The sequence below is a fragment of the Rhodobacteraceae bacterium IMCC1335 genome, from assembly GCA_039640495.1.
GTDB lineage: Bacteria > Pseudomonadota > Alphaproteobacteria > Rhodobacterales > Rhodobacteraceae > Thalassovivens.
The window spans coordinates 2,922,297-2,979,967 of the sequence record CP046864.1 but is presented as its reverse complement, the minus strand read 5'-3'; the positions used below and the strand labels follow the sequence as shown (position 1 = coordinate 2,979,967).

The following is a 57,671-nucleotide window of genomic DNA, read 5'->3' as shown; positions in this document are numbered from 1 at the left end:
GCGTCATCATAAGTGCTATGAGTAGGGTGCGCATGGGGTTAACCGCTTATCACACAGCTAGTTCTTTTCACCACCTTGGTTTCATCATCACCCAACTCTTTTAGAGCATCCACGTAGTCAGGGTGGCCTTTGAAAGCCGAAGAACTAGAGAAATGTGAGCACATTATTTCTTTTAATTACTTGGTTTGAAGAAATAGGTAACTTGAATTTGAGCCCTTCTCACTCCAAGATTGCCAGATGGAGCTACTCAAACCAATTACATCCGAGATAGTGACGCAGCCGTTTGTTGAGCATTGCTGTCGAGCCTATAAAATGGATCACGATGGGTTGCATGGGTATGCCCATTGGATGCGGGTGCTTCATAATGGGAGGCTTTTGGCTGAAACGGAAAATGCCAATCTTAAGGTCGTAGAACTATTCTGTCTTCTCCATGACACCCAGCGCCGAAACGAGGACAGAGACCCTGAACATGGTTCTAGAGCTGCCGATTACGCGCAGGCCATTCGTGGGACGCTATTTGAATTAAACGAAGAAGAAATGGAGCTTCTTGATGAAGCTTTGCGTTATCATTCCGATGGGTATGTTGATGCTGATATTACTGTACAAGTGTGCTGGGATGCAGACCGATTAGATTTGGGACGAGTTGGAATAAGGCCATCTTATCATAAACTCTGCACTGCTTCTGCAAAATCAGAGCGTTTTATCGAGGCAGCTTATAGAAGATCTCGATCATTCATCTAAAGTACTTATTAAACCAAAGAGACTAATAACTTTTTTGTAAAAAAGGCGGTTCACTATGAATGAAATTAAATGCCCACACTGTAGCAAAGCATTCAAAGTTGATGAAAGCGGTTATGCAAATATCCTTAAGCAGGTTCATGATCATGAGTTCGAAAATCACCTACAAGAAAGAATAGCTCAGAAAGAGAAGGAAAATGCCGCGGCGCTTGAAATTGCTAAGAGTTCATCCGACAGCGCTATTCAAACTTTGAAGGCAGAAAAAGAGGTGGAAATTGAACGCCTAAGATCAACGATACGAGAAAAGGATAGTTCAGTCCAAGCAACGGTTGATAAGGCTGTTCGCGAAATGGAAAAAGAGAGAGACAATTTAAAAAACGATCTTAAAAATTCAAAATTAGAGAAAGAGAATTCAGAAAACCTGCTCAAAGACAAATATAAAACTCAAATACGCGATCGTGATGAAGCGATTGAACGCCTGAAAGACATGAAGGCTAAACTTTCAACAAAGATGGTTGGAGAAACTTTGGAGCAGCATTGTGAGACCGAATTTAACAAATTACGGTCTACAGCTTTTCAATCTGCTTTTTTTGAGAAAGATAATGATGCCAGATCGGGAAGCAAAGGTGACTATATCTTTAAAGATCATGATGAAAATGGAACTGAAATCATTTCAATTATGTTTGAAATGAAAAACGAGGTGGATACGACCGCAACTAAAAGAAAGAACGAAGATTTTCTACAAGAGTTAGATAAAGATCGAAACGAAAAGGGATGCGAATATGCAGTGTTAGTTTCCTTACTGGAGCCGGAAAGTGAGCTCTATAACACTGGGATAGTGGATGTGTTTTACCGATATCCAAAAATGTATGTCATCAGGCCGCAATTTTTCATTCCGATGATTACTTTGCTAAGAAACGCGGCTTTGAATTCATTAAAATACAAAACAGAGTTGGCTCTTGTAAGAGAGCAAAACATAGATATCACGAATTTTGAAACAGAATTAGACGCATTCAAAACAGCTTTCGGACGTAATTATGAACTAGCTTCGAAGAAATTTACCACGGCAATAGCTGAAATAGATAAATCAATTTCTCATCTGCAAAAGACTAAAGAAGCATTGTTAAGCACTGATAGAAATCTTCGGCTTGCCAACGACAAAGCGCAAGATGTCTCTGTTAAAAGGTTGACCCGAAAAAATCCAACTATGGCTGCAAAGTTTGACGAGGTGAGACGAGAGGAGTGAAGCAGTCTTATCGCTTGGTATGGTAAATTGAATGGAGATAGTCCACATTCATTTTATAGCCTTCTAAAGCGTCTATCATTAAATAATTGAGTGAGATTCCATTTTGAAACATGTCCCAAAAGAAACAACTGATGAATCTCTTATTCAGGAGTTTCTGAATAATGGCGGTAAGATTAGCCATGGTAAAACCAAGCCGCCGGCGGCAGAGCTTGGCCTTAGTAATAATCAGTGGAACAATAAACTCACAAAAGAAGAAAAAGCTGCACGCGATAAAAAAGCATGATTGCTTCAATAATTTTATTTTGAATGCTTATTTCAGGAAGTTGTCATGTTAATCATTTGTAAGAAAAGCTCCATTATACTAATTTAGTAAACAAAGAAATTAGCTCGTCAATTACTCTGATTTTGGAATAAAAATCCTCTTTGAGGTTATTTTAAATATGAGTGATTAGTAGTTAAACTCTCGGTGCGATGATGATTTATGCAAGGGCTTTCAGCCCTACATGAGCCTAATAAAGTGACCTGACTTAGGAGACGCCGAAATGTCTATGGAGCAACGTAAACTTCCAACAGTTTTAGATCTACGAGCCTTAAAAGGACAAAAGCAGCTTACAATGTTGAGGTACTTTTCTCTTGATGAGGCAGCAGCAGCAGAGGCGGCGGGCATTGATATCGCTTCAGTTCCAGCAGATATTTTGTTTCATCCACGATACCGTGAAGTTGCGCCAAGTATTTTTTCTATGGCGGGGCAAACGCATACTGAATGTGGAACACCTCACGAATACTTTAAATGGTGTAACTCTGCTATAGAGCGCGGCGCTGATGCAGTTTATTGTTCTGGTTCTTTTTCTACAGTGGAAATGCTAGCGAAAGAATTCATACCTGTCGTTGGGCATGTTGGTCTTGTACCTTCAAGAGCGACTTGGACAGGTGGTTTTAAGGCAGTAGGGAAAACAGCGGAAGAAGCGCTTCAGCTTTTCAAGCAGATAAAATCCTATGAAGATGCTGGCGCAATTGCGGTTGAATTAGAAGTTGTACCAGTTGAGGTAGCAACAGAACTTTCGAAACGCACAAGTTTGCTTGTATGGTCGATGGGTGCGGGCGCCGGCTGCGACGCGCAATATCTCTTTTCGAATGATATTCTTGGATACACAGAAGGTCATATCCCTCGCCATTCAAAAGTCTATCGTAATTTCAAGGCAGAGTATGATCGACTTCAGCTAGAACGCATTTCTGCATTTAAAGAATTTGTAAACGACGTCGATACCGGGGTTTTTCCTGAAACATCACATTTGGTGCATATGGATGATAATGAGTTAGATCGTTTTTTTGAGGGTTTGGATAAAGTTTGAATGAAATACTTCTTAGCTTCAATCTTTATTCTCCTTGCAAACTTCGCCTTCGCTCATAGCGGCGGACTTGATAAGAATGGTTGTCATTCAGGTTCGCAAAAGTACCACTGCCACAAAAAGATTAATAAGTCAGAGCTACCAAAACCTGGAACGCTACTTGAAGGGCAGGTAACGCACGTCAGGGACGGTGATACAATCGAAGTAAATGGAATAGCTATTAGGCTTTCAGCGTTGGATTGCCCCTAGCGCGTTACGCGAGATAGTGAGCATGCAAATCGGTTAGCTCAACAGTTTTTAAATACAAAGGCTGTATATGAGTTAACTGGTGCAAAAACTTATGACAGGTTAGTCGGATATTGCAGTATTGAAAATCAAGACTTCGGTCTGTTCATGATGCGAAATTCCGCCTGCAAGCTTTGGAAAAAATATGATGTTTGGGGCCGTTATTAAAAAATGAACTACTGCAGCATCTTTTGACGGGCGATTAAGATTTCATCTATATCTGCTAGTGTCAGGCTGTAAGGTTTTAAATCCCATGTTTCTGATGCAATGATAAAGCGTTTAGTTTCATCACAAAACTCATGCAGAGAGTAACCTTTAGAGTCGCCCAAAATTTTCATATTTAATTGGAGCGCGTCATAGTTAACAAGAAACTCGGATCTTTCGGTCAAGTAAACTCCTAACTAGGCATCAAAATCCAAAAACAAAATGACCGCCCAACATGGAGAAGCTCCTTGTTGAACGGCCACTTGTTCTAATCCATCTGTCAGTCACCTTCAGCATGGGCAAACCATTGCGTCCTGCGTCTAGGTTTACGGGCACATTATCCGAAGATAACACTTCCGCCACCTAATCGCCGATGTCTTCGATGATAATGATCCGAAGATCAAAACCTTTCCAACATCTGTAGTCTAACTTGCCGATTACCTTCAGCATTAGCGAGCCAATGCTTCCCGCGTTTTAGTCAAAGAGTGTAAAATCCGAAAACATTACTCACTAATTCTATCACGCCGATGCCTTTCCGTTTTCTTATCCGAAGATGAGAACCTTCCCAGCATCTGTAATCTAACTCACCAGTTACCTTCGGCGTTAGCGAACTACCGCCTCCTGCGTTTAATTTGTTTCCGCAATCTCCGAAGAGTTTGTTTTCACAATTTAACCGCCGATGCTTTTGCGGATAATGATCCGAAGATCATCGTCCTCTCCAACATCTGTAATCCGACAGTGGTAAACTCGTTTTAGCCTTAAATCTGTTGCCAGTTTTAAGCCTGAAATTTCGTTACCCCCCAGACTAGATTATCTATGAGAGTACACAGGAATCTGAATGTACAAAGCATAAATTTAGAGGAAAACGCTTACCCACAGGCTTATCCCCATCTTTGTGAAACTTATCCACAAAATCTGTGGATCGACCTTAAGACTTCTCAATAAAAAGGGGCAAATGGCGATTCGGTTCAGAAAATTATTAGGTGATAGATCGTACTTTGGTGGATCTCTTCTCCTAAAGTTTGTTTGTGTTTTAGTGTTATTTTATAAATTATTGCAGGCTCATCGGTTTTTTAGAAGAGCTGTTAATAATAGCACTGTGCCAAGGCCCCCGGCGAAACAGAACGCTGTTGGAATTCCAATATAATCGGACAGTCCCCCCAATATCATCGCTCCTGTCGCAGTAGCGCCTACATTGACCACCGTCCAAAGGCTCATAACGCGTCCTCGAAAGTGATCAGGCAAATCCATTTGAAGCGCTGTTTGGATTGAAATGCCGGATAGAGTTCCAGCAAACCCTAAGTAGCAGATATATCCAACTGTTAACTCCCATGTGTTTGAAAGTCCGACTAACGGAATAAGCGCTACCCCAAGCAATGCACTAGCGATCACAAATTTTGGTATTTCTCCTGCTTTTTGGCTTTGAGTGAATACTTTTGTTATCCCGGCAACGACTGCACCAAATCCAGCAATTGATGTCACTATTCCCAGGCCAGCAGCGCCTTTTGCGAAAATACCATCAGCAATTACTGGAAGGATTTCTAAAGTTCCTCGAATTAGAAAAGCATAGATGCTCGTTATTAAAAGGGCTTGTCGCATTAAAGAATTAGAGAGTGTGTGCTTCACGCCTGAACGTAGGGCAGCCAAAAAAGGCTCTTTGCTTGCCTTAAGGGGCACCTGATCTCGAGGACGTAAAAGGTTTAACATCAGTATAAAGGGTAAATATAACAAGCTTTGGGCGAGGAGAGTAATTTGCAAACCCCAAACCGCAATTAGCCACCCGGCAATTGCGGGGCCCGTTAACCTTGCTAAATTGAAATTGATAGCAACAATTGAGACAACTGAGGAAACCGATCCGTGATTAACGAGCCTTGGTGCTAACGATAATCTTACTGGATTATGCGCAGAAGTGGCTATGCCCGATAATAGCGAGAGCACAGAAAGAAATAACTCATTGAGCCCCCCGAAAATGAAAAAAAGATAAAAGCCAACAGAAATTGTGAACAAACTAAACTGTGTCACTTGAGCGGCTTTTTTTACATTCACCCTGTCAATGAGAACCCCAAATAAAGGCCCTGTGATAATCGCTGGAGCAAAATTTATGAATGCTATAAACCCTACAAAAGTAGCTGATTTTGTAAGATCCCAAGCGATCCAGCCAATTGTAACTCGTTGCATCCAAAGTGCGTTGATCGCAAATAGGTTTCCCAGCAAGTAGAGGCGAAAGTCTCTAAAGTTAAATGCAGATAAATTCATTTTAATGAGCGACTGCATTCATTATTTAGATACCGTGCTTTGAGTGTTTGTTAGTCAAGTTCGCGCGTAGAGATTAAAAGTGTCTATGACAGGCGCTATCCATTTGGCCTCTTTGTTTGTTATTGCATCGTTTGTGTTTGGTCCATCGGAATGATGCAAAATTATGTTTGCAAAGTTCTAAACAAGTACGATGTGGGAAATAGGTGCAGAAGTTAAATGAAGTTTTATCCTAAAATATATGCTGTACTAATCTCGTCATTGCCGCTGTTAATTTAGTGTCAGTTGGTTTTTCACATGCTGAGAAATACCCGTCATCAAGGTGGAAGTGATCTTTATGCGCCTGATTGTAATCCGGCGTAAGGACATTTGAAAAATGGTTGCAGGCTGTTTTTCCGGCATGTTTTAGAAACTCCGACTTTTCAGCTGAATTCGCCCAATCAAATAAAACAGAGGCCCCGTTAATGCTGGCGATATCAATTGCCGACCCATAGCTATGCTGACTCATGATCGAGCTGCCTCGGATGGTGCGACAATTATAAGATCCAAAATGTTCAACTTCATTAGCGCCGATTTCCTCTAGCCAATTTGCAAGGTTGAGTGCTGTTGAACAATTTAATGTAACCGGACCAGAAAGTTTGGTTGTGGGATAATTTTCAATTCGAACCGGTTCTTTGACTATGCATTTAGGCTTTCCAAATTTCTGTAACTCAACAAACTCCACGCCTTTCTTTTCGAGTTTTTGTACGCAAGTCAGCCCTGCATTTTCAGCGTCTCTTTGAGTTTCGAGTTGCTGCTCAATGATAAAGTCTTGAACTTCATCACGAACGAAGAAGAATATTATGGCGCAAAAGGTAAAAATGCTCGCAAAAAGCAGTATGAGCTTTCGTTTCAAGAAAACCTCCAGAGTAGTTTGATTTGGATAATGGATGATTTACGCTTGGTTGCTTTTGCACCAAGTCAGCAATTCCTGCACGGCCGGCCTAAAGCCTGAAAAGTCCCAACTTTCTACAGGTACGTCGAATACTTCGTCAGAAGGGGCTGTCATCTGCAAACCAGTTGCGCCCAAATCTTCCCAATTAAGCAAAGTCTCGGCGCTGTTAAGGTTTCCTAATCGAAAAGAAGCAATTGAGAACAGAAGATCTAAGTCGCCAAAGCTGGGATCAAGAACATACTCAAGATAGGCTTCATTCATCAGTGGATAGTTATTTTCACCTTCAAGGATAACCACATCCATTTCTATATCTTGGCCCTCAAGGTTTTTGAGAGCCTCTTTGTTGTAAGATGTGAACCAGGCATGTATTTGCACGCCGCAATCATCAGTCGGCAGCATGAACAATCGGTTCCCATAGGTCACATTGCCAGATTTATAAATCATTGGCTTAGGCTCTATTGTAAATTCCCATATGCTTGGGGAAACTGAGCCTTCATCAGCTGCAACCGGCGAAAAGCATAAAAGCGCGCAACTAACCGCCAAAGAGTAATGAAAAGTACCATGAGAAAGTTTCATAGGTTTGATCCTGTTAAGAAATTTGATGTTCAATCATTCGGTTTGTTCGAGTTGACTGATCTGCACTTCTTGAAAAGCGTCTTCGATTTTTTTAACATTTGTTGGACGGGTAGGGGGCCTCATGGCGGCTAGTTCAACCAGATTTACCACACCAAAATTCACAAGCTCGGTGCGCGAAGGATACCACATTTGCTCAATGTCATATTTGAGGGCTTGAGAGATGAATTCGGGTGCAACTCCAGCTTTAGAAAATCTATCATAGAGCTGCATTGCAACTTCGAACGTGTCCTTTTGAACCCAGTTTGAAAATTCAAATGGCGTATTCCAGCCGAAGTCTTCTTTCTTTGCATCATAGTAACGCTCCATCGAATCCTGCTGCCAGTTTGGACGGTGAAACCCGATCAATGCTCCCTTTTTAAGCACGCGGTTCTGTCCTGCTAAAAATATAGGAACACAGGCGCTAGAGCATTCTTTTGAAATCTCAGTGTCTATTTCAAAGTCACTGACGATACGCGCTATTTCCAAGCCGGCCTCTACATGCCCGCCATATGAATAAAGATTAATACGAAGAATTTCAGGATTATCACGTAATATGGTGCGAAAATGTAAAGCGTCTGAAATACTCACAAAATCCTTTGTAATTCCTTCGTCTTCAGTGCTGTAAAATAGGGTGTCCCCCTGAATTTTGAATTTGGCTTCTTCGGATTGAGCTGCGCTCGCAAGAAACAAGAAGGCCGCTGAAATAGTTTTGAAAATAGGTCTCATTTTTGATTTCCTTTATGTGAAGTTGTTAAGGTTGATGGTTAGGTTTTGCCCGATTGGGGCGTCAGAAAACTGGGTATTGCAAAGGAGGCGAAAGTGATCAGCTGATCTGGACGGACAGCTCTTTAATCCGTTCAAAACTGCATACGAAATTTTGAGGATTTTCCTCGGTAGATGCCAATTTTGAATATCTGACAGCTTCCTCAGCATCAGCTTCCACTGCTAAACCGAATGCATAAAATAGTGACAAACATCTGTTTGCTTGTGAGCTTTGTTCGCGTGCAGCCAACCAAAAGGCCTCAAACGCGCGGTCTAGATCTGCTATATTTTTAGCTTCGTCTAAAATTAGATTACCTAATTTCAAATTAGCTTTTGGGTCTGATAATCTGGCCGCACGCTCGTAAAGAGAAATTGCTCTTTTTGCACTTTTGGGAACAATTTTGCCAGTTTCGTAGAGTTCGGCAATTTTGATGAGCAAATCAGTGTTAAGTTGTTTCCATGCAATGTTCTGCGCGCGTTGAATAGAACGCCGCGCTTTTTGGTTGCTTCCAAGTATCCAATCACGCTCGTTATATTGATGGGCCAATAAAAAATAACCCGACCCATCTCCTTTAAATGCCCAATTTTCTAAATTTGTTAGAGCAGTCTTTTGGCTTCTTTTATTTCCAGAGACTAGGTTGATCAGGGTCCGTTGATAAGCTGCCATGCCAGCTATTTTTCTAAATTCGCTATCGAGATATGGTTCGATCTTTTTGAGCTCTTTAAGGTCCGAAAGCTCAACCGCAGCGTGCTCGACGCCGTTTACTAAAGACGCTTGCAAAAGCCGCTCCGCTTTATCCAAATCTCTTTCTAGCGCTAAACCGTCCTTGTAAAACTTTCCAAGTTTGAATTGTGCCGTGGGAACCTGATTTTTGGCAGCCAGCTCAAGCCAAATAATTGCAATCTCCAAATTTTGGTCAACGCCTGCACCTTTTTGATAAAGTTCTGATAAGCCCACCATAGCTGGCGCGTAGCCTGACTGCGCTGCTTCATTGATGAGATTGAAGGCTATTATGTTGCTTTTATGGTTTTTTTCTTCTGATAAAAATCGCTGCCCTTCATCATACAACTTGGCAGGCTCATATTGTTTGCAGCTTGCTGCTAGTTTTGAAATAGGATCTTCAAAGCTCGTAAAGTCCCAAACGCTGTTTTCTAAGTTAAGAATTTCATTATTTATCGAAAATGACACATGAACTTTTGCAGGATCGAACGCTCTAAGAACATGTTTGACATGTTTAAATGTTCCAAAATTTAAAATTACTAGATTTTGATTTTTATCTTCATCAACGATCAGTTCTTCTATTGTCGCTTCGTTATCGAACTCATGTTTTCTATCTTGTGATACTAATTTGATAGAGGCCTCGATTTTCTGATTTTCTTGGTAATGATTGCTAAATGTGACAGGCGCTCTCAGGTGAACGTCCAAGTCCACTGAGCAGTCATCAAACATGAAAAAAGCAAGCAAGGCATTCCCTTGATGGCTCAACGCACCCACCCAGGGATCATCACCTTCTTTTTTCCATTCTGTGCTTGGTGAAGCGAAGGCTGAAAGACCAAACAGTGAGAAGATCACGACCAAAAAAATCATTAGATAAAGTTGATGCTGTTTTATCGAATATTTTTTTGACTTTATTGCTACCTTGGTTTCGGTTTCAGGTTTCTTGGGCAGATTATTCATTTGGACCCCCAAATGTACAAACCTGCGGCTGCAATGAAGAACAAGATTTCTCCAGCTGTGAATATTTGAAGTGTCTCCATTTTCATTCCTTTCTTGGTTAACCAGCCCCGGTGGTTGGGAGGGGAGACCACCAGGGCTAGGAGCGAAGCCGTAAAGGGAGAGGAACCTACAACTCGCTCTGCTCGACAGATCGATGCCTCGACCTGTTGTGAAATGTTTGGCAGAGACATGTGCAGCCAGTTTGAGAGATATTTGCAGTTAGTGTGATTGATTATTCAGAATATGTGCAGAAGCGTTATTTCACTTTGAGATACTCATGAGTCTGTGCCAGTTTTGCACAAAGTGATGGAGCTAATTTGATGCAAAGACTGATGATTGTTGATGACGAACCGGAAATTTTAAACCCGTTGCAATCTATGCTTGAGGCAGAGGGTTATCGCATTGATGCTTTTGGTTCCCCTCTTAAAGCAATAAGCCATTTGAGAAGAAACGAAATCGCATTGGCAATTTGCGATATTAAAATGCCGGAAATGAGTGGTTATGATCTCTTAAAAGAACTCAGAGTGATTAAGTCCAATCTACCTGTAATTTTTCTATCTTCAAAGGATGAAGAGCAAGATCAAATCATAGGTTTTACGCTTGGTGCCGATGATTATGTAACCAAACCTTTTAGCAAACACCTTTTACTGGCGCGCGTGGCTGCGGTTTTGCGCCGCCATGTTGATGGCTCGGTTAAGGACAAATCTTCTCAGATTATCGCGGGCGATTTGGTTATAGACCAAAGTCGCCATTTGGTATCTTGGAAAGAGGTGCCGATAGACCTTACAGTTACAGAATGTCTTTTACTTGCAGCTTTGGCAGAACGGCCCGGTTTGGTGAAAAGCCGTAGTCAGCTGATGGATGCAGCTTATGCAGGCGCCATTCATGTGACAGATCGAACAATCGACAGCCATGTCCGCAATATTCGACAAAAGCTAAAGTCGAGCGATGAAGACTGCTCCATAATCGCGACGGTGCATGGGCTGGGCTATAAGTTGAAAGCCGACTGATGGTTTTTCGTAGTATCTTCGTAAAGATATTTGTTCTCCTGATCGTTATAAATGCGGCGCTTTGGGCATTTATCTTTTTAACTGAGGATACGGCTTACTCTGAAATTAATAACAAACGCAGCGCGCTATATTCTCAAGGCGTACTGGTTTCCGAAATCGTGAAGCCAACATTGCTTAGAACAGATTTGAGCCGTTTTGATAAAATGATTGAGATTACCAATACGCTTAATCAACTTGATACGGTTTTGTCGGATGCTTTAGAAATCCGTCCCTTCTTTATAGATGAGGTCAACGATGATGGATTTGCATTTTTTCAAACTAATAATCCCTATCGGGAAAGCAAAATTATTGTTTCTGAAATTACATCAGAGGGGCCAAAACTGGCAGAGCAACCTAAGCTGCCGAAAATCGCGGAGCTTTTGTTTTATTCATATAAGAGATTAGTGGATTTTAATCTGCTTACTGATCCTATCGTGTATCGTCGAGCAAGATTTTCTGCGCAGTACCACCTGATTGAAGCAAATGCGGATGGGTATGAATTACGATATGCCATGCCGGTCAAGTTTGACAAAAAAACAATCGCTATTGTGGACCTGAAAGATGCATACCATCTGCGTGAGATATATTTAAAAGATAATAATGCGCGTCTGTGGGTTTTGATCGGATTATCGGGCATAACTTTATTAATTGGTTCTGTCTTTGCCTTCTCATTGGCGTTTCCATTGCGACGACTTTCAAGACGATTAAACAAAAAACTGACATCTGATGATGTCGCGCAGCACCTTACGGATTTTCGAATCCAAAGCCTTGAGAAGCGCAAAGATGAAATTGGTTTGGTCTACAAAAACCTCATAAAGTTGAATGACAACTTAGCGCGCATCTTTGCAGACAAAGAGCGGTTCGCTGCAGATATTTCACATGAGATTAAAAATCCGGTTTCCTCGATTATTGCGCATACCGAAGTAATAAGAGGCAATTTGAATGATCAGGAAAAGGTTCAGGGCACTATTACAACCATTCAGAAACAAGCAATTCGGATCAATAAGCTTGTTAGTGAAATATCAGAGGCTGCAACTGTTGATCATGAGCTCGTGGCAGCCAAGAGGGAACAATTCAACCTTTCGGTTCTACTCAATGATCTTGTTGATCATTTCCGCGATGCCAAAGCAACGCCGGGCGTGAAAATAATGTCTGATATTGCACCAAATATACAATTTGTAGGTTTGCCTGATCGGTTTGCACAAGTGGTCATCAATTTAATCGAGAATGCGATTAGCTTTGCCAGGCCAAGAGGAACGGTTACTATTTCTCTAAAGAGACGCTGGATGAAAGATCTTACTCTGTCTGTGGAGGACACAGGTCCGGGAATTCCAGAAGAGCAGCTAGATAAAATTTTTGAAAGATTTTTCACCCATCGTGAAGGCACCGCAGAAGAGGATGCGAGTTCAGGATTGGGTTTGTTTATTGTGAAGCAGGTCGTTGAGGCCCATGGCGGCAAAGTGTCTGTCAGTAATCTACGCCAAGGGGGAGCGAAGTTTACAATATCGCTAAAAGCTTAACACTGTCTGGAGCTTTCCAAAGAGTTTCTTGCGCTTAACAGCCAGTTTTTTAACGCTTCATCTGCTCCCAGACCAATGCCTCTGACGCCATAGAGATGAATTTCAAAAATGGTGGATTTATTTACTACATCGGTGTCATTCCAAAATCCGCCATTCTTAAGCACGTGCTGCCGAACCACACTTATGGGGTCTTTGGAATTCATGATTTCTTTTATTAGGCCATCGCCTTAGTCGAAGTTTAACATGTAAAACTCCAAATCTGTGCTTTCTCTTTACGCACCCGTATTTGGTAACGCTGTTAAATATTTCAAGGGTATGAAAAGGGGGTCCAAATGAAACAAATTTTATTTCATTAGGCCCCCTCATTTATCGTTAAATTAATAGTACCAAAACATATGTTAAGAATTGAATAAAAGGATGCGGTTCATCGGCTATCTCTGGCGTAGGTTCAATCGGTATCGACTTAGTGGACATATCGGTCACTTCAGGCATGATGTCTTCTGGCATCACGCCTGCAACGACTGCTGAACCCAGCAAAATCAATACTAAGGTTGGAATTATAGTCCTCATAATAGGTCTCCAATCATTAGGTCTGGGTGAAAAAGCCCCTGACTGCGTGCGACCTAAAACAACGCCGCCAGGGGAAGTTATGAGGCCAGTAGGAAGGGCCCAACTTGTGTCAGATTTTTTCTGACGCTCATGTTATGATTGGATGTTGTGCAGCCAGAATGATGCTTTTGTGCAAATTGTGAGAATAGATTTGCAGGTTTTGTGCACCTGTAAAACAATCTGTTTTACAAGAATTTTTCCCTGTTCTTGCAAAAATAATTCCCTGTTAATTTTGCTAGAGTGATCATCTTTGCCCAATAAAAATTGGGGTTTGAAGGTTAAATGGAAGCTATTTTTGTTCATTTTCCCTGTTATTTTCCCTGTTAACAGGGAAAATTGCGAGAGCAGGGAGCTTTCAACACTCAGCACAGCGCCATTTTCACCCAGTTTTCTGAATAAATTCAATGATACCAGTGGTTTGGACCATTTATCGGGACCGCTTTTGGGACCACTTGGTCAGTATTTGCCGTAAAGTGTCACGATTAGACTGCCAGGCGACTTGAAACTCGCCAGACTAGGAGTGACAATCACAGCATGGACCCCAAGATGCCAAAACTCCCCGCCTATGTCTTTAGACGCCAGAACGGCTCGTATCGCTATAAAAGAAACGTTCCTAAAAAGCTCAGACCCCTGATTGGAAAGGATACGCTCTACAGGCAGCTGGGGGAGAGCTACTCAGAGGCGATGACCGCCCTTCCCAAAGTGCACTTGGAAATAGAGCAGCTGTTTGCAGCAGAAGAGACGATGCCTACCAATGAACGAGCCCTGGCGTTTATCAGAGCAGCGCTGGGCGAGGAAGTTGCGGATATGGTCGTGGCTGGTCAAATCGTTGAATACAGCCAAGAGGACTATGCCCTGAATGAACTTGCAAAGACCATCAAGGGGAAACTGCCACAGGAGGTGGTGAGGCAAGTCTACAACGGCAAGCTACAGTCGCCCCCCATGACACTGGATACAGCCTTAAGTGACTATGCAGCCTATAAAGCCGGGGAAGGTGTGAGAGATAAAGATGCTGCCCTGCGTATCAAGAAGCTGCGCAAAGACCTTAAAAGCAGCCTGGGAGAGCATAAGCTGGAAAAGGGTAGCCTGGCAGAGATTACCAGAGCAGATGCCAATGCCTTTCGGGACCACTTACTGGAGCGGATGAAGCCCAACTCGGTGCTGAGGAATGTGGCCGTTGTAAAGGCAGCCGTGAACTACGTGATAACAGAGCATAGCCTTACCATCCCAAACGTGTTTAACGGGCTTAAGATAAAAGGGGCAGGGGCCAGCGTCGAGGACAGGCATCCGCTGACGGACGAGCATATCGCCATAGCAACTCCCTGCTACCAGGACGACCCGCTTGCCTGGGCACTCTTCATCACCTTGATAGATACAGGTGCAAGGCTGTCGGAGATTGTGGGGCTAGAAGTCCAAGACGTGGACCTGCAGGAGCGCGCAGTAACCATAAAGCCAAACAACATTAGAGGTCTCAAGACGAAGGGGTCACATAGAACACTCCCACTGAGCCACAGAGCAGCAGAGACACTGCAGGAGCACAGGAAAGGCAAAGAGGATGGGGAGCTATTTTCCCCAAGTACGCTCGCCCTCGTGGCAATGATGCTGCCTCTGCTATGCTCATGAAGCGCTTACGCAGGGCCATTACGGACAAGAAACTGACGATGCACTCCCTAAGACATCGCATGAAGGACAAGCTGAGGAACACAGGCTGCCCTGAGGCGGTATCGATGGCCATCCTGGGGCATGGGGCCAACACGGTGGCAGCCAACTACGGCTCGGGCTATGCCCTGGGGGTCATGCGGGAGCACATGGAAAAGGTGTGGGCATCTTAATATTTACAGGATATTTAAACAATGGAAACGGCCCGAGCGTTTAACCCCTTCCTGGTGGCAAAGAGCACTAAGCTGAAGAAACTTATCGAAGAAGTGCAAACACAAATCGATGGGTATGAGCACTATTATAAGACCCGTAAGCGAGCACGAAGGGCAGTGGACCAGCTTAGCTTCGAGCGTATGATTGAGGCAATCTTATGTGACCTGTGCCTGGTGTTCCTGGACCCTCGGTACAAGGCTGTGCACCTATCACTGAGCAACAAGGTCCTTAGAAAAGCTAGTCGATGCAAAAGCCCTGTCTTAGGAAAGACTCTGCCAGACCTGCTGCGCATCATGGAGTCCCCCGAGATGGACTTTGTGAGGCTCACAAAAGGGCGCACAACATTCAAAGTGATTGACCAGGGCCTGAACATGGCACCTGCAGGCGGTATCCAGTCCACGCTGACAGCGGGCCCGAAGCTAACCGCCCGCATTCACTCTTTTGCAATATCGCAAGACGACATTGCTTGGTCAGATGAGCGAGAAACAATTGAGCTACGCGCACCGAAGACACCTAGAACTGAAATCGCTGAGACGCTTGAGTATGAAGATAATGATAATAGCGTTCACTTGCGCCAGCAGATGCGGGCTATCAATCAATGGGTGGCAGCTGCAGACATCGATTACGCGCTCGTTGAGGTCAATTCCAATGACCGCTACCTTAGGCGTATCTTTAATAATGCTTCCTTTGAACAGGGCGGCAGGCTTTATGGCGGCTTTTGGCAATTCCTTAAAGCTGAGGAGCGTGCCGAGTCTCTGCGTATTAACAGGGATGCTGTTGTTGAATGTGACTATGGTCAGATGAGTATTTTACTGCTCTATGCAGAAGCAGGAGCACAAGACCAACTTCCAGAGGGGGACCTGTACGACCTGAGTGATTATGGAATCCCTGAAGACTGCCGTGCTGGGATTAAGAAAGTCATGCAGGCTATCATTAACAGTCCTAACGTCCCTAAGAGGATGCCTAAGGGGGCACGTCAGCACTTTCCCTCAAAAATTTCCCTCAAGAATGTCGTGAGAGCCATCCAGAAGAGGCACTTTAGGATATTCCCACTGATGACATGCAATATGGGAATGCAGCTCTTTCGCAAAGAGTCAGATATTCTGGTAGACGTTCTACTGAAGTTAAAGGCACAGAGTGTTGTTGCTCTGCCAATCCATGATGCTGTTCTAGTTGCTGATGAGGATAAAGACACAGCAGTCAGGGTAATGAAAGAGGTCTTCAAGAAGCATACTGGGATAACCCCTGAGGTAACCAACTAGGGATACCTAAAGGGAAGGGTATGTATGTTGTAGTAATAATAATAACAACTAGAACAAAGCCCCCCTAAGGGGACCCCTCTTTCCTCTTCATATAGGGGACCCGTAAGAGAACCTTAGGGGAGGTGGCAACATGGAATGTCACCACTCCCAGAAGAGTATTAGATTAAAGAGTGCTGCAGCATGCACTCCCCCCAATGGGGCTCCCCACTAGCTGTCCATATAGGGGGCCCGTAAGGGACACTGTCTGTAGAAATTATCGCCTGACTACTTGTCTACTTGGCCAGTTCTAATCCCCCGGAAAACCGAGAAACCTCGGGCATCTATAATGGTAACAACCTCATCAAGGAGACCATTATGATGACTACTTTTATGCTGCTCGCACTCGTGGGCGGTGCGCTTCGTGTTGCCCTGAACTGGGTGCTGAGGCGCTACTTTGGGCTGAGCTTGAGCTTTCCGCAAGGCCTGGCGGGAGTGCTCCTGCTGCTTGCGGTGCTGCCAGAGTTTATCAGCCCCTTTAGCTTGCAACTGCCCTTTGGGCTAATGCTGGGCCTGTTCCTGCCGGACCTGTTATTCCGGAGGGCCTGGTGATGAGCGTAACACTCAAGGACCTACGCCCTGGGTGCATCGTCCTGATAGCAGGGTTCGATAACATCCCAGGCCACCAGTTCCAAGTTGAGGAGGTCTTCGAGGACCTTGTCACCGGCACTGCCCTCACAGGACCCTTCGCCGGTGAATATGGCGAGCCAGACATAGAATTGGTTCTGCGGGTCCTTCTAGCAGATGGCACCAAAGGGGCTCAGGGAACTGCTTAAACCCTGACCCCCATTGTTCTCAATCACAAAATCACAATCACACTGACAAAGCGGGGCTATTGCCCTGGCAGGAGACGTCATGTCGATACACATTAAGTACGCCTACAGGAGGCACAACACCTGGACCTACCGAAGAACCTACCCCCAGCACCTGAGAGGCATATTGGGCTCCTCTCTAAAACAATCCCTGAAGACCAGTGATGCCAAGCTCGCCAAAAAGCGGGTGTCAGAGCTCAACACTAAATTCACAGAAATAGTACAGGAGGCAGAGAGCTATGTTGCTCAGAATGATACCTATAGTAAGAGCAGGCAGATTGGTGTTGCTGTGCCTAGATATAATCGAGCCCAGCTTCTGGGCCAGCACCCAGTTACTGAGTTGGCTTCCAGCTATCTAACGGAAGCTTCACATCGCTTACGTCCTGGTAGCTACAAGTCCGTTCGCTTCGCTTTAGAATTGCTGGTCTCTCATGCGGGAGAGACCCAAGTGCGTGACCTTAACTTGGCTCTGGGCCGAGAGGTTTTAGGGCATATCTTAAGGCTTTCCCCAAATGTCAGGAAGTACTCTGACGCTAAGGGAGCCAGTTTGGCAGAGCTGGTGGCACTATCAGAAGAGAATGAGGCGACGACTCTGAAGCCACAAACTCAAGCTCGTATCTGGGGTCAGATGCAGAACTTCCTTGACTGGTGCGTAAAGTCTAGAGAACTGCAGGCCAACCCTTGGGAGGGTCTCGTAGTGACGGACAAGCCAGAGTTCAGCCCGCATGGTATCTTGAAAGATGAACAGGTTGTCTTGCTGCTCAACAGGAAGGATTGCATTCTACACAACCTGCTATTGTTTTGTCTGCTAACAGGGATGCGCTCTGGGGAAGCCTGTGGCCTTTTAACTGAAGATATCATTAGCAAGGGCAACCTCGGGCGGTTCGTCAGGGTAGCACCTAATGACATTAGGCAGCTAAAGTCCAAGGCTGCTCAGAGAGAGGTGCCTCTGCATAGCATCCTTGAGAGCTTGCTGGACACCTCCCTACCAACAACTGGCAGACTGTTTCCTGCTATGACAGTGGATAAGGTGGTGAAGCGTTATGCTTACCTGAGGCGGCAAATACCGGAGCTAAGGGGAACTGTGTTCCACTCTACCCGCAAGTGGTTCATCACCCAGTGTGAGCGTACAGGCACCCCTGAGCACTTCACGGCCTCCCTTGTGGGGCATCACTCTGCACGCTCAGCAAATAAGCTGACCTACGGGCTTTATTCCGCAGGCATCAGTGATGCGCAAAAGCGAGACATCATTGACCAGGTAAAGATGCCTCAGGGGGAAGGCCATGAGCCAAACAGTAAAAGCTGACCCCTCTCTTATCCCTGACATCGAAGCCTTTGAGGAGCGAGTAGCCATTATGGTGCACGCGGGCGGCATTCCAACCGACCAAGCTAAGGACCTTGCAGCGCAAGCCCAAGGTTTCCGCAGTCAGGCTCATTACTGGGCGTGGCTGAGGACTTACGTCGAAAGGAAGAAGTTGGGGTAGGGCCCAACCCCACAATCAAGCCAGCCTCCCAGAGCGGGGGGCTGGGCATGCTTTTCTATTTTTTTGCAAAGAGGGTTTGGGAAGGTGCAGTATGGCAGGCATTTGCAAATATATACACCAACGCAAGTCAAACTAATGCTACTTCCAAGCGGTTTTTATGTTTTCTCCAATCTGGCAACTTTTGACTCAATAAGCTCCAGAATTCGGTTCCATGATGGGGAAACTTAACATGACAAAGTTCATGGACAATGACGTAGTCAATACATTCCAGAGGAGCCCGCACAAGGTCTGTATTTAATGTAAGCTTACCGTCTTTTGACATACCGCCCCAGCGTTTTTTGAAAGACTTAATAATGAGTTTGGGTCGCCTAATCTGTGGAAAATTTTTCAAGCACAGGTCTAGTCGTTTTTCAAAGATGATATGCGCTCGCTCCTTGTACCAAGACGACATCACGCGCTCCGCTTGGCTTGGTAGCCCTTCGGTACAAGTAGCCCAGAAGTAACGTCCCTTGAGCTTTACCTGCTGAGGCGCGCCAACTTGAATCTTAAGCCGATACTGACGACCAAGAAAAAGATGTGTTTCACCACTTACAAATTGGCGTGGTGGAGTACGAGGCTTAAATTGGTTGAAGTATACCAGTTGCTTCTTTACCCATCTTGCTCGTTTCTTTACACGCTGACGGACAGTTTCCAGTGAGGTCTGAGTGGGTGCAACGGCGACAACGGAACAATCTGGCAAAACGGAAATAGCTAGCGTCTTGCGTTCTGAAAATTGAACAGACACATCAAAACTGAAAGTCCCATATTCGACTTTAACAGTACTCATCAAGCGACCATCCGGCGCTGTGCAATTGTCATGATGTTATCCTGAATCTCATCCATTTGTGCTGTTGTCAGCTCAAGGCCGTTCTCACCTATTAGTATATCGTACATAAAATCATCAATCTCACCGCGTATTAGGTTGAGATTGTCAGGTCGCTGGAACAAATCAACGACATGGTTCTCTTTGAAGGCGAGACTTATGTCTTTTGCAAATTCAATGAGCAATTCTGAAGATGCCTCCAGCGCAACTAATGGACTTGTCAAAAGATATCCGTGGAACGCAGCTGCGTGGGGGTCATCATTCAGGTCATCCGGAACGACTGACGCACCTTCGCTTAGCATATCTTCATGTGCGTCTCGGACACGTTTAAAGTACTCGGCTTCCGCATATCGGCCTTCGATAAAATCCATAATAATTTTATCCAACATTTCTGAAAGTCTTTGGTAGAGGGCTGGATTTTCGTCCATGCGCTCAGAAATAGTGCGCTTCATAGAGCTCGATATAAAGTCAGCCTTTGCCCTATCAGTGGACAGCTCAGATAGAGTAGTTTCAACGGTTTCCATATTGAATATGTTTATAGGTGGAACCACCTGCTCAATCTCAGTCGCGCCAATATGCTCGTTCAACACTTTCTCAATACGCTTTTCGTAATCACGAAAGTCGATTTCTTCGGCATATCTGCGCTTCACTGCGGTACGAAGATTGGTGAAGCGCCTAAGGTCACGCTTGTAGCGATTGATGGTTTTTTCAGGGGTATAGTCATAAAATGTTGCTGAACCCAGCGCGGTCGCAAGCACTTTTGAAAAGGCGGTAAGGCAAACGTAAAACTCATCCCGGACCTCTTCGTCGGCGAGGAAAACTTCATACGCCTCTTCATTTGCACTGCCACTCAGAGGAGCAAACACATCAAGCAGTTGGCTGTGTCTCTGTGGGAGTTCCTCCAGAACATCACCGATACTACGTATAGCGCCTTCCAGGTCTGACTCTTCATATCCAGCCAGAGCATCATAGGTGCTGAGTGCCCTATCAAGCTTATCGAGAACACCCTCGTAATCGACTATATAACCCGCTTCCTTTTCTGTAGTGTACCCCTCATCATCAGTGTCTAGAACGCGGTTCACCCTAGCGATGGCTTGAAGTAGGTTGGCGGGTTCATCAAACTTTTTCGTAAGATAGAGTACAGCATTTCGCGGCGCATCAAATCCTGTAAGAAGCTTGCTTACAACAATAATGATTTCCGGTTCATCGCTATATTTGAATTGACTGATAAGGCCTTCATTGTATTTTTCATCATCACCCCATTTGGTCATCATTCCATCCCAGAAGGCTACAACCTCACTCGCGGGTTTCTTTTCTTCCACTGTCTCGTGGCCTTCACGTGTATCTGGTGCGGAAATTAGAATTTCGCTCGTTACCTCGCCAATAAAGTCCAGCTCCTTCTTGTATTTAACGGCGGCGGCTTTGCTCGGGACAACAAGCTGAGCTTTCAAACCAGTGCCTTGATAATTCGCTCGGTAATGTCCGGAGATATCAAAAGCACGGCAGGCGATGATTTTATCAAGGCCACTAAGCACATTGGCACGCGCATACTTTTTCTTGAAATCAGCTTTCTGTGCTTCAGTTTTGCCAACTGTTAGACGGTCGAACCATGTATCAAGCTGTGATGCATTCATCTCAGGCTTCACAAGGCGCCCTTCATAAATGAGTGGCACAACGGCCCCGTCTTCTACGGCATCACGCATTGTATAGGTATCAATAAGAGGGCCGAACTCAGCCATTGTATTGCGGTCATCTTTGGCTAAGGGGGTGCCGGTGAATGCGATGAAATTGGCGTTTGGAAATACTCGGCGCATTTGTGCGTTGTAACGGCCATACTGGCTGCGATGACCTTCATCAACGAGCGCCCAAACATCTGCTGATTCATCTCGAACACGTTCGCGACCTACAGCCTCAAATTTATTGATAATAGTCGTAATGACAGAAGCGCCACTGTTCCTGATAAGTTCAGCTAGGCCTCGGCCAGTTGTCGCGCGCTTCGGCTCCATACCAGTGTTTTTGAAAGTGCCCTTGATTTGCTTATCCAAGTCGATACGGTCCGTTACCAGCACAATACGTGCATCTGGAATGGCTGGGCTCGCAAGCAAAGCCCGCGCAAGCATCACCATTGTAAGCGATTTTCCAGACCCCTGTGTATGCCAAATTACCCCGCCACGTTTGTCTTCTTTGGAGTTGACTCTGGCCAAGGTCTTGCGAACCGCGTCAAATTGCTGAAAGCGGGCGATAACCTTGTTTGGCCCATCAAACAGGATGAATTCACGGGTAAGTTTCAACAGCCTGTCTGGTCGACACAGTCCAACCAATGCCCAGTCCTGGTTTGTAATCAATCGCCCCTCCTCAGCATGCTCCATGAATCTCTCAGAAGTGGCAAACTCATCACTAAAAATGGAGGCACGGACCTCGGCGCTAAGCGGCGTATCTATCAGCGCACGAAGAGTACGCTCACTGATTTCATTCTCTCGCCAGGTATTCCAAAGTTTTGCGGGTGTACCGGTTGTGCCATAGCGGTTCTCATTCTTGTTCAGACTGAGGAGGACCTGCGCATAAATAAAGAGGTGGGGGATATAGTCAGGCTTTTGATTACGAATTGTCTGACTGATGCCTTCAGTCACCTCAGTCGCTGCTTTTTTGTTCTCGATTACTGCCATTGGTATTCCGTTCACAAACAGAACGATATCCGGGCGTCTTGTATCGGTACTTTTACTTTGCTCCACCGCAAACTCCGGTACCATATGATAGCTGTTGTTCTCAGGGTTTTCAAAGTCAATGAATTTTGCATTTATGCTCCGATTCACTCCATCGACTTTCTGCTCTATGCTCTGAGGTAGGCATAGTAAGTCCCATTTTTCTTCAGCCTGTTTCCCATAGGTGGCGGGGGGAAGCGCCTTGAGCCTGCGTAACATGTCGTCGATGTTGGTGTCGCTAATGGAAAAGGTACTGCCGCCCCAGCTCAGCTTTTGACGTTGCAGAAAATCACGCGTGATATCTTCAAGAATGACAGCGCCGAAGCGATTACGGCGCGCATTATTGGCGTCAGCTGTGGTCAAGGGCTGCCAGCCTATCTTGGCCAGTAGAATCATTGCGGGTAGTTGGCTTGTGGCTATTTCATCTGTTCGGAATGGTGGTGTATTCATGATGTTCCTCCCACCCTTAACCTGCCGGTCAACAATTGCTGCATAAGTCCACGTTTCAGCTTTTTTATGAGTGCGAGTTGCAAACTTAAAGCGTCTATCTCTAGAGCGTGTTCCCTTGAGATTTTGGCCACTAACGTTTGCTTTTCCCGTGACAAGATTGGGATTTTTACAAGATGTATTGAGTCTAGATTTAATCCGAACCTAGTTACTCCGTTACAAAGTCTAGAAAACTGGTTCCTGACCGATGTGCTTTTAAACGCGACACCAAGGTAGATACCATCAATCTCTTTTGGCCTTGCTATCCCGAGATGATAACCACAAACTAAACTGCTGATATTTTCAGAAACCACCGCTGAAATTGCGATTTCCTCAGGAGTTTCCGAGTCCTTTGTAAACAACACATCACCAGACTGGAGTGCAAATCTTGCAATCTCAGCCTTTGATGCCGTCGACTTCATAAAGTCCAAATCTGAAGTAATGAAGTCATTGTAAAACACATCGGTGTAGTTACAGAGCATCGTAGGTTGTTGGCCAGCATATGTTTTCTTGTCGACATTACTGAACCGAACAGTGGCTACTTCCGTCAGTGGTCGGGTTTCATCGGCTGATTCAATCGCCCGTTGGCATACACCTTTGTAGCTTCGCTCCTTGGACATAATTTCTTGCGAAATCGTGCTAATTCCAGAATCACAATCAGAGAGAATTTCAACTATCTTTTCCTGCTCAGAGTTGGTAGGTAGCCAGAGAGCAATCTGCGCTAATTCCTTAGAGTAAATATGGACAACTGAATTTCCTGTTGCCAGCCGATATTTTTGGCGATTAGATTCCCAACTATTTAGAGCGTGCGCTAAAAAGATTGCGTTTTGACCATGTCCTCGTAGTACGATAGCATCGCCGCCCACGTAGGCTTCTTGCTCACCAACAAATGCTGCTGCTTTGCCAATTTCTTTGGCGGTTTCTCCAGATGTAGGGAAGATGATATCACCTTTTTCCAACCTGAGTGCTGATTTTGCACCTTCTTTTGATACCATCGATACTGGATTTCGAATTACTTCCCCATACTGGGTATAAACTTCAGCATAGCGAATGCATGGTAAACCATCCTCGAGAACAATCTCTGACTTTGCTATACCGCTCCCACGGATGAAATTTCCCATCATACCCAATTTAATCATGTTTCTGTTCAAACCCCCAACTCCTTAAAGTGCTGACGAAGACGGGCGCGGGTCTGAGTGAGCTCTTCATCAAGCCGTTCAATTTCGGCCTGGACAGCGGCTAGGTCGATTTGCTCTTCTTCTTCGAATGTGTCGACATAGCGTGGGATGTTCAGGTTGAACCCATTTTCAACAACTTCATCCAGCATGGCCAGGTGGGCGAATTTATCTACGTCTTGGCGGGCCTCAACCGTCCTGATAATCTTATCGATATGGGCTTCTGTAAGATTGTTCTGATTGCGGCCAGCCTCGAATTCCTTACTCGCGTCGATAAACAGGATGTCCTTGCGGTCTTCAAATTCACCGCCAGCTTCCCGTCTAAAATCAAACAACAGTACAGCGACAGGTATTGCAGCTGTTGAAAATAGCTTTTCAGGAAGGCCTATTACGGTATCGAGCAGATTGTCTTTCAGTACTGCCTCACGAATGCGCCCTTCAGCGGCGCCTCGGAACAGGACGCCATGCGGCACGACCACACCGCAACGCCCTGTTTGGCGCATTGTGGTGGCCAGCATATGAAGAATGAACGCCCAATCTCCCTTTGATTTTGGCGGCACACCCCGCGTAAAACGGTAGAAGCTATCAGAGGCCGCATTTTCAGCCCCCCACTTGTCTAGGCTAAAGGGGGGATTGGCGACAACACGGTCAAACCGTTTTAGTTTCCCATTCTCCAACAATTTCGGGTCATTCAGGGTATCGCCCCATTCCAGAATTGCGTTGTCTTCGCCATGGAGGAACATATTCATCTTTGCTAGTGCTAGGGTGCTGCCATTCTTTTCCTGGCCATAAATCCTATAGTCTCCTCCCGGTATCAGCCGGGCAGCATCCAAAGCCAGTGAACCAGACCCACAGGTTGGGTCGCAAATCAGGTTGCCGGGCTCAGGCTCGACGAGACGCGCTACTAAATTGCGAACGGGTGCAGGCGTGTAAAACTCTCCCGCCTTTTTCCCAGCATCGCTGCCGAAACGTTCAATCATGTACATATAAGCTTCGCCAACCACGTCCTCTTCAATCCGTGATGGCCTTAGGTCGAGCTTGTTAAAATCTTCAAGCAGGGTTTGTAAAAGGCGGTTCCTGTCTTTTGTGGCACCAAGCTGATTTGAATTGAAACTGATGTTCTGGAAAACACCATCAAGCTTTGGCCTGTTGGCGGCCTCTATTGCGTCAATGGCTATATCAATGCGTTCACCAACATTTTCTGCTTTCCGAGCTGCATGCATCGAAGCAAATGAAGACTCATTTGGAATTTTGAATTTTAAACGCTGCATGGCGCGGGCAACTCGCTCTTCATTGCCATTGTATTCCTGCATCAAGTTTTCATGCTGGTCGCGCCAGACATCAGAGATGTATTTAAGAAAGAGCATGATGAGGATGTAATCCTTATAGATTCCACCATCGATGACGCCGCGGAATGTATCGGCTGCGCGCCATAAGATATCGTTGACTTCTTTTTGAGTAAGTTTGGTTGGGTTTTTTTCTGGCTGTGCCATAGTTCTTTTGTCCTTTAAGTCGAAAAAATTTGTCCGCGTAGTATTTTGCTAGCGGCGTCAAAATATTGGTTGGCGAGTTTTCTGCCAGCTTCTATTTCACGTTGCATATCTACGATGTTTGATTGCGTTTCACGGTCCGGAATTGGCACTTCGATTTCAGCCAACTGCCGCAGGGAAATAGATTGGATGACGTGTGTTTGCTGGATAATGCGTCCAAAATTCATGTTGTTCAGCAGCCAGGCAATATAACTTGGATGCACTTGAGATTGCGGGCGCAAAATGATGAAGCCATTCGTTGCAATCGTGTTTTCTGGCTTTAAAGGCAAATTAATGGCTTCAAGCCGTGGGCCACGCGCCTTGAACAACACATCACCGTAATTGAGCAGCTTTCGTTTGGTGGCGAGAACCTTGTCGGTGGATTGCAAGTCATTTAGCCTGATACTGTTTCTATCAACATCACGCAGCTGGATTACTGACAGATTGCCTGCCTCGGCAAAGTCCTTGCTTCCAAGCGGAAATCCAGAGAACAACTCACATACTTCATTCAACGCAATTTTCTGCATTTTACTTACTTTCTCCTTAGCGCTTCTGGCGCTTTGAGGTTTGGCGACCTTTAGTGTTTTTCCTGTAGTGTCTACCCCTTTTCCCATCATCAAGGTGCATCACCGTGACCATGCTGGGGCTAAAATTGTCGTTGGAAACCAGCACGGCCTTACTGCAAATCTGCTCAACTTGTGATGGAGCAAGTAGCCCCTCTTCACGAAGTTGCCTGGCGCGGCGCTTGGTGACTGTGAAAGATATACAATTTCCACCTACATGAATTTCCTTGTCTGCAAAAGTTATAACCATCTTTGCAACAGACGGCTTTATGCCCCGCTGCTGCATCCTTTGCGAAGCGTGTGCTCCGATAAATATGTCAAATTTGGGTCCATCTTCTATTGGAAAAAGCCTTTATTTTCTGCCTACAATAAATTAAATAGGTGACCTGCCCTTAGATGTCAACAAAAAATGTGAAAAAAATTTTTATAGGCAGAAAATAAAAAAATATCAGCGATGCAATCGTGGTCACCTTGCAGCAAACTTTCAGGTAATTATCCATCCTTTAATTGACTGAGAAGCGATTAGTACCTTTTCTTACTTTTTGCCGTCGGCGTATAGTTTGCTAAATTGTTCATAAAGGCGTCTAAGTTAGACATTTTGTCCTAAGCAAGTTAATCTGCTTTTGCTGTCGCTCTTACCCCAAAGCAAACCATTCTGTTTAGGAATTAAATTCGCCAACCAGATTGCATTTTCAAAAATAACAAAGGTTACTTGAAGGTTTAATTGGATTAACGCCATCGAATTCAAACACCTGAAAGTAATTTTGGTCTAAAGAAACACCCGTGCATAAAGGGATATATTTCCGATGTTAATCACAGTAATAGTTTCATGACTGGATATAATCACAGGCCTGATTGCCAGTGTGGCTGGTGCGTAGGTGGAGGAGGAAACTACGGCCCTCGAACTAAACCAAAAGCTAGCCAATTAGATTACAATTACAAAACAATAATTGATGCGCGAGAAACCCTTCGAAAGCTGAACGTTTCAAGTTACTCATCTTGCTTCATTAATCCCAACGCCAAGTGCCCAGTCTGTGGTCAAGCAGTTTTCTTTTATTCAAACACACATGGTAGCCGCGTCTATTTTAATGAACTAGGACCGCCATGGGAAAAGCATGGTTGCACCGATAACTCAGGACATCGTACACATAAATTACTCCAAGAACCTCATGCACTGGAGCGACGCTCAAGAAATCAAATTCAGGATATTGCCCTTGCTGCCAAAATCGCTGGTAGTAATGTCGCAAGCAGAATTTTCAGTAACAGGACATCTAAGTGGAAGTTGTGTGTTGCACTAAGTGTAACAAGGGAACGTTCTAAAGTTTCAGTATTAGTTGAGACCTTGTCGGCTTCAATTACTGCAAAGACTAAGTTCTCAATCTACTGCAATGAGGACATCATCAATGAGGGAGATGTGGTCAGCAATAAGGGTCACCTATATTCATTTGTTCGCAGGGACACTTTGGACAGCATTTTGGCCGTGGAAGGTCAAGTATTTGGAGAAATTGACTTACCTAATTCAGACGCAGACAGAAAAGAATTACCGAACAGCTTGGCTGAAATGGAACCATCGGAAAATCGCCATTTTAATAGCAAGGCCATGTCGAGAAAGGCGATGGTAGGAAAGTATGCTCCAATTTTAAAATCCTTTTCACATAGAAGAATTGTGGGACCTAGAAATGTATCACACTACTTAAATGAAATTGGTCATAAAACTGCCTGCGGGGAACATTGGACACCGCGTTTAGCCTTCTTTTTGATAAAAATTCTTAATGCACCAATGGAAAGACAGCGAAAAGGCTCCCCGATTAAACCAGCAAAGAAAACAAAAGGACCTCTCAAAAAAATGCGTTCAAAAAGTCTCCGGTCCAAGAAAAGAAACGTAAAGCCCAGCCTTGACCATATAACTGAAAAACTCTCCAAACTTGGGACGGTCATTAGAATTAATAAGCAGGACACGAATGGTAAAGATAAGTAAATAAGCTAGTCGCTAAAATGTTATGGAAATATAGGGGTGGACCGCTTTTGGGACCACTTTTCAAAAATGGCACTTCACTAAATCATTGATAATAAACAACCTTATTAAAGTTCGGTCGCATCCCCGGTGCGCCACTAACCCCCTTACTTTTATAGATCTATCACTTATCCAAGCTATACCGCTGAATTGCTTGTACCTTTTGGGATGGCTGTTCATCGTGAGCAACTTACAGAGCTCTCCACACGCCCAAAACACCCCTCAAACAGCCAAAGATCTCTGGCAAAACGCAGCGCATGGAGTTGGGGGAGTTATGGTTAAATGAGGCTTGGAGCTTTAAGCAGCTGTGCCACACTAAGGTCAGGCGCATGCTGCCCTTTGAGAAGCATTTCAACTTGATCAGGTTTTAGGATAGCGAGCGGTAGATTGCGCGTAATGGTTTCAACACTTGTCTTTTCTTGCATTGCAAGTTCCTGAACGGATCCTACTTTGCCTTTTGAAAGCGATTGATACCATTTCCAGCTTTTTGCAACACATAGGATCAATTCTTGGTTTGGAGTGTTCTGAGGAATATCACTTAAAATAACCTTGTTTCTTTTTCCAACACTGCGCGGCTTTATTGGATAGGAAAAACAGGCGGGCTCTGTAAGTTCTAAGCGCTCCGCGATGGACTTTGACAGCGTCACTTCAAGCCTGTCCTTATACAAAACCACAGTTTCCGTAAGCTCTCGAAGAGACAGCTGCATAACCTCCTGCCGTTTTTGCAAAAACATATCCGCTGATAAGTTTGATTGCTCGGCCTTTAAATCGGCCAAAAGCTTTTGCAGCGCTAGCGATGTAACATGTTCAGCTTCCTGAGCGGGCAGGGAGGTTAACTCCCCATAGGGAGGCTCCCGCCTTGTTCTATTAACGGTATAATGGCGATAGTAATTCTTTTGATTGGCTTTGGTGGGCTTGTGAACCGTTGTGGGCGCTAGCCTATGCCCGCTAGAAGAAAAGATCTTTCCAACCAGTGGGTATTGCACTTTGCGCCGGGCAGATATTCCTTTCGGGCGGGCTGCATTTTCTGCAAGCTTGTGTTGCACTTCATCCCACAAGCTTTGGGAAAGAATAGCCTCATGCTGTCCATCATAAATCTTACCATGATGGCGGACCTGTCCGATATAAATCGGGTTGGACAATATTTGATAAAGATGCCCCGTCGTAAAATACTTGCCGCCAGAGATTTTACCATTTCGATGTTCGCGCGGCGGGGTTCGAATATTCAATTCCTGCAAATAGGTTTTTACCTTACTTGCCGAGCCGAGCTTTAAATAGGACTCAAAGATTTGGGTAACAACTTGCGCATATATCTCATCAATCAAAAGCTCTCGGTTTCCAAGCCTATAGCCCACAGGCACCTTGCCGCCCATAAACATGCCCTTGGCTTTAGAGGCAGCAAACTTATCGCGAATACGCTCTCCGGTTATTTCCCGCTCGTACTGGGCAAAGGATAAAAGAACATTAAGCGTTAAGCGCCCCATAGAGGTGGTGGTATTAAACTGCTGGGTAACAGAGACAAAAGTGACTTTATGCGTATCAAAGATCTCAACCAGCTTGGCAAAGTCGGTTAAGGAGCGGGTGAGGCGATCTATCTTGTAAACCACAATGATTTGAACGCGGCCCTGTCGAACATCTTCAAGCAATTGCTGAACAGCTGGTCGCTCAAGCGTGCCGCCCGACCAGCCTCCATCATCATAGGGGGTATCATCCATGATCCACCCCTCATGCTTTTGCGAGGCGATAAAAGCTTCGCAAGCCTCGCGCTGCGCATCCAAAGAATTAAAGCTCTGCTCTAATCCCTCATCGGTACTCTTGCGCGTATAGATGGCGCAGCGCATTAGGGTTTAAGCCCAAAGAACTTGGGACCTGATCTGCGCGAGCCGGTAATGAGAGTGGCAATCTCGGAGAGGGATCCATAACAGCTCCCATTCCACTCAAAGCCATTATCGCGAACCAGCACAGTATATGTCTGCCCACGATAGCTTCGCACAAGCTCTGTGCCGGGCGAGAGGGCTGTCTGGGGCGCCAACGCCCCATTTGCCTGCCTCGTGACGCTTCAGGCGGCTTATCAGCTTTGCATGGGCGTTATTGCAGGCCTGAATGTTTCCTCGCCGTTCAAGCTGCACTTGCAGGCAAGTTCTAAGAACCTTAGCGCCGGCTTTTTCGGGTTCCCGGCATTTGAACACCCGCCGCCATTCACCAATGAGTTCTTTGCGGGAAGCTTTAGCTAAATCGGGTAAGGCCATTCTCTTCTCCTGTGTAGACAAATCGCATGTCCACACAGGCTTGCGGTGCTCCAGAAGTGAAGTCCTTTTTAGCTAATGCGCCAAACAGCTCTGCCAGAGCCTTTTCCCATCTCTTTAAGCGCCATGGTAAAGCTATCGACAAGATCATCATGGGCGCCGTATGGAAAGCCGCGCAACTCACTTAGGAATAACTCAATGCCGCTTACGCCCTTTGCAAGAAAGACCTGACCTGTATTTATCTTATGCTGAATATTCTCAAAGCGTTGTTCTTTGGACAGCCCGCCATGCTGACCCTCAACCACCTGGAAACGCCCATTGCTTGCTGACCTTGTCTAGCTCCTTATTTTCGCCCGGCCATTTTTGTTTTTGACCAAGTTGCAGTTAGCCTGCATAGCCAAACAATCGCGGTAGCCAGAGAACGAGCTCTGGAAATAAAACCAATCCCAAAAGCGCAATCATAAGAGCTACAAGGAATGGCCAAATTTCATGGATGATTTCGGATAATTTAATACGTGTTACTGCATTTAGTACAAACAGTAACATACCGTAAGGCGGAGTAATTAACCCAATCATGCAGTTTACTATTGCAACGACCCCGAAGTGTACGAGGTCGATACCTAACTCGCGACAGGTTGGTAAAAAAAGTGGAATGATAACCAAAATGATTGTGGTTGCATCTAAAACACATCCCAGAAGCAGAAGCAGCAAGTTAACACCGAGAAGAAACAGAAGCGGGTTGATATCAAGTCCAACCAAACGTTGTGCGAGTAAGCTTGGAATGTTTTCTGAGGCGACAACGTAGTTTAGGATGAGCGCACCACCTATTACTAGTCCGACCGCCGCTGAAGAACGAGCACTTTCAACAAGGATGTTATAAAGCGTGCTGAAGTTAAGTGCGCGGTAAAAGAATGCTGCAAGCATCAATGCATAAAATGCTGCCACAGCAGCAGCCTCTGTAGGTGTCGTTACACCTCCATAAATTCCATAGAGCAGGATGGCTGGCATTAACAGTGCGGGAAATGCGTTTGCAGTGCGTAAAGGCAATTGTGACAGTGGAACCGGCTCTTCAAGTGCAAACCTGCGACGGTGGGACAAGTAGGTATTCATACCCATCAGCACAGAGCCCATCAAAAGGCCAGGAATGATACCACCTAGAAATAGGTATCCAATAGAAGTGTTGGATACTAAGGCATAAAGAACCATCGGTATAGACGGTGGGATAATGGGGCCAATCGTAGCTGAGGCGGCGGTGATGGCGGCCGCATAACCACGCGTGTAATGCCCACTTTTAGTCATCATCTGAATGATGATTTTTCCTATCCCGGCGGCATCAGCGACAGCAGATCCCGACATGCCCGAAAAAATCAATGATGCCACAATATTTACATGTCCTAGTCCCCCACGAAACCGCCCTACGAGAGCAACGCAAAAACTTAAAAGCCGATCGCTGATAGTCCCGGCGTTCATAATATTCGCGGCGACAATAAATAATGGTACCGCGAGCAGAATGAAACTTTGATACAGTCCGTCCATCAAGACTTTGCCCGCAATTCCTATCCCCTGACCCGCTGCAAATAAATAGGCTATGGATGCAACCAAAATGGCATAAGCAATTGGTGCACCGATACCAGCAAGGAAAAACAGCGTGCCCAGACAGATAAGGAATTCGATACTCATTTTGTTCTGTCTTCCAAGCTTTCATAGATTGGTTCTTCGAGCCCGTAACGGATTGCGCGATAGACGACGACCACATAACGAATAGACACAGCGATTAGAAAAAAGATGTATATGGAATAGATATCTCTCATTCGAACCCAGTCGCCAAACAGGTTGGACAATGTTGCAGTCTTCTTTAGCCGCAAAATATGAAATTTGGACCATGTTGGTTCTAACGAAAGGATCAATGCAGTACAAATAGCGGTACCAATTATAATTAAGAAACAGCGTTGCATCCTTGGCCCTGCAACCTGAAATAGAATGTCAAAAGTGACATGATCTTGTTCGCGGACAACAAAGGCATTTCCCCAGAAAACCAGCCAAACCCACAACAGCAAACAAAATTCCAGTGTCCAACCGTAAAGTGAAGGATCAAGAAAAGGAAACCGCTGGGGTAGCCATTCCAAACGTGCAGAATAGCGCACGACGATCTGTAAAATGAAAGTAGCAAACATCGCAGCCATCATTGCTGCAGCAATGGCTTGCGCCAAGTGATCTAAGTAGGTCTGCAGTTTTTTCATGTAGGCACTCCGAAAATAGACAAAATCTATTTTACTAACAGGGGGACGGGATAAACCCGTCCCCCTTTCGACTGTTGCGTTTGAAGCTAGTTTCCGAGTGCATTAATCTTTTCGAGTACCCCGTCTGGCCAGCTTGCAGCAAGTTCAGAGCCTGCATATTGTGCTTGAACGTGATCACGAAACGCTTTTAGATCAGGTTCGTAAACTGCCAGTCCTTGTTCGGTCAGAAATGATACCAGGGTTGCTTCTTTTTCTAACTGTGCCTGACGCCCGCTTTCCGCTGCTGCTTCTGCAGCAGCCTTAACAGTAGCTTGTTGGTCAGCAGTCAATCCATCCCAGACAGATTTTGAAAAAGCAACATAGTTTAGATCAACTAGGTGCGATGTTAAAGCAATCTGCTTGGTCACTTCATAAAACTTAGCGTCCACGACTGTGGGCAGCGGATTATCTTGCCCATCTACCGAACCTGTTTGAAGTGCCGTGTAAACCTCAGTAAATGCCATTGGAGTTGGGTTGGCTCCCAGCGCCTTTCCCAGAAACTGCCAGGCGTCAGTACCAGGCATCCGCAAGTTAACGCCCGCTAAATCTGCTGGTGTCCGTACTGTCAACTCGTCTTTTGTTTGACGCAAATTCACGTGGCGTTGTCCAAGGTACATAACTGCCAACAGTTTTACGCCAAGCTCGTCTTCGACCTGTTGTTTGAATGGGTCCATAAGAGGATCATTGAACACAGCGACCTGATGGGCGGCATTTTGATGGACATAACCAGTGGCAAATATGGTGAACTCGGGGAAGAATTGACCAAGCTCTTGCGCAGAAGTAATCGACATCTCCAGATCACCGGACGAAATAGTTTCCAGTTCGGACCCTTGTGCGATTAGCGAGCCGTTATAATGAGGTTCGTAAGTAGCAAATTCGGCAACAGCTGGCGCGAAGACCTTTGCAAGCGCAATTGACCGTTGATCGGTTTCAGACGCGGGTGTTGACATACGCAAGGTTAGGTCGGCTGCAAAGGCCGGGACGGCTATTGCAGCGGCAGTAAGCGCCGATAGTGTGTATTTCGTAAATTTGGTAATCATTGCAATTCCTCCATATTAATGCGCGGACATATCCGCATTTTTATTCGCTGAAAAAATCATCCAACGAAATTCCTTTTACATCCCCAATGCACGTCGCTTGGCGCTGTAAATATGAGTTTGAAGGGCCGCCACGGCGCCCGGTGTATCGCAGGCCTTAAGCGCAGCTATAACTGCGAGATGTTCATCCAAAACCGACACTACAAGTTCTGGCAACATCCGAGTATCGCTATTTCGGATTAATCTGATTTTTATGGTATTGACGCGGTAAGTGTCTGAGATCAGAGCGTTCTCCATCCGGTCAACAATTAATTCGTGAAAATTCCAATCGATCTGTTGAGCGGTTTTCAGGATGTCAGAAGATACAGAAAAACTGGCTTCCTTACGTAACTTTTGATGTTGTTTTTCAAGGTTTGCGATTTCTTTTTTCGGAGCAGCCGTACAGAATTCTGCGATTGCCTCGCTCTCGATAATAGAACGCAATTGAAAGGCATCACGGACAAGCTTTACGTCGATTGAAAGGACTTGTAACCCTCTTTTTGAAACGGTTTTAATAAGACCATCCGCTTCCAGCCTAGGCACCATTTCACGGATGGCGCCAAGAGGCATTCCTGTCAGTTCGACAAGTTCACGCTGAGATACAATCTGGCCAGGTTGAATGTCGCGCGATAGCAATTTTTCTGTAAAATTTGAATAGGCATGGTCACGAAGGCGCAGGGTAGAGATTGGTGTCATGTTCTTGTCATTTGCTGGCCGAACCTTGCCTCAATGGACGCCTTAGCTTTTGGAGGCAAGGGCCGTAAGGGAGCTCGTAACTGACCCCAATCCAGATTACCCGTCATTGCCACCATTGCTTGTTTTAAAGCTGGAATGACCGGATGGGAAACAATTAGGTCCACGTCAGCGCAAAGGTCGAAATCCGCTACGTGAGATTCAAATAGTGTTCGAAGACGATTTGGGTAGAGGTTAGCCATGCCGCAGATGGAACCAGCGGCACCTAGGGCGGCTGCCTTGTGCAAAAGGCGCTCATCCCCAACCAAAACTGGAATTTTTTGGCTTTCTAAAGCCGCTCTAGTGTCATCCCATAGTCCTGCGGAATCCTTTAAAGCTATTACGCGATTATGAAATTCTTTTCGAAGTTTCAGGATCAGATTGAAAGATAACGGTACTTGAGTGATTTGAGGGATATGATAAAGTATGAACTGTGCTGAGGGGTCTGCTTTTTTGAATAATTGGGCATGCCAGTCAAACAATCCTTGGTCATCTAAATTCTTGAAATAATAAGGCGGTAATAGCAAAAACCTTTTGATACCAAGTGCCATTCCTTGCTGCACTTGCATTAGTACATCGTCAACCGCTGAAGCGCACAATCCTAGTGTTATCCGATCTGCCTCAATCCCACTGTCTAAAATAGCACAAATGGCTTCTTGCCGCTCATCAAAACCAATTGATGCGCCTTCCCCTGTTGTTCCGAACATCGTGACGCCGTCTGAACCGTTTTTAAGCACATGGTGCGCATGAATACAAAGCAGCGAAAGACTTATACGATTATCGCTATTGAAAGGTGTTAACAGTGCTGTTGAGATACCAAATTGGGTTATTGTTGCCTCCAAAAATAATAATATTAGAAAGTTAAAGTATCGGATTAAATTTAAAATTGCAAACTTATTAGCAATGTAACATGTTAGTGATATAAAATAGTTAATTGTTTAGCCGGAGATTTGAATGTAATGCCAGAGATCCTTTGCGGCGGGTTGATAGCTGTAGATTTGATATTCGAAATTGGTGACTTCCCTGCTAAGGGTACTAAAAACAGAGCACTGTCATCTAGAATGTTGATAGGCGGTGGAGCTTTGAATTCGGCTTCAACAATTGTAGGTCTTGGTGGGCAAGCAAGTCTTGCGGGTGTGATTGGAGACGACATACTTGGTAATTTTCTGAGAGACGAAATCTTGAGATGTGGGATCAATGACCGACTGGTGTACACAAAAATAGGGTCAGTAACATCGCGCTCGGCAAATCTGATTTCACCAGATGGTGAGAGAACTATCATTAACCATCGTGATGATGATCTGGCAAAAGCGGAAATTGAAATCCCAGCTGAATTTTTATTTGATGCTGCGTTAGTAGATACCCGTTTGCCTAAGGCAGCCTTGCAGATTGTGGAGGCCGCTAGACGCCGCGGAAAATCGGTAGTTGTCGATGCAGAGGCACCCGTCGCTGATGCCATGCCAGCACTAAAGAAAGCAAGTCACGTGGTATTTTCTCAGCAGGGACTGGCTGACTTTGCGGGCGAAGGTGGCGGCGCACTTGAAAGGGCGATCCGCCAACTTGGAGGTTGGTGTGCAGTCACCAGGGGCTCTCTACCTGTTCTCTGTCATGATGGTCAGAATCTATTTGAAGTGCCGGTTTTACCAGTCGCCGCGGTGAACACGCTTGGTGCGGGCGATGTTTGGCATGCAGCTTTTACACTATCGTTGGCAAATGGTCAGTCAGAGATTGAAGCGGTTCACTGGGCGAACGCTGCAGCATCCTTTACAGTTACTAGACCTTTTTACTGTGAAGTACTGCCGACTGCTGCTGATGTGTCTCAAATTTTAAAAGATAAAAAGGAAAAAATGGGGCATATAAAATGAATGCTGAACAGAATGCATCCCTTGCGCTGAACGGAATCAAGGTTCCATGCTCTATGGTGGGCAAGTTGACCGTTGCGGACAAGGAAGGTTATCTTGACCGGCAGTTGTCCGAAGAAGGTTACCTTCTTTTGCGCGATGTCCACGATCCTGATGAAGTTGCTGCTGCCCGAACTGAAGTTTTGCAACGTCTGGCCGAAGTTGGTGAGATAAATGATCCCTTTGATGATGGCATAGCGTCGGGTACTTCGTACCGTCGTAATTATTATCCTAAAAGAGAGGACTTGGGGCGCTTCTGGCGCTCGGTCAGTGAGGGCCCAGCAGTCCGCGCCGTAATAAATGGCCCGCGTATCACAAATGTGATGAGCAAGCTTTTCCAAGAACCTGCCACGCACTTCACATTCGCGTGGCTACGTACAATGATAAAAGGTCGCGCCAGCCCTTTGCACATTGATCATCCTTATATGAACCGTGGTTCGAAACGGCTGGTAACGTGTTGGACCCCATTTTCTAGCATATCTATGAGCAATGGGCCCCTTTATATACTTGAGGGATCTCATAATTGGAGTGATATTCGAGAACAATTTGAAGGCCATGATGTTGATTTAGATCCGTCTCGCCCCGGTCACATCGAAGAAAGTGCAGTTGCACTGGCAAAGCGTAAAAATAGCAGGATTTTAACATCCGAATTCGGGCTTGGAGATTGTCTGATCTTCGGCATGTTTACTGTACACGGTTCATTTGACAATAATTCCAAAACCGGCGCGGTCCGGGTTTCCTGTGACACTCGATTCCAACCTGCTTTGGATCCGATGGACGAAAGATTTGCTGGACTTAATCCTCCAGCACACAATGCGCTTGGCTACGCCTGCCTATCAGCGTCCTTACCATTGACCGAAACTGCTATAAAGCGCTAAGAGGTTATTGACATCGATGAAAGGCATTGTTCCAAGCTTAAATACTCCTTTCGATCTTAATGGCGCTCTCGATCTTATCTCACTTCGCCGGTTGGTAAATCACACGGTTGAATCTGGATGTGGTGGGATGTTGGGGCTTGCGGTTGCGGGAGAACACGCGACGCTAACTATGGAAGAAAAAACCAAATTTATTGAAGTCGTAACCGACACAAATGCTGGACGGATCCCTTTCATCGTAAGTGTAACTGCGCCTAAAGCCGAGGTCAGCCTTGCACTTGCAAAGATAGCCGCCAATTTCAATGCTGCTGGTGTTTGCGTGCAGTTGCCTGCTACATTCTCCCGCAAAGAAAACCTCGAATTTCTGCAGAGCCTAGCGCGACATTCAATGGGCTCATTGATGGTGCAAGACCTTGACTGGACAGGTGACGGCTTGTCGATCTCCGATATTCAATTTCTTTTTGAGAGGGTAGATCAATTTTCATGGATAAAGATCGAAACCCAAAATGCGGGACCTAAATATTCGGCCGTCCAGCGATCAACTAAGGGCGCTTTGAATGTCTGCGGAGGATGGGCCGTTACTCAGCTCATGGATGCCATGACCCGTGGAGTGAATGCTTTTATACCAACAGGGCTGGAGAGGGTTTATGTTACTATTTTGGAAGCATTTGGGAGGGGAGAGGTGAAAATTGCAGCCGAATTGTTCGAGCGTGTATTGCCAGTTCTTAACTATTCGAACCAACATGTCGATGTCAGCATTCGGTTTTTCAAAGAACTACGTAAGGCAGAAGGTCTGTTTGACACAAGCTTCTGTCGGAGCGTTACCAGTGATCTCGCAGAGAATGAAAAAGCTGAAAGTAGACAGGCGTTGGAAACTGCGTTGATGCTTATGAGAGATGTTATGAACATTGGGCCAGGTAAATCTTAGGGTCGAGATGTTCAAATAGGGGAATAGATTGTGGGCAAAATTCTAGGCGATGGTTTTTATACATATGTGCCCGCGCTTGATTGGGCGCGTTTACCACCAGAAGTTCATTTAGGTGATGTCGCGGGCATAGCGGTGGATGATAGGGACCGAGTCTATTTATTTAATCGAGGTGATACGCCGATTGTGGTGTTAAGTCAGGACGGCCAGTTACTAAACATCTGGGGGCAAGGAATATTTACCAACCCGCATGGCGCTTCTATTGGCCCAGATCAATGCATTTACCTAACAGATAACTTTGATCATACAGTTAGGAAATTCACACTTGATGGTAGACTTCTTTTAGAAATTGGGACTCCTAGCGTGAGCTCTGGATTTATGAGCGGCAAACCGTTTTGTAAATGTACCCATTCAGCGATTTCACCTTCGGGAGAAATTTATGTGTCAGATGGCTACCACAATGCCTGCATCCACAAGTTTGACCCAAAAGGCAGACTTTTAAAAAGCTGGGGGTCGCCTGGAACGGGCCCTGGTGAATTTAATCTTCCCCACAACATCTGCTGTGATGGTGACGGCTGGATTTATGTAGCTGATCGCGAGAATTCGCGCATTCAAATTTTTGACTCAGAAGGACGCTTTGAAACTCAGATAAACAATATGCATCGACCAAGTGGGCTAGCTATTACCCCCGGCGGTAGTCCGGATTGCATCGTGGGCGAACTTGCATCTTATTTGGATGTGAACCACGATTTCCCCAATATTGGACCATTTGTGAGTGTTTTGGATCAACAAAGCAATATACTCTCGCGATTAGACGCTGGGTGTGGAGCGGGTCTGTGCCCTGGTCAATTCCTTTCCCCACACAGCATCGCATACGATCGAAAGGGAGATCTTTATGTAGGTGATGTTGTAGACGCAGATTGGGCTTCTGTTATGCGGTATATTGAAAAACCAGACCAACCAAGAAGGTTTCAAAAATTTGTTAGAATTAATAATTAATTAAATTGTATGAGATTGAGAACTCAACCCAATGAAATAAATTTTATTCCATTAGAGCCCCTGTTTTTATCGCTAAATTAATATCAGAAATACATATGTTAGGAATTGCATAAAAGGATGTGGTTCATCGGCTTTCTCTGACGTTGTTTCAATCGGCATCGACTTAGTGGACATGTCTGAACGTATTGCCATTTGCATATTTCAAATGACCTTCGCCGTGAAAACTTCCGTTTTTCTACTCGCCTTTATAAGAAAGCTTTTTTGAATACTTCACCCAGTAAAGACGGCCAAAGAGACGCCGGTATAAATTTTTCATATTGTAATGCTCAACCTGCTATGCCCAATTTTTGCGGGCATATCGTTATGAAAATAGTTAATTTGATACGTAAAATAAAAACAACGATTCCATTTTCATGGGCAGATTCTTGCGCATTGAGGAGGTATTTTTGAATGAAACGGGTAGGGTGTTTTCATGATTGATTTAAAACGAAACTCAAAAAAAGACCTGGTACCCGCAACAGGAGTACCCAGCAGAAGATCCTCTATCTAAAGACCAGGTCAAACGGATGATTTTAAAATCAGTCGTGGCCGGTTTTCAAATTTTCTGACTTGTAAGCGATGTTTCTACTTGGACCGCGTGATGGGGTTGGATGCGCCTAGCACACCGGGATGGACGTTAAACGAGACAACGGATTTGTTGCTTAAAAAAGAGTTTGATGAATGCAGGACAACGCAAACTCCGCACCGTCTGTTCTTAATGAATAGTCTGGATCATCTTGTTCCGTTTCAGCATCCGGACATGGATAAGTGGAGAGACTCTTTGAGGCATGGATTAATAAAAAGGTTTAAGGGTACCAATATCATCCTCACCGGGGGCGTGGATGATATCTGGCAAGATACAAACACCAAAGAATTGATCGTGGTGGACTATAAGTCTCAAGCAAACAGAAAGCCGCTCGATCCAACAAGCTATCTCTCTGACGTTTATCATGAGGGATACAAAATCCAGATGGATTTCTATTCCTTTTTACTTAAAGAAATGGGGTTTTCTGTTTCGAAAACAGCATATTTTTTGCTGTGTAATGCCGATCGCGATGCAGACGGCTTTTTTGGTGAAATGAAGTTCAGCGAAACTTTAATTCCCTATGATTGGAATACATATTGGATACCATCAAAAGTGGAAGAAACGATCGAGGTCATGAATAACTCCTCAATTCCAGAGGGTCATGAAAGCTGCAAAAACTGCGCTTATGCAAAACAGAGATCATTGTTCAACGCTTGAGGTGATTTGTGTTGGTAAAAGTTTCATCATAACAAATATTTGCAACAGGAAAATTAAGGCTTCGTTTAAAGAAGCCACACGAAAAATTCTGTAGGTCATTATTCATAACTTCATCATGCAGATGATGTATTATAAGTTAAGTATTTTTTTGATAGCTGGCAAAAATAAGTGGAGCTGTGAAGCTTTCAACTTTTACCTGGAAGTCGAAATTTTATAAACCCATGTTCGCTCGACAATCTCTAGCGAGCCTGTCTAGGAAGTCATCAAGTATAGTTTTAAAAATTCACTACTCCCGTGTCCGAAGTATTTGAGTGACCGGCGTATTCAAGGCTCGTAACGCGAAAGCCATGTTTGCCAAAACATTTGCAAAAACACCGCCAAAAACGATCGCTAAGGCATTTGGCCATATCACAGTGAAATTAGTGTCCATCACAAACCGGGTAACAGCCCATCCACCAAGCGCGCCCGCTCCGATGGCAACAAACCCGGCAGCCGCTCCAAGGATAGCTGCACGCAATGCAAAGCTTAACACTATAGACCGGCGCGTTGCGCCAAGCGTTTTCAGGATGGCAGCTTCGTAACGGCGTGCATGCAGAGCAGATGCTGCAGAGCCGATAAGGACTAGAAAACCAGTCAATAGTGTTGCCAAAGCACCGTATGAGGTGGCTGCTGCAATTGAATTCAACACAGAGGATACCTGATCAATCGCATCGCGGACCCGAATTGCGGTAATATTCGGAAAGGCCTCTGCCAAATTTCGTAGTAATGATGCTTCGTTTTCGGGTGTTGTATACACTGTCGCGATAAAACTATGTGGTGCGCCAGCCAGTGCGGATGGATTCATGGCTAGGATGAACCCCATACCTGCAGTTGAAAAATCTACATTGCGAAAACTTGTAATCTTTCCTGTGATGTCGCGCCCCAAGACGTTGATCGTTAATTCATCTCCAAGCATTAATCCCATTTCCGCGCCTTCTTCTGCGGCAAAGCTGATTTGTGCAGGCCCACTATAATTTTGAGGCCACCACTCACCAGATGTGATTTCTGTTTCTGGGCTAGGGATAGAGGCATAGGTGATGCCACGATCTCCTTGGATCACCCAATGATCCCCTGCGACTTTTTCGGCAGGTTGGTCATTGATCCTAGAAATAATTCCACGCAGCATTGGTGCCTCTTCAAAGCTGTCGACCTCTAAATCAGCATTTAAAAGCTTCCGAAAAGCGGGCATTTGTGATTTTTGGATATCGATAAAGAAATAGGATGGCGCTATTCCTGGCAGATCTTGTTTTATTGCTTGTCTAAGATTGCCGTCAATTTGGCTAATTGAGGCCAAAACTGATAGTCCGAGGCCGATAGAAAGGATGACAGCCGTCGATCCTTCAGATGTTCCTCCGATTGCCGATAGAGCCCAACGCAAGATTGATCGCCCTTTAGACCATATTTGAACCCGCTGAGCGATCTTACGTGTGGCAACTGCTGAAATGTATAAAATGCTTAACGCACCAACGGCGCCGGCGGCTGTCCATAGCGTAAGGGAAATAGAGCCTATAAAATAACAGGCCAGCGCAAGCATTAAAGCCGTTAACCCAACAGAAATAAGAACATAAATAAAACGCGGCAGGGTGCTTGTTGTTCGACCCGCATCGCGAAATAAGGTTGCGGCTTTAATATTTTCGGCCTGTGCTAATGGCCAAATAGTAAAAATCAGGGCAGCTAGAGCTCCATAAACCATGGCCTCAATGATGGGGCGTGCAAAGATTGTCAACGTGATCGGGAACGGCAGCATCGCAGTAAATAGGGGTTCAAACGCAATTGGAACGCCAATACCAATGATCAAACCAATACAAATTCCCATTAGAGAAAGTGCAGCTATTTGCAAAAAATAGATCTGAAAGATTGTTGCATTTCCCGCTCCTATGCTGCGTAGGGTAGCAATTACGGTGATCTTTCGATCAAGATAGGTTCGAACAGCCGATGACACACCAATGCCACCAACGGCTAATCCGGCAAGACCCACGAGGATTAAAAAGGATCCTAGACGATCGATGAATGTAGAAATTCCCGGTGCGGCCTCGCGTGCATCGCGCCATCGCAGGCCACTACTGCTCAGATCAATTTCTACCAATTTAGCAAGAGTATCGAGATCGGCATCTTGTGGAAGTTTTAATCGATACTTGGTGCTGAACAACGTTCCGGGAGCAATAAGTCCCGATTTCTCAAGATCTTTAGACATGACAAGAGTTCTCGGTCCAAGCCCGAAGCCGTCCCCTGCTCCATCGGGTATGAGGGTGATTATGTCAGCTAGTATGAATGTGGTGGTCCCTAGTTTGAATGTATCACCAATTTCAAGCGCCAAGCGATCTGCAATTAGACGTTCCATAAGCGCAGGTGGATGATCACCAGTTTGAACAAAAACCTTCGAAAATTCTTCACCGCTGCGCAGTTTCGGCATTCCATAAAGTGGGTAGAATTCATCAATAGCCTTAATTTGGGTAAGTCCGCGTTCAATTTTTCCATTTCGTTCAACAACCACCATCGAACGAAAATCAACGATTTGGGATACAGTTGTGGCTTGCTCTTGCATCCACATGTGTTCGCTTTGGTTTGCAAATCTATAAGTAAACTCGGCCTCGGCATCTCCGCCTAAAAGCTCCGCACCTTTTGACACAAGGCCGGCTTGAATCCCGCTACGTACGGTTCCAACTGCTGCGATTGCCGCAACTCCAAGAGCGAGACACGCAATTAGGATACGAAACCCACTTAGGCCACCGCGTAGCTCGCGGCGCGCTATTTTCGCTGAAACGCGCCAACTCATGAAGTAACCTTGTGATCGATTTCACCATCATGCAGTCGAATGATCCGATTACAACGGTTTGCTAAAACTGGGTCATGTGTCACAAGGATTAAAGTCGAACCAAATTGATCGCGCAAAGAGAATAGTAAATCCATGATAGCAATGCCGTTTATACCATCTAGGTTTCCGGTGGGCTCATCCGCCAATAGGATTTTGGGTTGTGCAACTACCGCACGGGCAAGTGCAACCCGTTGTTGTTCGCCGCCTGATAGTTGACCTGGAAAATGATCCTCACGATGTGTTAACCCCACGCTATCAAGGGCGCTTCTAGCTTTTTTGAACGCATCGGTTACGCCAGCGAGCTCCAAAGGCGTTGCCACGTTTTCAAGCGCGCTCATGGTTGGGATCAGGTGAAAAGATTGGAATACAATTCCCATTTGATCTCGCCGTAAAAACGCAAGTTGATCTTCGTTGAGATCGGAGAGTTCGGTGCCTGCAACACGGACGGATCCGCTACTTGCGCGTTCAAGACCGCCAAGTAACATCAAAAGTGAAGATTTTCCAGATCCGGATGGACCGATCAGGGCCAAACTCTCCCCAGTCGAGACGTTCAAAGAGATGTTTTTTAAAATCTCAATTGTTCCAGCATTGCTTTCTAACGAAAGATGCACATTTGATAATGCAACGATGGGAATTGTCATGAAACGAAACAGCCTTGTATTAAACTTGCTATTTTCATATGGCCCTTTGGCACATCTGGGCAAGATATTAGCTTTAAGTTTTCTTACTTCTGTTTCAATTGTCGACGCTGACGAGCGTGTAGATATCCTGATGATAGGGGATAGTTTAACTCAGGGGTATGGGTTGAAAGAGCAAGATGGGCTTGTTCACCAAATGAGTGAGTACGCCTTAAGTCAGGGTTATTCCATCCGCCTTATTAATGCGGGTGTTTCTGGAGACACAACTGCTGGCGGTTTGGAGCGTATTGCATGGTCGATGGAACCAGGCTTAGACGCCGCTATCGTTGCCCTTGGCGGAAACGACATGTTGCGAGGTATAGCTCCTGAAGTCGTCCGAACGAATATGATTGGTATTCTGGAGATAATTAAAGAAGCCAATATTCCTCTGATGATTGTTGGTTCCTATGCTCCAAATAACTATGGCTCAGACTACAAAGAGGATTTTGATCGCATTTTTCCCGAATTGGCACAAGATTACGACGCGCTCTATCTTTCAAGCCTATTTGATCCGTTCATCATAAATGGTGGTCTTAATCAAAATATGAGCCAGTTTTTTCAGGCTGATGGGCTTCATCCAAATGCGGAAGGGGTCACAAAAATCATCGATTCAATTGGTCCGGTTTTCTTGGAGTTAATTGAGGCTACATCTCAAAAATAGATAATATAGTATAAAATAAATTTTAATGCAGTTAGATAACTAGGGAAAGTTGTGGGGCCAAATGAAGATGCTAAAATTCTTTTGGATGCCCAGGGAATAGACCTCCCGTCTGATACTGTCACTGATTCGATAGCACCAACTTCTGAAGCGCCAGAAGTTCCGAATGAGCGCTTACTTTTGGAAAATCAAGCGGTGATTGAACGAACTCGTCCACCGAAAACTTCAGCGCCTTCTTTCATATCTGACTATTTCGCCAGATTGACGGGTTCTGCTCTTTCAGTATTCGGTGAGCGGCAATTCTCCATTGAGAGTAGCCCAGAACTGCTTTTCTTTAATTCTGTCGGAAAAGATTATGTTCTGGGGCCGGGCGATGAGCTTGCAATTTCTATGCGTGGAATTTTGGAAAAGGACGTTTCAATTACAGTTGACCGAGAAGGTTCATTAATTTTACCCAGCTTAGAGCCGCTTTACGTCTCGCAATTAACAATCAAGGATTTAGAAAAAAAGCTAACTGATATTTTGCAACTTGACGATGCGTCTGGACAAGCTTTTGTAAAACTAAATGCCGCTAGATTAGTAACTGTCCAAGTATCAGGCGAGGTCAATTCTCCAAAAACAATCGTTGTGCCTGCATACACACCGTTAAGTCAAATTTTCTCTTATGTTGGGGGTATTTCCAGCATTGGGTCTTTACGGAACATAATTTTAAAACAACAAGATAGCGAGCCAGTAACCATAGATTACTATGAATTTTTATTATCCCCTGAAGTTAAATCAGACCCATTAATCAGCCAATCATCTCGCGTACACATACACGCTAAGGGCCCTACAGTAGCGATTACTGGTTTCGTTGCCCGGCCGGGTATCTATGAGCTTGCAAAGGAAAGAGAACAAATAAGGTTAAAGGATTTACTTGAACTTTCTGGCACAAGATTGATTGCGCCCCAAACAAATATTCAGTTGTTAGCGTTCGATGAAGTAGGAAGCGTAAGAGCCCAAACAATATCACGTGACGGCAAAGTTGCTTCTGGCGAGGCGGTAATTCTCTCTTTGCCGAAAACTGAAGAACAAGAAACTATTAAAATTTCTGGCGCGGTTATAGAACCTTATCAGCTCGTAGTAGACGAGGGGCTCACAATATTTGAGGCCCTGAAATATGGGTCAGTTTTATCAAATAATCACGCTGACTTTTTAGCTGTAACAGATGGTGTTGAGGCTCAAACGATGTCGGTCACTGATGTTTTCAGCAATCCAAATGCTTACGAAGTGCTCTCTGGACAGCAAATTTTCATTTTTGATGAGAAATCTTATGGCTCGCTACTCGGCGCGGTACTGCCAATTCGAGAAAAGGGTCTTTTAAAAAGCGTGCTGGAAAGTACGAAAGGTTCGATTTTCATCAATGGCGAAAAAGTGGCACTGTTACCATCTCTTTATAACGGCCCCATAAGTTCTAAGATAAATGCTCACCTTGAGAAATATGATGATCTTTATTCCGATTTTATGTTTGTGCACATAAAGGGGGCAGAAAATAGGGTCGTCCCGACTTCTTATTCGGGATTGTCAAAGCTAGAACTTGAAAGTTACCTAAGCTTCGATGTTTATGCGTTTGAAGAAGAGTTTTTACTTCAAAATAGAAATAAAATAGGCGCTCCAAACTCAGGAAAATTATTTGAGCTGATTGATTCAGCAAAACCAGTTAAGATATTTTTCAACGATGAATTTTATACGCTTGTTGCCCCTGGCGTACCCTTGAACCAAGTTAGAGACGTTCAAAATTTAGAAAGTGCTCAAAACTTATATACCCCATTCGCAATCAGATTCGACGGTGATAATCACTCTGTACAGACAACTGACGACATCTTTTCAAATGCCTTTTCTTCGTCTCGGCCGCAAAGCTTTTTTATATTTTCTCGGAATTTTTTTCGAGAAAATAATAGGTTTGATAATCAAACAGAAAATTTAAACGATGCTTCATCTGGAGTGGCCCTTGTTTCCAGCTTAGATAGCGCCGAAACCGATATTAAAACCTTCGAATTGCAAGAAAGTAACCCAGAAATCATAGGCTTAGTTGAGCAGCAAAGCCTCTATAAGTCGCTTTCTACTTCGATTATTTCAGAAGCATCGGTTGCCATACAAGGTGGAGTTTTGTTTCCTGGCCTTTATCCAATTGCAAACAAAGTTACGTTAAGTGAACTTCTAGAGGTAGCTGGTGGTCTTACTGCTTCAGCAAATCCTAAACAGATAGTGATTAGGAAGTATATGAACAGTCTTGTGGATAACGAAATTAGGCAACTATCAGAAAAAAATATAGATTTAACTGAAATAGACCCTTCCGCAATAACATTGTCTGGCACATTCGATATATTCGTACCAAAACTAAAAAATACTGCTGCGGTCGGTTCAGTCACCTTGCTTGGAGAGCTTAAAAGCCCGGGCAAATTTATTTTTGGAATCAACGACACTTTACATGATGTAATTGAACGAGCGGGTGGCTTGTCAGAGGTGGCATATCCATTAGGAGTTCAATTCCTTAGAGAAAAATTGGTTCTGGAAGCAACAAAAGAAAACCAACTTCTCGCAGAGAAAGTCGCGCGCTCTGTTTTAGCTGTTGCTCAAAGCGATGCATTAAACTCGCAGTCGCAAGCAGCCGCAGTGCTGGGTTATGCCGAGCAATTAAAAACTTTATCTCCTTCAGGCAGGCAGGTGATTAACGTGACTTTCAAGGATGCAAATAATCCCATCCTTTTGGAAGACGGAGACACTTTAATAGTGCCAAAACGTCCCTCTCACGTGACTGTCATGGGTAATGTTCAAAGAACAGTTTCCGCGCCTTATCAGTCGTTTAAGGGTATAGACGATTACATAATTGATTCCGGTGGGTTTGACGAATTAGCCGATGAAAAGAATATTTTTGTACAACTTCCAAATGGTCAAAACATCTCTGGAAATTCTAGCACTCCCATTCCACCGGGTAGCATAATTATCGTACCACCGAACGTAAATAAGCTCACACCGCTTGCATTTACAGATATTGTTTCTAGGGTTTTAGGTAATATTGCAACTTCATTACTCGCCATCAATGCTGTCCAGTAGTCTCAGATTATTTTGGTTGGGACCGCTTTCGGGACCACTTTTTCAATATGACCCCTCACTAAGATATTGATAATAAACAACCTTATAAAAGTTCGGTCGCATCCCCGGTGCGCCACTCAATCAAATTATTAATATATAAAACAATGTGTTATAACTATGGGATCTATTATACCCCTACATTTACCCCTACAAAATTAAGACAAGTTTAATTCTTCAATGCCTCACGCGCGCCCGCGGATGCGTCCAAGTTGTGAGTAAACCCCTTCTTAGATTGGGAGTAAAAATAAAAGTTATACTAAGCGGCTTCTGATCCGCGCGCGATTAATGGACCGGTAAACGTTGGGGTGAGGCCGGAGCGGCTTTAAAGAATTTTGGTATTGAGGGACTGATTTCTCAGCCCGTTCATTAGCTTATTTAAGTGGTGTTGCGCCAGTTTCGGTCTTCCAAATCAAACCATCTTTTTTGATATGGACTGCCATCACCGCCTCTTTGTCACCAGAAGCAAAAGTTGTAACACTGTGTTCGACTAAAATGTTATTGTCTTCATATATACAACGTTGATTTTCAGGTTTTATGGTCTGCATCATGCCCAACATCATTTCGTCAGACATGTCGTCCCTAGTCATCGTTTTGCCCATAGCATGGCTCACGAATGTGTAATCCGAATGATGGCAAGATTTCCATCCTTCAAGATCGCGTGCTTTCCATGCGCTATGCATTTTTTCAAATAACATCGCTGTCTCCTTGTAAAAGCTGATCTCTGATTATGGGTTAATCGCTCAGCCCGCTCATTAATTAAAATATTTTCCACATGTCTTGAAGCTGGCATATTCCAATGGCACCAAATATTAAAAAGACTAATGTTTTAAACATTCCCCATGGTGCAACTAAAAGCTTTTTTCCGAGGTGGGTGGCGCGCTCTTCTTCCCCCATATCATTGGCGTTCGCTTTAAAGTCGTCCATGCAGTCAAAGGAATTTATGCAGACAAAAATAAAGCTACCCACAATTGCTGCCGTAATAGCCAATTTTGGAACGCCTACACCAAGAGTAATCATAAACATGGTTGCTGCGTTTACCACTAATCCTAAAGTGATGCCCCAATAAAGATCACGGCCTCGTTGAGCACCAAATCTCTGACGGCGGTCACGGTCTGCGGACGTATTCATTACATCTGACATTTTTCTCTTCTGATTTTTAAATATTCAAAGCGGATTACATAAATCCATTTCTGTCAAATGTTACGCCACGAAAAATAATATCGAAATGACACGCGCCAAAAGATATGCGCATTAATTGAGGCTTACCTCTGCATCTTTTCACGCGCTTCAATAGACATAATTGCGAAAATTAAGCTAACAGAGTTTTTATATAGTTTTCGATAAAAATATTTATGTATTAGAATGCAACAAAGATTAAAAAGGAGGCTTCGTAAATGGTTAAAATTGGAGTTATTGGGCTGGGAAAGATGGGCTGTGCAATTGCTCGTAGAATGCGTTTTAAAGGGATTAATGTATCTGGTTGGACCAGAAGTGGACGTACGCCCGAAGGCATAAATACTTTTGAGAATTTAGAAACCTTAGTCGAGAAAAATGATATTTTAATCCTAAGCCTATTCGACGATGCCGCAGTGACAAATATATTAGATGCGTTGCTCAGATTTGACCTTAAAGGTATTCAAATTATCGATACTAGCACCGTTTCGCCTCAAATCTTAATCGAGCGGGCTGATCAATTATACGACAAAGGCGCCATTTTCGTCGATGCGCCAATCTCTGGTGGCCCAGAGCTAGTAGAAAATGGTACCTGCGGTATTTTTATTGGAGGTGATGACTTTTCTGCTGAGCGGGCTGCTGGCCACTTGTCCCCAATCTCTCAGCGTATTTTTCATGTAGGGCCTCTCGGGACCGGTATGGTTATGAAAACTATTAATAATAGCATGGTCCAAATCTATGTAAGCGGTCTGACTGAATTGATACCACTCGCAAAAAAAGCCGGACTACCACTTAAAACGGCACTTGATATTCTGTGCACGGGTCCAGCTGGACTGCCTGTAGTTAGGGATAGAATACCTAAAATAATGGGTGATGATGCTACTGTTGGCTTTACTAATAGTGGAACTGCTAAAGATAATGATGTGTTTAGAAAAATTTTACATCACTTTGATATGAGGTCACCTATGTTGGAAGGGTTTGACAGACAGCGAGCTTTTTCTGAAAAAATGGGTTTGGCTGAACGAGATCCTGCAGAATTGATCAGAGCCGCCTATGACGTATCTGAAGCAACATGAATACGGCCTTATTGCCACAAAGTGTGTATACAATTAAAAACCAGAGAATTTTTTTGTGTTGAGGGGCTGATTGCTCAGCCCGCTCATTAGTTTTATGCGTTATGCCATTAAAATTTGACCAACTTGTTCGTCAGTCATTACGGGAACAACCTCCATATTACACAAATCGCTCCATTGATTTGTGAATGTCCCAACGGCCATAATGTCGTCTGCTTCAGCGAGCATGAAGCCTTGGTTTTTACCCACTTCATGCCATCTGCCAATTACCTTAAGCCCATCAGTTTTTTCTTCACCGCTTTTAAACCGCTCCTGACATTCTTTGAGCAATTCTACTGGTATTGAATACGAAAGTTTAAAAAGCATCTTCACCTCCCAATTGATGTACTTTAAGGGAAAAACATAGAGCCGTTTCTGTCAATGATTACGCCACGAAAGATAATATCATCATGACACGCGGCCAAAAGATATGCGCATTTATTGAGCATTATTGCCTGATCCCAGAGGGCGCTCAGGTTGGCTCGCCGATCAAGATGATGAAGTGCCAGCGCAAAAAGTAAGCCGAGGCGAGGCGGCGCCAAATAGCGGCAAACATCCGTTATATTTCATGGGGCTTGATTACTGCTCTTAGCATTGGCGGTTCTGCCTTGCTGTACTTTTTCACAGAATTTTTGCGAGGTTTAAAATGATTTGGTTACCCGGATAGCCCATCTAAGCAATGGTCTTGTTTGAGGTCAAAAAGGGATATTTCACCTTCCATATGCCAACCCGAAATATCTCTTTCGCTATCAATCCTTTTATCCCGCATCTCCAAAGCCCGTTCCGCCGTTTCTTCATTAGGGTATACTGAGATAGTCATAGCTGAAGTGGGGCTTGTTCTAATAGCGATAAGTAAATCTGCCTCTGGGAACTGTTTTCTCGCATTTTTTTGATATTCAGCTGCACGGGTGTCGGCGACCGTTTCGTTATCAAACTCGATCATATTTATTCTGGTTACTGACATCTGCTTTTCCTTTTCTAATTTTTCAAATTCTTAGAAGTATCAAATGACGATAGCAATGGAACGTATACTGGCTGGAAGCCACTGCCACGCGTTATGATGGCGGTGATGTGCTACGCATATCTGGACGTCTTAAATTGGTTTATGACGCTGCCGCCAGAGGCCATGACACCTCACGCCACTGCTCTGATTGCGACTGTGACGGGTGCCATGACAGGTACATTTGCCGTTTGGCTGGGGCATGAGAAATAGGCGTTAACCCAACCAGTAATCACCGATTGGCGTAATAACTGTGGTCGTTGAGACATCAGCGCCTGCTTCTTCACGGGCTTTTTTGACATCTTCTCTAAGCCCAAATGTCTGCATGAACTCAGGGTTTGGAACATCCATCATTACATAAATCGACGTTTCGTCAGGATTTGCTGCAGCCCAAATAACTTTTGCACCTTCTTCTCCCGCTTCTTTCTCTAAAGACTTTGCCATCTTGGTCCAAGTTTCAAAGCCTTTTGATATTTTTACTGTGATTAACATGCTTGGCATTTTGTTCTTCCTCTTGAAAATTTCTAACAAAAAAACCTAAACAAAGGCTACCAAAATGAAAGAATTACTTAGCGGCATTATAGGCCCAGTGACCAATATTATCGATAAAGTGGTATTAGACAAAGATGAAGCTGCGCGACTTGCTCATGAAATAAGCACAATGGCCGACCGTCACGCTTAGGAGCTGGCCGTGGATCAGATCGAGGACACCTCACGCCACTGTTCTGACTGAGATTATGACGGGTGCCTTTGCCGTTTGATTGGGGCATGAGAAATAGGTTCTCCCTGTCAGTAGGTGCTTAGCGTTTTTTCAGAAGATGCGTCTAAATGACCATTTGAGTTCAACAAACCACGCCTCATCTACCTAAGATTAAGGAATGAAAATTTTGAGGTCTATAAGTGCCGTTACATGATGATGCGAAATCGCAACTGAACGCTCGTTATTTGGAGGGACTAGCAAGCATCGAAAAACGAAAAATAAAAAATGAAGCAAGAGGCGCTGCAGTGGGCTTATGTCTTTTTGGTATAGATAATAGAACGAACCGTGGTTTTATTAGATTAGGCAATTTAGCCAGAACCTTTGCTTTATGCACGGCATTCATTCTGCCAAACTTATTCTTTGTATATTATGTCATGTAAGACCAATTAAAGCCCCCACTTAGTAAGCAGGTTCAATCTTGGTTAAGGGTAGGAGGATTTTATTAAGGCCTATAAACGGTAAAGCTTAAGATACTGCTTGTTTAATTTGAAAGGCTCTATTTAGATGATTATCTCTTTTAGTCTTTTGGCGGTAACTTCGCCCTCCAGAGCAAGAGTATGTTCTATTTTAAGGAAGTTAGCTACGGCGTCTCTATGCCGACCTTCTCTTAATGCTACTGCTTTTTGTCTAGCTGCATCATTTGGGTAACTAGCCACTGTCAAGCACGATGTTGGGCTGGTTTTGATCATAAGTATGATTTCGCACTCCGCATATTTCATATAGTCATCTGCACCATCGCCGTCATACCACTTAGCAAAAGTTTGTAATGCCTCTTCATTTTCAAACTCAAACATGTTGACGTTAGCAATGCTCATGTCCGAACTCCTTTTATATGAGTAGCTTTATATGGCGTGAAAGCTCATCCACCCCAGCCTCTGATAATACAAAACAAAAGAATGAAGCCATCGAATAATGCGGGCTAGTTTAAACTAAAGCACATTTAGCTCTAGCCTCCAATCCACTATGCTGAACTCAACCGTTACGGATACTTTTACCCTTATCTAGGGCATGAGAAATGATCAGGTCGGATCTGGTTTTTTCACACGGTTGACAAAGCCTCGCCACAACAGCCCGTCTTTTTTTAAAGAAACGTGGGTGACGATTTCGTCGCCCTCTTCCCAACGGACTTCCTCTACATATTCGTTTTCATGCATCAGCGTCCATCTTTTGTGTACATCGTAACCATTACGCATAACTTCATCGACGCTTTCGATATGATCCTCCAAAGTGACCATCTCAAATTCCCTGATAAACATGTAGTCTTCATGATGAGCTGCACGAAAAGCTTCTTTGTCCCAGTTATTAAAAATCTTCTGCGCTCTTTCAAAAGAAGCCATTTTTATTTCAACCTTTCTTAGTTATTTATCGGCGTTCTTTTAACGATCGATCGCCAAATTAACCCGTCCTTTTTTAAATTAATGCGCACTATCCGCTCGTTTCCATCCACCCATCTAAGCTCCGTCACATCGTCATTTTCATGGATTAGTTCCATATCATCAAAGGGAATATTGTTTTTGCCTTCCGCCATCAGCTGATCAATTTCCGCACAAAATTCATCGCGATCAACCAAGCTTGTTTCTCGGATAAACATAAAATCTTCGTGAAAGTGACGTTTAAACTCAATAAGATCAAATTTTTCGGCTTTATAAATGTCTCGCATATTTTGCCAGCTATACATTTGCATCTCCTTTTTAGTTTTCTAAACCGTAACCAAAGGCTCCCAAAATGAAAGAATTACTTAGCGAAATAAACCAGCGTCGACCCAGGCTCACGATCGGTCAACGATCTCCACCGACGTGTTATGCCCTAACTCAATTAGGCGCGCCTGAAGCAAGCTGGCCGTTATTGGGTCTTCGGAAAACACGCCATAATTGTCAGAATAACCTGGACCGCCGGGCGCTACAAAATCTAGATTACCTATTTTTAGACCTTTTTCATTATCTTTTCCGAATAAGTTGATGTTACTCAAATACTCATGAGCGCGCGCAAATAGGCTGTCGATTGCCGCCCAGCGGTCATGGTAATATTCCATGGCAGCAACCAGGTCTAATTCGCCTGGTTCCATTCCATAGTCCTCCCATAGTCCTCCCATAGTCTTTCTAAATTCCTGGGATTAATGAACTTGCCCTTTGGTAGCTCGAAGTCCTCATAAGTAGCTAACCAATCTCTGTAGGTTAACTCAGGAAATCCATATTCAGGGGTGCCTAGCTCAATATCGTAACAATCTTCTGCCTCTTTGACAAAATACAGCTTTTGCACCGGCTCACTATTTTCAAAGAAAGGGACAACCGATTTTTTGTTTCTTAAAAACCAGTTTGCCTTATCTACGAATGCCGTTGAAAGGATTGAGCCAGTGCCAATTGAGCCAGTGCCAATAAGGAATAAACGACGGTTCATGTCTAGTCCTCCGCTTTAGTACTTTAGGCGGGATGCCAAGGCGCACAAGTTGGTGATTAAATGCCTGAAGAAAAGGTACTGAATTTCGATAATAATTGCAATCTCTCGTATTAAAAGCCAACTTCACGTATCAGTTCTTTGAAGCATATTTAATTGGAGAAGCTAGTGGAGATAAAATACACCAAACAATGGTTTATTTTATTAGGTTTGCTTCTCGGTATTACAGTAACTAATGGCTTTGCTCGATTTGCATATGGATTGATGCTTCCAGCGATGAAAGCACAATTGGATTGGAATTATGCTCAAGCTGGTTGGTTGAATACAGTAAATGCGCTGGGCTATATTTTAGGTGCAATCTCAACTTTGTTTCTTGTGCAGAGATTTACCTCAGTGAGGCTCTTTGTGTTTGGTCTCATAACCACATCTGGTGTTTTATTTCTGACCGGGGTTTTCCCCAATTTAGAAGCGCAATACGCACTTCGTTTTTTTGCCGGTACATTTGGCGCAGTTTCATTTTCCACAGCCGGAGCGCTTGCATCTGGGCTCTTTAAAAAAAATGAGAAGTTAAATGCCTTCTCTATAGCCATTTTATTTGGCACCGGCGGGGGGTTGGGAATTATTCTGTCTGGAGCATTTATTCCTATGATAATTTATAAATTTGGCAATAGTTCTTGGCCACTTTGTTGGATAATTATTGGATTATTTAGCATCATATTTACACCACTGAGTATTTGGTCAGCACTACAAATAGAATATTCAAAACCTATAAAATCAAGCGTTACTGAATTTCCATTTTTGAAGATGCTTCCCGAATTATCTGGCTATGCTTGCTTTGGTTTTGGATACATTATTTATCTTACGTTTTTGTCAGCGTGGATGACCGCTCAATCCATAAACGCTGAGATGATAACCGCTATTTGGTTGGTGCTTGGATTTTTCATATGCATTTCGCCATTTATATGGCGATCTATTTTTGCAAGATTTGGAAATGGAATTCCATTATCCATGATTTTGATCAGTATTTCCATTGGTTCAGTAACGCCTTTACTGTCTCCATCCTTTTCTATTTTGTTATTTTCAGCAGTTATATTTGGTTCGTCAGTTTTTATGGCACCAGGTGCAATAACAAATTTCACTAGAAGAAACTTACCCCAAGAAATGTGGGCTTATTCAATAAGTGTTTTTACTGTTATCTTCGCTATTTCTCAAACGCTAGGCCCCTATATTGCTGGGTTAATCGGTGACTATTTTGATGATATAGGCATGGGGCTGTTCGCGTCATTTATAATTTTGATCTTGGGTGCGCTTATTTCACTTTCTCAGAAAGAGTTGACCAAACATAATTAAACCATGCGTTTTTTGTTACGGCCTGACGAAGCGTCATCAAAACCTGTGATTTTAAATCAGGTATTTCAGTAAAAACTTACAGACAGGAGCAGCGCGACCTCTGGAATTAAGAAATAATGCTTAATAAACGAGCAAAACTTTTCGCCACCTCTCATTCAGATGTAAAGTTCGTTGCGTAACTATTTACTTTCTTGCAACGTCGCTGGAGTGAGGGCTCGTTTAGTAGGAGGTAAGTAAATGACACCTAAAGAAGTTGTACAAAAAGGATACGACTGTTTCTCAACAGGCGATATGGAGACATTTGTGGGATTATTTCACAAAGACGTCAAAGTTGTTATGAATGGTATGCACAAATTTTCTGGAACATATAACGGGATAAATGAGTTCATGAGCGTGCTGGCTATGATACCAACTCATTTTGACAACTTTTCTGTAACAGTAGCCAATATGATTTCTGAAGGCGATCAAGTAGCGACACAACTTGATGCCACTGCCGATGGTATGGAAGCCAAATTCGGACACTTTCATAAGGTGGAGGCAGGAAAGATTAAAGAGTTTTGGATCTATGATGATAGTCAAAAAATGGCCCACACTATGAAAGCCGTTTAAATTAATAAGCGGGCTGAGCAATCAGCCCCTCTATCCCTGCTTTGTAAATAAAGGACACAAAATGAACGTATTTTTTCACGGTACTATTGAAGCTGGTTTTGATGTTTTGAAAGCCCGAATTGAAGGCCAGATGGCTGGAGACATGGGCAAGTGGGTTAGTGAATATCGCCTTTCTGATCTGGGTAATAACGAGGTTATGTGTGCAATGAATTGTACCGACATGGAAGCAATGGGTGCCTTCATGTCTGATCCTACGGAATTACAGTGGGACAAAGATAATGGCGCTGTTTACAAAGCCTACATGATGACAGAGATGACTGAATAATTGGCACTAAGCTAGTGAGCGGGCTGAGCGATCAGCCTCTCAACACCAACACCCCTTAAGGCCGCTCTAGCCTCACCCTCAACCTGAGCCGATCCATTGATCGCGAGCAGATCAGAGGTCGTTTGGTTCAGTGAGATTGATCGGATAGCCGCCAGTTGATGTCACTTACATAAGCGATAATAGGCACTGGCGTAGTGAGTTGGTGAGCTTGTTTTTTTCGTTCTCATAGCAATATCCAAGTCAGTCTGAGCAACGCGGATATTGTCTTCAATCTGAAAGGGCCGATAATTTTAAAAATTATCGATCGACAAATCAAATAAGCGGTAATACGTGCCATTCTATGAAAGTGCTCATGAACCTCTTGTCTCTGAAGACGGTGCCCGCCTTATTTTGGACTGCGCCCAGTCCATTCACAATTAGACCTCCTTTTGTTTCCGTGGTCTTTTTGCTTTTAGGTCTGGTAGTTTTTGGGCTAGGTCATGCTATACTATTTGCCTCTAATTTAGGCGTGAGCCCTTGGATGGTTCTAAGTCAGGGCATCGCAGTTCAAACCGGCTGGAGCATTGGTTGGACGATAGTTCTTGTTAGCTTTCTTGTTTTGATGTTTTGGATACCACTTAAGCAAGTTCCAGGATTAGGCACCTTCATAAATTTCTTTGTTGTTGCTGCAGTGGTAGATGTGTCGATTAAATTTTTGCCTTCATTTGATCATTTCTTAGCTCAAAGTCTTCAATCCTTAATTGGGATATTTTTTATTGCGATCGGGACTGGGGTTTACCTAATCGCAAATCTAGGCCCTGGCCCAAGAGATGGTTTGATGACTGGGCTTCAAAGAGTGACCAATTTCCCCTTGGCATATGTAAGAAATGGGCTTGAACTTACTGTGGTGATTGTGGGGTGGTGTATTGGTGGAACCGCAGGGATTGCTACCCTAACGTTTGCTTTATTTATTGGACCAGCAACTGCTATAGCTATGCAATTTTTAAATTATTCATTCCCTAAACCTTAATCAATAACTTGTCGCTCGGCGCGCAATTGCTCAGTTTAGGCTTAGTTATAAATCAGTTTAAAAATGTGAAAATTTTTAGATAATTTGTGTCATAATCTAGTTTTTTCGTAACCACATTGTTGATATTTCAACGAGCTAGCCCCATTCGCCAGCTAAGCGAAACTTTTAATTTTCTAGTCTTTGGTTAAAACTTAGACCTCATGTAAAAATAGCGATATGCTG

The 57,671-nt window shown here is 44.3% G+C and carries 58 protein-coding genes and 2 pseudogenes (1 of these 60 only partly in view); 27 read left to right on the top strand and 33 right to left on the bottom strand.

Translation table 11 applies throughout. The features are described 5' to 3' along the window. The first annotated feature begins 348 nt into the window (after nt 1-348). The 5 genes and pseudogenes from GN241_14435 to GN241_14415 all read left to right on the top strand — a co-directional run bounded on the left by GN241_14435 (nt 349) and on the right by GN241_14415 (nt 3,456). Nucleotides 349-741: an HD domain-containing protein gene (locus GN241_14435; protein XAT59300.1), complete on the top strand. Its 393-nt coding sequence runs from the start codon at nt 349-351 to the stop codon at nt 739-741. Nucleotides 742-796: 55 nt separating this feature from the next. Further along, nucleotides 797-1,984 (top strand): DUF2130 domain-containing protein, encoded by a 1,188-nt coding sequence (locus tag GN241_14430; GenBank protein ID XAT58452.1) that lies wholly within the window; start codon nt 797-799, stop codon nt 1,982-1,984. Between the two features lie 103 nt (nt 1,985-2,087). Beyond that, nucleotides 2,088-2,267: a hypothetical protein gene (locus GN241_14425; protein XAT58451.1), complete on the top strand. Its 180-nt coding sequence runs from the start codon at nt 2,088-2,090 to the stop codon at nt 2,265-2,267. 265 nt (nt 2,268-2,532) lie between these two features. Continuing rightward, nucleotides 2,533-3,336 carry a 3-methyl-2-oxobutanoate hydroxymethyltransferase gene (locus tag GN241_14420; GenBank protein XAT59299.1) on the top strand — a complete coding sequence of 268 codons (804 nt, stop codon included), beginning with the start codon at nt 2,533-2,535 and terminating at the stop codon, nt 3,334-3,336. Continuing rightward, a pseudogene (locus GN241_14415) lies at nt 3,337-3,456 on the top strand (YHYH domain-containing protein). A gap of 338 nt (nt 3,457-3,794) precedes the next feature. Here the strand turns inward: GN241_14415 and GN241_14410 are convergent. The 6 genes from GN241_14410 to GN241_14385 all read right to left on the bottom strand — a co-directional run bounded on the left by GN241_14410 (nt 3,795) and on the right by GN241_14385 (nt 10,064). After that, the gene (locus tag GN241_14410) at nt 3,795-4,007 is read right to left on the bottom strand and encodes a hypothetical protein (protein ID XAT58450.1); all 213 of its coding nucleotides are present in this window, start codon (nt 4,005-4,007) and stop codon (nt 3,795-3,797) included. Nucleotides 4,008-4,884: 877 nt separating this feature from the next. Next, nucleotides 4,885-6,096: an MFS transporter gene (locus GN241_14405; GenBank protein ID XAT58449.1), complete on the bottom strand. Its 1,212-nt coding sequence runs from the start codon at nt 6,094-6,096 to the stop codon at nt 4,885-4,887. A gap of 211 nt (nt 6,097-6,307) precedes the next feature. Then, entirely contained in the window at nt 6,308-7,009 is a 702-nt protein-coding gene (locus GN241_14400) for a hypothetical protein (protein ID XAT58448.1), read from the bottom strand. Further along, nucleotides 7,010-7,585: a hypothetical protein gene (locus GN241_14395; protein XAT58447.1), complete on the bottom strand. Its 576-nt coding sequence runs from the start codon at nt 7,583-7,585 to the stop codon at nt 7,010-7,012. Between the two features lie 33 nt (nt 7,586-7,618). After that, nucleotides 7,619-8,350 (bottom strand): hypothetical protein, encoded by a 732-nt coding sequence (locus tag GN241_14390; protein XAT58446.1) that lies wholly within the window; start codon nt 8,348-8,350, stop codon nt 7,619-7,621. A gap of 97 nt (nt 8,351-8,447) precedes the next feature. After that, nucleotides 8,448-10,064 (bottom strand): hypothetical protein, encoded by a 1,617-nt coding sequence (locus tag GN241_14385; GenBank protein ID XAT58445.1) that lies wholly within the window; start codon nt 10,062-10,064, stop codon nt 8,448-8,450. Nucleotides 10,065-10,423: 359 nt separating this feature from the next. Here GN241_14385 and GN241_14380 point away from each other — a divergent pair, with 359 nt between their 5' ends. Both GN241_14380 and GN241_14375 read left to right on the top strand, forming a co-directional pair. Continuing rightward, the gene (locus GN241_14380; protein ID XAT58444.1) at nt 10,424-11,113 is read left to right on the top strand and encodes a response regulator; all 690 of its coding nucleotides are present in this window, start codon (nt 10,424-10,426) and stop codon (nt 11,111-11,113) included. Further along, on the top strand, nt 11,113-12,672 hold the full coding sequence (locus tag GN241_14375; GenBank protein ID XAT58443.1) for a histidine kinase: 1,560 nt from the start codon (nt 11,113-11,115) through the stop codon (nt 12,670-12,672). The genes GN241_14380 and GN241_14375 overlap by 1 nt, the downstream gene beginning before the upstream one ends. A 372-nt stretch (nt 12,673-13,044) precedes the next feature. Here GN241_14375 and GN241_14370 read toward each other — a convergent pair whose 3' ends face one another. Further along, nucleotides 13,045-13,242, bottom strand: a complete 198-nt coding sequence (locus GN241_14370) for a hypothetical protein (protein ID XAT58442.1) — start codon at nt 13,240-13,242, stop codon at nt 13,045-13,047. A gap of 573 nt (nt 13,243-13,815) precedes the next feature. Between GN241_14370 and GN241_14365 the strand changes: the two genes are divergently transcribed. The 6 genes from GN241_14365 (at nt 13,816) to GN241_14340 (ending at nt 18,747) form a co-directional block, all read left to right on the top strand. Further along, the gene (locus GN241_14365) at nt 13,816-14,904 is read left to right on the top strand and encodes a tyrosine-type recombinase/integrase (GenBank protein XAT58441.1); all 1,089 of its coding nucleotides are present in this window, start codon (nt 13,816-13,818) and stop codon (nt 14,902-14,904) included. Further along, on the top strand, nt 14,895-15,113 hold the full coding sequence (locus GN241_14360) for an integrase (protein XAT58440.1): 219 nt from the start codon (nt 14,895-14,897) through the stop codon (nt 15,111-15,113). The genes GN241_14365 and GN241_14360 overlap by 10 nt, the downstream gene beginning before the upstream one ends. 21 nt (nt 15,114-15,134) lie before the next feature. After that, the gene (locus tag GN241_14355) at nt 15,135-16,415 is read left to right on the top strand and encodes a hypothetical protein (GenBank protein ID XAT58439.1); all 1,281 of its coding nucleotides are present in this window, start codon (nt 15,135-15,137) and stop codon (nt 16,413-16,415) included. A gap of 354 nt (nt 16,416-16,769) precedes the next feature. Beyond that, the gene (locus GN241_14350) at nt 16,770-17,003 is read left to right on the top strand and encodes a hypothetical protein (protein XAT58438.1); all 234 of its coding nucleotides are present in this window, start codon (nt 16,770-16,772) and stop codon (nt 17,001-17,003) included. 303 nt (nt 17,004-17,306) lie between these two features. Beyond that, the gene (locus tag GN241_14345; GenBank protein ID XAT58437.1) at nt 17,307-18,569 is read left to right on the top strand and encodes a tyrosine-type recombinase/integrase; all 1,263 of its coding nucleotides are present in this window, start codon (nt 17,307-17,309) and stop codon (nt 18,567-18,569) included. Next, entirely contained in the window at nt 18,547-18,747 is a 201-nt protein-coding gene (locus tag GN241_14340; GenBank protein XAT58436.1) for a hypothetical protein, read from the top strand. The genes GN241_14345 and GN241_14340 overlap by 23 nt, the downstream gene beginning before the upstream one ends. 127 nt (nt 18,748-18,874) lie before the next feature. Here the strand turns inward: GN241_14340 and GN241_14335 are convergent, their stop codons facing one another. Genes GN241_14335 through GN241_14315 form a run of 5 tightly spaced genes read right to left on the bottom strand, consistent with a single transcriptional unit; the run spans nt 18,875 to nt 26,121 of the window. Beyond that, complete coding sequence (locus GN241_14335) at nt 18,875-19,573, bottom strand: DUF45 domain-containing protein (protein ID XAT58435.1); 699 nt, start codon at nt 19,571-19,573, stop codon at nt 18,875-18,877. After that, nucleotides 19,573-22,761 (bottom strand): HsdR family type I site-specific deoxyribonuclease, encoded by a 3,189-nt coding sequence (locus tag GN241_14330; GenBank protein ID XAT58434.1) that lies wholly within the window; start codon nt 22,759-22,761, stop codon nt 19,573-19,575. Before GN241_14330 ends, GN241_14335 begins: the two co-directional genes overlap by 1 nt. After that, complete coding sequence (locus GN241_14325) at nt 22,758-23,948, bottom strand: hypothetical protein (protein ID XAT58433.1); 1,191 nt, start codon at nt 23,946-23,948, stop codon at nt 22,758-22,760. Before GN241_14325 ends, GN241_14330 begins: the two co-directional genes overlap by 4 nt. After that, complete coding sequence (locus GN241_14320) at nt 23,945-25,465, bottom strand: type I restriction-modification system subunit M (GenBank protein XAT58432.1); 1,521 nt, start codon at nt 25,463-25,465, stop codon at nt 23,945-23,947. The genes GN241_14325 and GN241_14320 overlap by 4 nt, the downstream gene beginning before the upstream one ends. A gap of 14 nt (nt 25,466-25,479) precedes the next feature. Then, nucleotides 25,480-26,121, bottom strand: coding sequence for a hypothetical protein (locus GN241_14315; protein ID XAT58431.1), 642 nt, complete (start codon nt 26,119-26,121; stop codon nt 25,480-25,482). Between the two features lie 772 nt (nt 26,122-26,893). Between GN241_14315 and GN241_14310 the strand changes: the two genes are divergently transcribed. Next, nucleotides 26,894-28,042: a hypothetical protein gene (locus GN241_14310; GenBank protein XAT58430.1), complete on the top strand. Its 1,149-nt coding sequence runs from the start codon at nt 26,894-26,896 to the stop codon at nt 28,040-28,042. A gap of 314 nt (nt 28,043-28,356) precedes the next feature. Here GN241_14310 and GN241_14305 read toward each other — a convergent pair whose 3' ends face one another. The 8 genes from GN241_14305 to GN241_14270 form a co-directional block, all read right to left on the bottom strand. After that, on the bottom strand, nt 28,357-29,919 hold the full coding sequence (locus GN241_14305) for a hypothetical protein (protein XAT58429.1): 1,563 nt from the start codon (nt 29,917-29,919) through the stop codon (nt 28,357-28,359). Then, on the bottom strand, nt 29,919-30,110 hold the full coding sequence (locus GN241_14300) for a DUF2924 domain-containing protein (GenBank protein ID XAT58428.1): 192 nt from the start codon (nt 30,108-30,110) through the stop codon (nt 29,919-29,921). Before GN241_14300 ends, GN241_14305 begins: the two co-directional genes overlap by 1 nt. A 285-nt stretch (nt 30,111-30,395) precedes the next feature. Further along, nucleotides 30,396-30,629 (bottom strand): hypothetical protein, encoded by a 234-nt coding sequence (locus GN241_14295; GenBank protein ID XAT58427.1) that lies wholly within the window; start codon nt 30,627-30,629, stop codon nt 30,396-30,398. 79 nt (nt 30,630-30,708) lie between these two features. Then, nucleotides 30,709-32,004 (bottom strand): TRAP transporter large permease subunit, encoded by a 1,296-nt coding sequence (locus GN241_14290; protein XAT58426.1) that lies wholly within the window; start codon nt 32,002-32,004, stop codon nt 30,709-30,711. Beyond that, complete coding sequence (locus tag GN241_14285) at nt 32,001-32,564, bottom strand: TRAP transporter small permease subunit (GenBank protein XAT58425.1); 564 nt, start codon at nt 32,562-32,564, stop codon at nt 32,001-32,003. Before GN241_14285 ends, GN241_14290 begins: the two co-directional genes overlap by 4 nt. 86 nt (nt 32,565-32,650) lie before the next feature. After that, entirely contained in the window at nt 32,651-33,643 is a 993-nt protein-coding gene (locus GN241_14280) for a C4-dicarboxylate ABC transporter (GenBank protein ID XAT58424.1), read from the bottom strand. Nucleotides 33,644-33,718: 75 nt separating this feature from the next. Then, the gene (locus GN241_14275) at nt 33,719-34,375 is read right to left on the bottom strand and encodes an FCD domain-containing protein (protein XAT58423.1); all 657 of its coding nucleotides are present in this window, start codon (nt 34,373-34,375) and stop codon (nt 33,719-33,721) included. After that, nucleotides 34,372-35,346, bottom strand: a complete 975-nt coding sequence (locus tag GN241_14270; GenBank protein ID XAT58422.1) for a dihydrodipicolinate synthase family protein — start codon at nt 35,344-35,346, stop codon at nt 34,372-34,374. The genes GN241_14275 and GN241_14270 overlap by 4 nt, the downstream gene beginning before the upstream one ends. Before the next feature lie 24 nt (nt 35,347-35,370). Here GN241_14270 and GN241_14265 point away from each other — a divergent pair, with 24 nt between their 5' ends. From GN241_14265 to GN241_14245, 5 genes and pseudogenes are all read left to right on the top strand, one after another. Then, nucleotides 35,371-36,276, top strand: coding sequence for a hypothetical protein (locus tag GN241_14265; GenBank protein XAT58421.1), 906 nt, complete (start codon nt 35,371-35,373; stop codon nt 36,274-36,276). Further along, complete coding sequence (locus GN241_14260) at nt 36,273-37,190, top strand: hypothetical protein (GenBank protein XAT58420.1); 918 nt, start codon at nt 36,273-36,275, stop codon at nt 37,188-37,190. The genes GN241_14265 and GN241_14260 overlap by 4 nt, the downstream gene beginning before the upstream one ends. 16 nt (nt 37,191-37,206) lie before the next feature. Next, the gene (locus tag GN241_14255) at nt 37,207-38,115 is read left to right on the top strand and encodes a dihydrodipicolinate synthase family protein (GenBank protein ID XAT58419.1); all 909 of its coding nucleotides are present in this window, start codon (nt 37,207-37,209) and stop codon (nt 38,113-38,115) included. Nucleotides 38,116-38,145: 30 nt separating this feature from the next. Further along, nucleotides 38,146-39,111: a hypothetical protein gene (locus tag GN241_14250; protein ID XAT58418.1), complete on the top strand. Its 966-nt coding sequence runs from the start codon at nt 38,146-38,148 to the stop codon at nt 39,109-39,111. A 472-nt stretch (nt 39,112-39,583) separates the two neighbouring features. After that, nucleotides 39,584-40,393, top strand: a pseudogene (locus GN241_14245) (hypothetical protein). A 286-nt stretch (nt 40,394-40,679) separates the two neighbouring features. Here the strand turns inward: GN241_14245 and GN241_14240 are convergent. Then, nucleotides 40,680-43,208 (bottom strand): FtsX-like permease family protein, encoded by a 2,529-nt coding sequence (locus GN241_14240; protein ID XAT58417.1) that lies wholly within the window; start codon nt 43,206-43,208, stop codon nt 40,680-40,682. Then, nucleotides 43,205-43,888, bottom strand: a complete 684-nt coding sequence (locus GN241_14235) for an ATP-binding cassette domain-containing protein (GenBank protein XAT58416.1) — start codon at nt 43,886-43,888, stop codon at nt 43,205-43,207. The genes GN241_14240 and GN241_14235 overlap by 4 nt, the downstream gene beginning before the upstream one ends. On the opposite strand from GN241_14235, the gene GN241_14230 reads away from it, so the two are divergent. Then, nucleotides 43,887-44,585 carry an arylesterase gene (locus GN241_14230; GenBank protein ID XAT58415.1) on the top strand — a complete coding sequence of 233 codons (699 nt, stop codon included), beginning with the start codon at nt 43,887-43,889 and terminating at the stop codon, nt 44,583-44,585. The genes GN241_14235 and GN241_14230 overlap by 2 nt on opposite strands. Nucleotides 44,586-44,636: 51 nt before the next feature. Beyond that, entirely contained in the window at nt 44,637-47,678 is a 3,042-nt protein-coding gene (locus GN241_14225; GenBank protein XAT58414.1) for a hypothetical protein, read from the top strand. Nucleotides 47,679-48,088: 410 nt separating this feature from the next. Here the strand turns inward: GN241_14225 and GN241_14220 are convergent, their stop codons facing one another. Together GN241_14220 and GN241_14215 are read right to left on the bottom strand one after the other, a co-directional pair. Then, on the bottom strand, nt 48,089-48,412 hold the full coding sequence (locus tag GN241_14220) for a nuclear transport factor 2 family protein (protein ID XAT58413.1): 324 nt from the start codon (nt 48,410-48,412) through the stop codon (nt 48,089-48,091). Nucleotides 48,413-48,473: 61 nt separating this feature from the next. Continuing rightward, the gene (locus tag GN241_14215) at nt 48,474-48,845 is read right to left on the bottom strand and encodes a hypothetical protein (protein ID XAT59298.1); all 372 of its coding nucleotides are present in this window, start codon (nt 48,843-48,845) and stop codon (nt 48,474-48,476) included. A 266-nt stretch (nt 48,846-49,111) separates the two neighbouring features. Between GN241_14215 and GN241_14210 the strand changes: the two genes are divergently transcribed. Continuing rightward, on the top strand, nt 49,112-49,966 hold the full coding sequence (locus GN241_14210) for an NAD-binding protein (protein ID XAT58412.1): 855 nt from the start codon (nt 49,112-49,114) through the stop codon (nt 49,964-49,966). 99 nt (nt 49,967-50,065) lie between these two features. On the opposite strand, the gene GN241_14205 is transcribed toward GN241_14210, so the two are convergent. Together GN241_14205 and GN241_14200 are read right to left on the bottom strand one after the other, a co-directional pair. After that, nucleotides 50,066-50,329 carry a DUF3303 domain-containing protein gene (locus GN241_14205; GenBank protein ID XAT58411.1) on the bottom strand — a complete coding sequence of 88 codons (264 nt, stop codon included), beginning with the start codon at nt 50,327-50,329 and terminating at the stop codon, nt 50,066-50,068. A gap of 328 nt (nt 50,330-50,657) precedes the next feature. After that, nucleotides 50,658-50,966 carry a hypothetical protein gene (locus GN241_14200; protein XAT58410.1) on the bottom strand — a complete coding sequence of 103 codons (309 nt, stop codon included), beginning with the start codon at nt 50,964-50,966 and terminating at the stop codon, nt 50,658-50,660. 105 nt (nt 50,967-51,071) lie between these two features. Here GN241_14200 and GN241_14195 point away from each other — a divergent pair, with 105 nt between their 5' ends. After that, a complete protein-coding gene (locus tag GN241_14195) occupies nt 51,072-51,215 on the top strand; it encodes a hypothetical protein (GenBank protein XAT58409.1) in 144 nt (47 codons plus the stop codon). 3 nt (nt 51,216-51,218) lie between these two features. Here the strand turns inward: GN241_14195 and GN241_14190 are convergent, their stop codons facing one another. The 6 genes from GN241_14190 to GN241_14165 all read right to left on the bottom strand — a co-directional run bounded on the left by GN241_14190 (nt 51,219) and on the right by GN241_14165 (nt 54,159). Beyond that, the gene (locus GN241_14190) at nt 51,219-51,494 is read right to left on the bottom strand and encodes a hypothetical protein (protein ID XAT59297.1); all 276 of its coding nucleotides are present in this window, start codon (nt 51,492-51,494) and stop codon (nt 51,219-51,221) included. Between the two features lie 768 nt (nt 51,495-52,262). Then, nucleotides 52,263-52,577 (bottom strand): hypothetical protein, encoded by a 315-nt coding sequence (locus GN241_14185; protein XAT58408.1) that lies wholly within the window; start codon nt 52,575-52,577, stop codon nt 52,263-52,265. A gap of 204 nt (nt 52,578-52,781) precedes the next feature. Then, the gene (locus GN241_14180; protein ID XAT58407.1) at nt 52,782-53,099 is read right to left on the bottom strand and encodes a hypothetical protein; all 318 of its coding nucleotides are present in this window, start codon (nt 53,097-53,099) and stop codon (nt 52,782-52,784) included. 17 nt (nt 53,100-53,116) lie between these two features. Beyond that, nucleotides 53,117-53,440, bottom strand: coding sequence for a hypothetical protein (locus GN241_14175; GenBank protein XAT58406.1), 324 nt, complete (start codon nt 53,438-53,440; stop codon nt 53,117-53,119). A 90-nt stretch (nt 53,441-53,530) separates the two neighbouring features. Continuing rightward, nucleotides 53,531-53,827: a hypothetical protein gene (locus GN241_14170; protein XAT58405.1), complete on the bottom strand. Its 297-nt coding sequence runs from the start codon at nt 53,825-53,827 to the stop codon at nt 53,531-53,533. After that, nucleotides 53,809-54,159 carry a hypothetical protein gene (locus GN241_14165; GenBank protein XAT58404.1) on the bottom strand — a complete coding sequence of 117 codons (351 nt, stop codon included), beginning with the start codon at nt 54,157-54,159 and terminating at the stop codon, nt 53,809-53,811. The genes GN241_14170 and GN241_14165 overlap by 19 nt, the downstream gene beginning before the upstream one ends. Before the next feature lie 261 nt (nt 54,160-54,420). On the opposite strand from GN241_14165, the gene GN241_14160 reads away from it, so the two are divergent. From GN241_14160 to GN241_14145, 4 genes are all read left to right on the top strand, one after another. Next, entirely contained in the window at nt 54,421-55,506 is a 1,086-nt protein-coding gene (locus tag GN241_14160) for a YbfB/YjiJ family MFS transporter (protein ID XAT59296.1), read from the top strand. Between the two features lie 237 nt (nt 55,507-55,743). Continuing rightward, on the top strand, nt 55,744-56,115 hold the full coding sequence (locus tag GN241_14155) for a hypothetical protein (protein ID XAT58403.1): 372 nt from the start codon (nt 55,744-55,746) through the stop codon (nt 56,113-56,115). A 61-nt stretch (nt 56,116-56,176) separates the two neighbouring features. After that, nucleotides 56,177-56,440, top strand: a complete 264-nt coding sequence (locus GN241_14150) for a hypothetical protein (GenBank protein XAT58402.1) — start codon at nt 56,177-56,179, stop codon at nt 56,438-56,440. 340 nt (nt 56,441-56,780) lie between these two features. After that, on the top strand, nt 56,781-57,449 hold the full coding sequence (locus GN241_14145; protein ID XAT58401.1) for a hypothetical protein: 669 nt from the start codon (nt 56,781-56,783) through the stop codon (nt 57,447-57,449). A gap of 198 nt (nt 57,450-57,647) precedes the next feature. Here the strand turns inward: GN241_14145 and GN241_14140 are convergent, their stop codons facing one another. Beyond that, nucleotides 57,648-57,671, bottom strand: partial view of a hypothetical protein gene (locus GN241_14140; GenBank protein ID XAT58400.1) — the 3' portion only. The gene runs 639 nt beyond the window's last position; only the last 24 of its 663 coding nucleotides appear in the window; its start codon lies beyond the right edge, outside the window — the gene reads right to left on this strand; its stop codon occupies nt 57,648-57,650.

Bases quoted from the DNA above. Each gene is read 5' to 3' on its own strand.
- GN241_14230 (XAT58415.1), top strand. From the start codon at position 43,887: ATGAAACGAAACAGCCTTGTATTAAACTTGCTATTTTCATATGGCCCT.
- GN241_14220 (XAT58413.1), bottom strand. From the start codon at position 48,412: ATGTTATTTGAAAAAATGCATAGCGCATGGAAAGCACGCGATCTTGAA.
- GN241_14335 (XAT58435.1), bottom strand. From the start codon at position 19,573: ATGAGTACTGTTAAAGTCGAATATGGGACTTTCAGTTTTGATGTGTCT.
- GN241_14340 (XAT58436.1), top strand. From the start codon at position 18,547: ATGAGCCAAACAGTAAAAGCTGACCCCTCTCTTATCCCTGACATCGAA.
- GN241_14395 (XAT58447.1), bottom strand. From the start codon at position 7,585: ATGAAACTTTCTCATGGTACTTTTCATTACTCTTTGGCGGTTAGTTGC.
- GN241_14355 (XAT58439.1), top strand. From the start codon at position 15,135: ATGGAAACGGCCCGAGCGTTTAACCCCTTCCTGGTGGCAAAGAGCACT.
- GN241_14320 (XAT58432.1), bottom strand. From the start codon at position 25,465: ATGGCACAGCCAGAAAAAAACCCAACCAAACTTACTCAAAAAGAAGTC.
- GN241_14180 (XAT58407.1), bottom strand. From the start codon at position 53,099: ATGGCTTCTTTTGAAAGAGCGCAGAAGATTTTTAATAACTGGGACAAA.
- GN241_14240 (XAT58417.1), bottom strand. From the start codon at position 43,208: ATGAGTTGGCGCGTTTCAGCGAAAATAGCGCGCCGCGAGCTACGCGGT.
- GN241_14280 (XAT58424.1), bottom strand. From the start codon at position 33,643: ATGATTACCAAATTTACGAAATACACACTATCGGCGCTTACTGCCGCT.
- GN241_14175 (XAT58406.1), bottom strand. From the start codon at position 53,440: ATGTATAGCTGGCAAAATATGCGAGACATTTATAAAGCCGAAAAATTT.
- GN241_14350 (XAT58438.1), top strand. From the start codon at position 16,770: ATGATGACTACTTTTATGCTGCTCGCACTCGTGGGCGGTGCGCTTCGT.
- GN241_14390 (XAT58446.1), bottom strand. From the start codon at position 8,350: ATGAGACCTATTTTCAAAACTATTTCAGCGGCCTTCTTGTTTCTTGCG.
- GN241_14190 (XAT59297.1), bottom strand. From the start codon at position 51,494: ATGTTAATCACAGTAAAAATATCAAAAGGCTTTGAAACTTGGACCAAG.
- GN241_14430 (XAT58452.1), top strand. From the start codon at position 797: ATGAATGAAATTAAATGCCCACACTGTAGCAAAGCATTCAAAGTTGAT.
- GN241_14290 (XAT58426.1), bottom strand. From the start codon at position 32,004: ATGAGTATCGAATTCCTTATCTGTCTGGGCACGCTGTTTTTCCTTGCT.
- GN241_14285 (XAT58425.1), bottom strand. From the start codon at position 32,564: ATGAAAAAACTGCAGACCTACTTAGATCACTTGGCGCAAGCCATTGCT.
- GN241_14360 (XAT58440.1), top strand. From the start codon at position 14,895: ATGCTCATGAAGCGCTTACGCAGGGCCATTACGGACAAGAAACTGACG.
- GN241_14195 (XAT58409.1), top strand. From the start codon at position 51,072: ATGTGCTACGCATATCTGGACGTCTTAAATTGGTTTATGACGCTGCCG.
- GN241_14185 (XAT58408.1), bottom strand. From the start codon at position 52,577: ATGAGCATTGCTAACGTCAACATGTTTGAGTTTGAAAATGAAGAGGCA.
- GN241_14275 (XAT58423.1), bottom strand. From the start codon at position 34,375: ATGACACCAATCTCTACCCTGCGCCTTCGTGACCATGCCTATTCAAAT.
- GN241_14155 (XAT58403.1), top strand. From the start codon at position 55,744: ATGACACCTAAAGAAGTTGTACAAAAAGGATACGACTGTTTCTCAACA.
- GN241_14380 (XAT58444.1), top strand. From the start codon at position 10,424: ATGCAAAGACTGATGATTGTTGATGACGAACCGGAAATTTTAAACCCG.
- GN241_14205 (XAT58411.1), bottom strand. From the start codon at position 50,329: ATGCTTTTTAAACTTTCGTATTCAATACCAGTAGAATTGCTCAAAGAA.
- GN241_14215 (XAT59298.1), bottom strand. From the start codon at position 48,845: ATGAATACGTCCGCAGACCGTGACCGCCGTCAGAGATTTGGTGCTCAA.
- GN241_14345 (XAT58437.1), top strand. From the start codon at position 17,307: ATGTCGATACACATTAAGTACGCCTACAGGAGGCACAACACCTGGACC.
- GN241_14210 (XAT58412.1), top strand. From the start codon at position 49,112: ATGGTTAAAATTGGAGTTATTGGGCTGGGAAAGATGGGCTGTGCAATT.
- GN241_14170 (XAT58405.1), bottom strand. From the start codon at position 53,827: ATGGAACCAGGCGAATTAGACCTGGTTGCTGCCATGGAATATTACCAT.
- GN241_14305 (XAT58429.1), bottom strand. From the start codon at position 29,919: ATGCGCTGCGCCATCTATACGCGCAAGAGTACCGATGAGGGATTAGAG.
- GN241_14145 (XAT58401.1), top strand. From the start codon at position 56,781: ATGAAAGTGCTCATGAACCTCTTGTCTCTGAAGACGGTGCCCGCCTTA.
- GN241_14435 (XAT59300.1), top strand. From the start codon at position 349: ATGCGGGTGCTTCATAATGGGAGGCTTTTGGCTGAAACGGAAAATGCC.
- GN241_14375 (XAT58443.1), top strand. From the start codon at position 11,113: ATGGTTTTTCGTAGTATCTTCGTAAAGATATTTGTTCTCCTGATCGTT.
- GN241_14260 (XAT58420.1), top strand. From the start codon at position 36,273: ATGAATGCTGAACAGAATGCATCCCTTGCGCTGAACGGAATCAAGGTT.
- GN241_14160 (XAT59296.1), top strand. From the start codon at position 54,421: ATGCTTCCAGCGATGAAAGCACAATTGGATTGGAATTATGCTCAAGCT.
- GN241_14420 (XAT59299.1), top strand. From the start codon at position 2,533: ATGGAGCAACGTAAACTTCCAACAGTTTTAGATCTACGAGCCTTAAAA.
- GN241_14150 (XAT58402.1), top strand. From the start codon at position 56,177: ATGAACGTATTTTTTCACGGTACTATTGAAGCTGGTTTTGATGTTTTG.
- GN241_14235 (XAT58416.1), bottom strand. From the start codon at position 43,888: ATGACAATTCCCATCGTTGCATTATCAAATGTGCATCTTTCGTTAGAA.
- GN241_14385 (XAT58445.1), bottom strand. From the start codon at position 10,064: ATGAATAATCTGCCCAAGAAACCTGAAACCGAAACCAAGGTAGCAATA.
- GN241_14200 (XAT58410.1), bottom strand. From the start codon at position 50,966: ATGTCAGTAACCAGAATAAATATGATCGAGTTTGATAACGAAACGGTC.
- GN241_14265 (XAT58421.1), top strand. From the start codon at position 35,371: ATGCCAGAGATCCTTTGCGGCGGGTTGATAGCTGTAGATTTGATATTC.
- GN241_14330 (XAT58434.1), bottom strand. From the start codon at position 22,761: ATGAATACACCACCATTCCGAACAGATGAAATAGCCACAAGCCAACTA.
- GN241_14310 (XAT58430.1), top strand. From the start codon at position 26,894: ATGACTGGATATAATCACAGGCCTGATTGCCAGTGTGGCTGGTGCGTA.
- GN241_14255 (XAT58419.1), top strand. From the start codon at position 37,207: ATGAAAGGCATTGTTCCAAGCTTAAATACTCCTTTCGATCTTAATGGC.
- GN241_14370 (XAT58442.1), bottom strand. From the start codon at position 13,242: ATGAGGACTATAATTCCAACCTTAGTATTGATTTTGCTGGGTTCAGCA.
- GN241_14365 (XAT58441.1), top strand. From the start codon at position 13,816: ATGGACCCCAAGATGCCAAAACTCCCCGCCTATGTCTTTAGACGCCAG.
- GN241_14165 (XAT58404.1), bottom strand. From the start codon at position 54,159: ATGAACCGTCGTTTATTCCTTATTGGCACTGGCTCAATTGGCACTGGC.
- GN241_14405 (XAT58449.1), bottom strand. From the start codon at position 6,096: ATGCAGTCGCTCATTAAAATGAATTTATCTGCATTTAACTTTAGAGAC.